Genomic DNA, 54,449 nt, shown 5'->3' with positions numbered 1-54,449 from the left:
TATCAGAACGTCGAGGATGAGATCGATGCACGATGGAACAACCACTGGACGCTCGGCGACATGCTGTGATTCAGGTTTGATCCTGTTGCAGGCTCGTTCGAGGCGTGCCCCAATTGTCACCCTTTAGCACGCGTTCGATTTCCTCGACACGGTCGCGACGGCGCTTCAGCCGTTTGCCGATGCGGCCAAACCAGCGTTTGCGCTTGGTCGCCTCGCGGCTTGCCTGTAGCTGCTCGATGAAGACGTCGCCGACGGACCCATTTTCGAGCCGGTCGAATATCCAGCAGAAGGACGCAGGCAATTTAGCCACCTTGAATTGCGGCTTCGCGCTTGCCGCATCCTCGGTGATGATTTCCTCCAGAACGACCTGATCCCACACGTCAGGCTTGGCAAGGCATCCTTCCCGCCATCGCTCAATGAGCTGCGCCGCGCCAGGCGTATCGTTGATGAGAATGGTCGCGCTGATAAGGCGTTCATCGCCTTCATAATAGACGGCAATGTCGCATTCGAGTTTACGAAGCTCCGGCCAGGGATTGCGGTGGAAGACGGCATCGACGTCGACATAGAGCATAGGCCCGCGCAGCCTTGCCCTTTCCTGAAGCAGGAAGCCGGGTTTCAGCCCGGCATTCAATACCCAGCTGCCGGCGTTGGGCACTGCCGTTGCATAGACCTTCAGCCCGATCCGCTCCGCCGAATGGGCCATACGCTCCTTTTCCTGTTCGTAAAAACTGCCCTCTGTAAAAAATGCCACAATCGGGCCGTCGGCGTCGGTTGCCTTGGCTGTGCGTTCGGCCAGATCCCGTTTGGCTGGGAAGGGGACAATCAATGCACGCTGCTGCGGACTCCAGGGGCGAATTTTATTGAGGATATTCAAGAAGGCACCTTCGGGGTTTGTAAGCTTCAATCGATACCCGCCACCTTGAAAGCGTTGCGGATGAGCTTGAAAGCGTTGCGGATGAGATTGAGAGTTTGGATGAATAGGCATTTTGGCTGGCCGATGGCGGAAACGTCACATCGCTGGCGTTCGTACCGGATTGGCAAACCGTTTGATCTTCGCTAATCGATTGTCATGTCCGATAATGTCATCAAGTTTGAACGCCGTCCGAAGCCGAAACCGCCGAAACAAACGCCTCCCTGGCTCAAGCGTTTGTTGGCGATCCTGGCCGTCATTGCGTTTTTCGTAGCAGCCTTTGCTTATTTCACGCTGAAGAGCGGCGCAGCCGGCCCAACATTCTGAGCCGTTCAAGACCGCTCCCCTTGCTTTTCGTAGAAAGCCGTCGAGCCTGGACACAGTTCATCTCGGCAAGATTTTCTTTTGCTGAAAATGAAGGCGTTTATCTAGATACTTCAATTATTTAACGGAAATACTTTGTGTCCCCGCAGCTTGGTCGCGGGTGGAAGTTGATCCCTGCGTTTCTATATTTCAGGGATGTTCATGGTCTGACAAACAGGAAGAGGAGCAGGACATGACATTGACCTCGCAAGACGTCACCACCGTACTCGGCCCTGTCGACGAGACCCTTATCGCCGATATCGTTGCGACAGGCGCAACGCCGACGGAACTGTCGGAGGCATGGGCTTGGGTCAACAGCGATGAGGCTTTGATCGGCGAGGGCCGCCATCTGCCGGCCGGTAAGGTGGCTGCGCTGGTGGATCTGCTTTCCGCCGACGACGAGGAATGGGAAGAGTAGCAATTGGTGTTTTCAAGGCCTGATGCTAGCCATGCCGCCACCTCTATGCGGCATGGCTGCAGGCTCTAATATTCCTAAAGCTCGACTTTCGCGTTGTCACCCATGTCAGGTCTCGAATTCGAGACTGCAGCCGCTGCCATCTTAATGTAGCTGATGATGCTGCCGGGACTATCCCAGTATTCGGCGAAGACAGGCGTTACCTTCAAAACGCGGATCGAGGGATCGTCGGCACTATCCCACCACGCTCTGGCGCCTGTGGACCAGAGATCCCTGACGCGTTCGCGGTCGTTGCCGACTTCAGCCGTCCCGGATATCGAAACATATTTTTGACCCCGGGTGTCGGCGAAGGCGAGGCAGACATTCGGCCAGCGCGCGATCTCCTCATCCTTGTGGCCCGCGACATCCGTCAGGAAATAAATCGCATTTTCGATCGGTTCGGGATGAGCGGCCATCGGCCGTGCGCGCAGGCTTCCGGATATTTGCGTGGTCAGCATGCAAAAGCCGATCTTGTCGACCAGCTCCCAAACGCGGGCGTTCTCGTCGGTGTCCGTCATGGCTGTCTCCTGGTTTTGATTGCAAAGAGAGGGAGTTGAGCTGAGATCATCCGATGAAGGGGCCTATGGCTGTTCGCGAGTGCCCGGTGCGGCTTCACGCTGGTCCGCATCGTCAAGGTCGCTCTTCACGACGAAGGCGTCGCCATGCTGGCGGACGGCTTCTTTTTCCGCTTCGATATTGGGCACGTCGTCAGGAGCGCGCTCTTTGACGTGTTCCGACGCCGCGTCGATCTCACCTTTGGTCTGGTCGGCGGGAACCGATCCAGCGCGATTGCGGGTGGCATCATGCTCGGTCTTCGAGTTGCCATTGTCGCGTCGCGTGTCTGTCATTTCGCTCATCCTGTTCGTCTGATCCGTGAAGTCTCGCGTCATTTTGAAGATGCGCGGCAGAGAGCCATCCGTGGTGCGGGGGCGACTGGCCACGTCGGTCAAACCGCGCGGCGCGCTCATTGTTCCGTACTCGCGAGGCAAACACCGATTTCCTTTGTCGATGGAGGCCAGAAGGCTGGGCGGAATGGAACCTTGAACCCGAATTTGCGTCTTCCTAAGTGAGTGACAGCCGAGGCTTTATGAGCTCGGTCACAATCACGTCTCTCAGGAGTGACCAAAATGGAAGAAAGAACAAAAACCATCGAAGAACTCAGCGTGGAAGAGCGCGAGGAAATTCTCATCGATGTTGCGAAGACATTGGAAGGCAATGCGCGTGAGGCCCTCGTCGAAGGCAACAAACAATTCGCCATCCTGTCCACCAATATGGCGGAAGCGATCCGCGTCAATGCAGACGAGCTTGCCCGCGACGATCCGGAAAATGCGGAACGGCTTTTGCAACAGGCTGTCGCAATGATCTCGCAGTTCAATGCTACTCATCCTTACCGATTGGTCAGCACGGCTGTTCACTAAGAGGCCCCACGCCTCACTTCTCGTTTCGACAACACGACCCGGAGGATTTCGATGTCAGAACTTGTTGTGCTTGGTTTCGATGATGCCGACAAAGCGGACGCCGTCCTGAACCGCCTCGTTCAGCTCGAAACCGCCTCGTTCAGCTCGAAAAAGAATATCTGATCGATCTGGAGGATGCCGTCATCGCCGTTCGTGATGAATCCGGAAAGGTTCGTCTGAAGCAGAGTGTCAATCTGACGGCGGCAGGCGCCGCAAGCGGTGGTCTTTCGGGCGCTCTCTGGGGTTCGCTCGTTGGTCTGCTTTTCCTCAATCCTCTTGCTGGGCTCGTCGTCGGCGGTGCAATCGGTGCCGGCTCCGGCGCTCTTGCCGGATCGATGGCCGATTACGGTATCGACGACGATCTCATGAAGCGTCTGGCCGAAACCATTCCGGCGAAGAGTTCCGCGCTTTTCCTCCTGATCCGCAAGGTTCAGCCGGAAAAGGTGCTTGCCGAATTCAAGGGCGAGCATGCGCGGCTGCTGCGCACCTCGCTGTCGCCCGAGCAGGAGGCGCGGCTGCGCCAGGTGCTTGTCGACGAGACCTCACCGACGCCTGAGGCTTCCGCCACCGTCTGAACGTAAATCCGGTCTCTACTCCTGTCGTCGACGGAGGCTGTGCTTTCAGGAAGCACAGTGGCGCAAGGATTGAACGGCGCGCTCGCCACTACCTGCGCGCCTTCCCTAATCGCGCAAATACTGCCATTGTAGGTCATGCGGTCATTCACTAGCGGCAGCAGGGAGAGGGCAAGCCCCGAACGGCCATTGTCAGCACACGTTTCCAGGCGAAAACTTGCGCGATGACCGATCCTGTAATTCGTCAAAGCCAGCCGCCGTCAAAACCCAAAACATCGCTGATTCAGACCAAACGCGCGGCGCTGCAGGCGTTAAGGGTCATGATCGCGTGCACGATCACCTATGCCATTTCACAGCATCTCCATCTCCAGCAGGGCTATTGGGCCGTCTTCACGGTCCTGATCGTCATGCAGGCGTCGGTGGGCGCGACCGCCGGAGCGGCTTTCGACCGGCTGGTTGCGACAGTCGCAGGCGCCGTGCTCGGAGGTATTGCGGTCTTCGTCACGCCGCAGGAGCCGCTTGCGATTGGCATTGCCCTGATCTGCGTCGTCGGCGTTTCAAGTTTCGTGGCAGTGCGCGTGCCTCGTCTGCGCAATGCCGGACTGACGGCCGCGATCGTCATGCTGACGCATTCCGCCGCCGTTCCCGTCGAGATTTTCGTGATCGATCGCATTGCCGAAATTACCCTGGGCGGTGTCGTCGGCGTGCTCGCCAGCCTGTTCATCCTGCCGACGCGTTCGCGGACCATGGTGTTGGATCGCTTCGGGTCGGCGCTCGATGTCATGGCGCAGATTTTGCGAAGGCTTGCAGCCGGGGTCGAAAAGGGGGAGCCTGTATCGGCCACCGAGGCAAATATCGCCCTGCGTCAGTCCTTGATGGCGACGGAAGCGCTTTTGACCGACGCGCAGCGCGAGCGCGCCTTCTGGCTGACACGACAGGGAATTTCGGAGGCCATTCCCCGTTCGCTCTGGCGCATCCGCAACGACATGACCTATCTCAGCCACATTGTGGAAACACCTTTCCCGCCGGCGATTGTCGAAGCGATCGGGCCGCAGGCGGGCGGAATGCTGGAGGCACAGGCCCGCTTTGCGGAGGCATGCGGCCGGGCGTTGCGTGCCGGTGGTGAAATCGATCCGGATGTGCTTTCGGCAGGCGACGCGGCTTTTGACGCCGCGTTCAGCACTCTTCAGACTTCCGAGGCCGCCCAGTCGATGGGATTTAGCGAAACGGGCCGGTTGTTCGGTCTCGATTTCACATTGCGACGCATGCGCCAGAATTTTCTCGATCTCGCCGACCGCATCCGCGAAAGCAATGTCAATTGAAAGGCTGCAGCCTGAATTTTCGGTATTGGCGTTGATCAAATTCTGATCAACGCCCCGACTTCTCTTTCGATTCCGCGCGTTCGACGCGCTCCGCAAGATGGTTGTGATCGGAGATGAAGAGTAGGGCCTTCCAATATTCGACGGCCTGCGGTCGTGGAACAACATTTGCTTATATACGGAACGCCAAATGACCGGCCCTAGCGGATAGGGTCGGTCATGGAGCCTACGGGCCTTGCCGGCCAGAGCAGGGATTATTTGTTGAGCGCATCCTTCAGCGCCTTTGCAGGCGTGAAGGTCAGCTTCTTCGATGCTGCAACCTTGATGGTCGCGCCCGTTCCGGGGTTGCGTGCTTCGCGCTCCGGCGTATCCTTGACCTTGAACTTGCCAAAACCCGGAATGGAGGTTTCGGCGCCGGAGGTCGCGGCTCCGGTGATGGCGGCAAAGACGGCTTCGACGATTGCCTTGCCCTGTGCCTTGGTTAGCTTGTGATCTGCGGCAATCTTGTCTGCAATTTCATTGGTAGTGGTCATGAGGCTTCCCCCGCATTGATAACGGCGGAATCATTTCCATTGGAGATGCCCAATGTCACGAGGAGTTCTGCCATGAAAGGCCGAGAAAGCCTGCATTTCCACAGGTTCCGACGCATTGGCGCCATTTTGGAGGTTTTCCGCGGGTGATTTTCCAGGCGAAGACCTGATCCTGCAGCCGATAGAGAGCGATAAACGAGTATCCGCAGAAGCCGGCGAATCTCCGGAAATGGAGGAACCTTGGGGCAACGGCGCATCTTTTCACCATATGGACACCCGCTATGGCGGCGCGATCGGGGTGGCCTTTCGCTAGTTGGCTCTATAGAGGCTTGCTCACGATGGATAAATGGAACAAGCAATGGAACACGAGATCAAGATAGACAACCGCGGCGATTTCGGACTGTGGGCAATCGAGGTCGCAAAGCAGATCATCAGCAGTGAGGGCTTTGAACTGGCAAGAGCAGCACGGGACGGCACGGACGACGATGTCCGCGCGGCCGGCAACGCACTTGGCCAGGCGATCACCAACGCAATGATGGAAGTCTATGATGGCCTGATCGATAGAGCTGATGAAGATTAGGATCGTCTTAGATCGTTGCTGCCGAGCATCCGCATACGGATAGATTGGTTTGGTTGAAATCCAAAAGTTTCGCCAACTTAAAATCGCAGCCTTACAATCACGAACAGGCATCCCCATATGAAGGCAAATTCGTCTTTCTGCCCTATGACAGGAGAGCCAATGTTCAGTGCAGTGCCGCGCTTTGCCAAGATCGCAACCATCGTCGTCCTCGCCGCCGCGTCGTCCGTGGCGACCTTTGATGCCGCCGATGCGCGCCGGGCTGGATCCAGCGGCTTCGGAAGCCGTGGAACGCGCACCTTCGATACCCCGGCCATTACGAGGACAGCGCCCACGCAGGCCGCTCCGATCGATCGGTCGATGACGCAGCGGCCGCCGCAGCAGACGACGACCCAGCCGCCGCTTGGCGCGCCCCAGCGTCCGGGCCTTTTCGGCGGCTTCGGCGGGTCGATGATCGGTGGCCTGATCGCCGGTGGCCTTCTCGGCATGCTACTCGGCCATGGTTTCGGCGGTGGCATCGGCTTTCTCGGAATGCTGCTGCAGATCGGTTTGATCGTGCTGCTCATCAGCTTTGCGATGCGCTTCTTCGCAAACCGGCAGCGCACGCAATATGCAGCACCCGGATCTGGGTCGTCCTACAATATGAACCCGATGAACAATGCCGGCGCATCGCCGCGTCCTTCCTTCTCCATCCCGTCCATCGGCGGCGGAGCAGCGGCCGCCCAAAAGATGCGCCAAGCCAATGACGAGATCGGGCTGCAGCAGGCCGATCTCGATCGTTTCGAGCACCTTCTCACCGAAATCCAAACAGCCTATGGCGCCGAGGATTATGCGGCAATACGTCGGCTGACCACGCCGGAGGCGATGTCTTATCTGGCCGAGGAGCTCGGTGAGAACGCTACCAATGGCGTGCGTAACAGCGTTTCCGATGTGCGCCTGCTGCAGGGTGATATCGCCGAGGCCTGGCGTGAGGAAGATGCCGAGTACGCAACGCTTGCAATGCGTTACTCGAGCATCGACGCGATGGTCGATCGCACGACCGGAAAGCTTGTGGATGGCGACGACCGCAATCCTTCCGAGACGACGGAACTCTGGACCTTCGTGCGCAAGCCGGGTTCGGACTGGAAGCTTTCGGCGATCCAGGGAACCGGCCAGCATTAAACTTGAACGGAAGCCAGTTGGAGATTGCCCCGCGCGGAAGCCGGGGCAATCGGCTGGTCCGGCGCAGACACGAGTCCTCGCAAGGCGGGGCTTGGGTTTTATTTGCGCCTTTTCGGTCGCGGCGCTGTCCGAAGGCCATTCGTCTTTTTCAAAGTTCTCCAATGCCAATATGAGACAACTCTCAGGTGAGTGCTTTGGTGCTTCCTCGAGCGTCTAGCGCATCGGCTATGGAGCGGCTACGCGCGCCATTGAGTGCTATAGTGTGGATGGGAGCAGCGCAGTAGCGCAAGAATCAAACCTTATGCTTGGAGGAGGCGAATGAGGGCAGTCCGTTTGGAAGCGATCGGTGATATGACCATGCGCATGGTCGAGAAGCCGAGCGCCGGGCCGGGAGAGATCATCGTCCGGGTTCTCACCGCCGGCATCTGTGGGTCCGACCGGCACATGTACAAGGGCGAATATCCGACAGCGATCCCGGTGACCCTGGGTCACGAGTTCTGCGGCCGCGTGGAAGAGGTGGGTGAGGGTGTTTCGTCATTTGTAGGCGGAGAACTCGTCACGGTCGATCCGAATATTGCCTGCGGTACCTGTCCTGCCTGCCGGCGTGGGCGGCCGAATCTATGCGCCAACCTCGCGGCTATCGGGGTGACGCGGGATGGCGGCTTTGCCGACTATGTTGCGGTTCCCTGCGGTCAGGCGTTCACGCTGCCCCCAGATCTCGATCCCGTCCATGGCGCTTTCTGCGAGCCGCTGGCCTGCTGCATCCATGCCATCGACAAGGCACAAATCCGTCCGGGCGATAGCGTTGCCATATTGGGCGGCGGCGTCATCGGCCTGCTCATGGTCCAACTGGCCCGTTTGGCCGGCGCAGACCAGATCATCCTTGTCACGAGACAGCTGTCGCGGCGCGAGGCGGCGTTGCGCCTGGGAGCGACGCTGGCCCTCGACCCGACGGCGATCGATGCGGTTGCCGCCATCAAGGACGTGACCCATGGCGGCGTTGACGTCATCATAGAATGCGCCGGCGTTCCCGAAACGCTTCAGAGCGGCGTTCGGATGGCGCGGCGCGGCGGTGCTTTCGTCCTCTTCGGTGTAACGCCGGCAGGCCTCGAAGTGCCCATTCTGCCGTTTGATCTGCTCGTCAATGAGGTTGAGGTCAGGCCGGCCTATCTCAATCCCTTCACCCACGCTCGCGCCGCCGCCATGGTGGCAAGCGGGATTCTGGAGCTGGATTCGCTTGTTACGAAGACGATCGGCCTTGAAGACGTCGCAAGCGTGGTTGGCAGCGCGCCGCTGGCCGGCGAAATCAAGGTCATAGTCCGGCCCTGAGCGCCGCTCACATTCATGTGCGAACGGGACCGGTGGAGCCGCGCCGGATCAAGCTGGACAGGCACTTTGATGAGGGTGTCCATTCGCGGCGTGCTATCGGTCCGGTCTTCATCGATCAGGGACTCCAATCGTCGGACGGGCTGACTCTTCGAACGAGTTGAGCAGCACAGGCCGGCATCTGCTTCGCATATGAACAGACTTTCAGGCCGTCATCATCCGCACCGGCATTTATAAGATTTTTATATCTTCCGCTTTCCCGCCGTCTCGAACCTTAATGCGGTTCGGTCGCATATTGTGTTCGGAAGATGCACCCCAAGTGATCTTTCTGGTCGGCAGGAAAAAAGAGGCGCCCTGAGCAAGGGCGCTCTCCATCGTTTCTGCATTCAACAATAACAATCAAGGAATCGCGATCGATGATGGACATTCTTCTTGTCGGGATCGGCGTTTTATTCTTCCTCCTTTGCGTCGCTTACACCAAGGCCTGCGACAGCCTCTAGTCGGAGAGACGGCAATGCTTCTCGATTACATTCTCGGTGGCGGCGTGACGATCTTTCTCACCGTCTACCTGGTCTACGCTCTCATTCGCCCCGAGCGCTTCTAACAGCGCTTCATAGGGAAAGTTACCTCCATGACCTTCAACGGATGGCTTCAGATCCTCATTTACATCGGGATCCTTCTCCTGCTCGTCAAACCGCTCGGCGGTTACATGACACATGTCTTTACCGGCGAGCGTACCTTCCTCTCCTTCGTCCTCCGTCCTATGGAACGGGGGCTTTATCGTTTGGCCGGCACGGATGAGCGCGAAGAGCAGCACTGGACGACCTATTCGGTTTCCATGCTGCTGTTCAGCCTCGCCGGCTTTCTCGTTCTTTACGCGTTGCAGCGCCTGCAAGGCAGCCTGCCGTATAATCCGGCCGGCATGACCGCCGTCGGACCTGAGCTGTCCTTCAACACGGCAACGAGCTTCGTCACCAATACCAATTGGCAGAATTACGGCGGCGAAAGCACGATGTCCTACCTCGTGCAGATGGCCGGTCTGACGGTGCAGAACTTCGTTTCCGCGGCAACTGGCATCGCGATCGCCATCGCGCTGATCCGTGCTTTCGCGCGCGCCTCCGGCAAGGCGATCGGCAATTTCTGGGTCGATATGATCCGCGCGACGCTCTACGTCCTGTTGCCGATCTGCATCGTGCTGACGATTGCTTTCGTCTATCTCGGCGTGCCGCAGACGCTCGGCCCCTATGTTGACGCGACGACACTCGAAGGCGCCAAGCAGACGATTGCCGTCGGTCCCGTCGCTTCGCAGCTTGCCATCAAGATGCTCGGCACGAATGGCGGCGGCTTCTTCAATGCCAACTCGGCGCACCCCTTCGAAAACCCCGATGCGGTCTCCAACCTCATCCAGATGCTGGCGATCTTCGCCATCGGTGCTGCGCTGACGAACGTCTTCGGCCGCATGGTCGGCAGCCAGCGTCAGGGCTGGGCGATCCTGGCAGCAATGGGAACGCTCTTCATCGCTGGCGTTATCGTCACCTACTGGGCCGAAGCAGCAGGCAATCCGCTTGTTCATGCGCTCGGTGTCCAGGGCGGCAATATGGAAGGCAAGGAAGTGCGCTTCGGGCTTGCCGCATCCTCGCTGTTCGCCGTCATTACCACGGCAGCATCCTGCGGCGCGGTCAACGGCATGCTCGACAGCTTCACGGCGATCGGCGGCCTGATCCCCCTCATCAACCTGCAGCTTGGCGAAGTCATCGTCGGCGGCGTCGGTGCCGGTTTCTACGGCATCCTGATGTTCGTTATCATTGCGATCTTCGTCGCCGGCCTCATGGTTGGGCGCACGCCGGAATATCTCGGCAAGAAGATCGAGGCCAAGGAAGTGAAGATGGCGATGCTCGCCGTACTTTGCCTCCCCTTCGGGATGCTGATCTTTACCGCGATCTCCGCAGTGTTGCCATCGGCAGTCGCCGCTATCGGCAATTCCGGCCCGCATGGGTTCTCTGAAATCCTCTATGCCTACAGCTCCGCGGCAGCGAATAACGGCTCGGCCTTTGCCGGTCTGTCGGCCAACACCCCCTGGTACAACACCACGCTTGGCATCGTCATGCTGATCGGCCGCTTCCTGGTCATCGTTCCTGCGCTTGCGATTGCCGGCTCGTTGATCACCAAGAAGACGGTTCCTGCCTCGGCCGGCACCTTCCCGACGGATGGACCGCTCTTCGTCGGTCTACTCGTCGGCACGATCCTGATCGTGGGTGGCCTGACCTTCTTCCCGGCGCTGGCGCTCGGACCGATCGTCGAACATCTGTCGATGATCGCCGGCCAGACCTTCTAGGGATCACTGTCATGAGCCACCTGCTTTTGGCCAGGCTTAGAAAAGCTATCGACCCACGCCCCTTCGACAGGGGGCGTGGTCCGGCCGGGATGGCCTGCGCATCCGACGCCATCTTGCTGGCGATGGCTGCACTGTTCCTCGGCCTTGTCGTCTTCGGATTTTTGATCGGCTGATCGGCAGCGTTCCGATCTGACGTTTTCCTCTTCACGCTGGAGCCTCTTATGAGCCAGTTAAAATCAGCGAGTATTCTGGATTCTCGCATCCTCGTTCCGGCGATCGGCGCTTCGTTCACGAAGCTGAACCCGCGCACCCTCGCCAAGAACCCCGTCATGTTCGTGGTCGCCGTCGTTTCGATGCTGACGACCGTTCTCTTCCTCCGCGACCTCATTACCGGCGGCGGCAATCTCGGCTTCTCGCTGCAGATCAATATCTGGCTTTGGTTCACGGTATTGTTCGCCAATTTCGCCGAAGCCGTTGCTGAAGGCCGTGGCAAGGCGCAAGCGGATTCGCTGCGCAAGTCGCGTACCGAAACCCAGGCGAAGCTGCTCGTCGGCAACAGCCGTACCGATTACAAGATGGTGCCTGGCACCAGCCTCAAGGTTGGGGATGTCGTTCTGGTGGAAGCCGGCGATATCATTCCGTCCGATGGCGAAGTCATCGAAGGCGTAGCATCCGTCAACGAAGCCGCAATCACCGGTGAATCCGCACCTGTCATCCGTGAATCGGGCGGCGACCGCTCGGCTGTGACGGGCGGTACGCAGGTTCTCTCGGATGAGATCCGCGTGCGGATCACGGCGGCAGCCGGCTCGACCTTCATCGACCGTATGATCGCGCTGGTCGAAGGCGCGGAACGGCAGAAGACGCCGAACGAAATCGCGCTCAACATCCTGCTGGCCGGCATGACGCTGATCTTCGTGCTCGCCACCGTTACCATCCCGAGCTTTGCCGCCTATGCCGGCGGTTCGATCCAGACCGTCGTGCTCGTTGCGCTCTTCGTCACGCTGATCCCGACCACTATCGGCGCATTGCTTTCGGCGATCGGTATCGCCGGCATGGACCGCCTGGTGCGCTTCAACGTGCTCGCCATGTCGGGCCGCGCAGTCGAGGCCGCCGGCGACGTCGATACGCTGCTCCTCGACAAGACCGGCACGATTACGCTTGGCAACCGTCAGGCAACCGCCTTCCGCCCGGTTCGGGGCGTCAGCGAGCAGGATCTCGCCGATGCCGCCCAGCTTGCCTCCCTTGCCGATGAGACGCCGGAGGGCCGCTCGATTGTCGTGCTTGCCAAGGAGAAATATGCGATCCGCGGCCGCGATATGACGAGCCTGAAGGCGACCTTCGTTCCCTTCACCGCTCAGACCCGCATGAGCGGCGTCGATCTGGATGGTTCCTCGATCCGCAAGGGTGCGGTCGATGCTGTCGTCGCCTATGTCGAAGGTGCTGCCAATGGCAGCCACGAAGGTACTGCGGTCATATCCCGCACATCGAGCGAAATGCTGCGTGAGCTGCAGGCGATCGCCGATGAGATTGCCAAGGCCGGCGGCACGCCGCTTGCCGTTGCCCGTGACGGCCGCCTGCTTGGCGTCATTCATCTCAAGGATATCGTCAAGGGCGGCATCCGCGAGCGTTTTGCGGAACTGCGCCGCATGGGTATCCGCACGGTCATGATCACCGGCGATAACCCGCTGACGGCTGCGGCCATTGCCGCAGAAGCCGGCGTGGACGACTTCCTTGCCCAGGCAACGCCTGAAATGAAGCTGGCGCTGATGCGCCAGGAGCAGGCGCAGGGCAAGCTGGTTGCCATGTGCGGCGACGGCACGAATGACGCGCCGGCGCTCGCTCAGGCCGATGTCGGCGTCGCCATGAATACCGGCACCGTTGCCGCCCGCGAAGCCGGCAACATGGTCGATCTCGACAGCGACCCGACGAAGCTCATCGAGATCGTCGAGATCGGCAAGCAATTGCTGATGACGCGCGGTGCGCTGACGACCTTCTCCATCGCCAACGATATTGCGAAGTATTTCGCCATTATCCCGGCGATGTTCATCGCCTTCTATCCGCAGCTGAAGATGCTGAACGTCATGGGACTGGCAACGCCGCAGAGCGCCATCCTCTCGGCGATCATCTTCAACGCGCTCATCATCGTCGCGCTGATCCCGCTATCGCTGAAGGGTGTTCGCTACCGTCCGATCGGCGCCGGCGCGTTGCTCAGCCGCAACCTGCTGATCTACGGCCTCGGCGGCATCATCGTTCCCTTCATCGGCATCAAGGCCATCGACATGGCGATTACCGCCATCGGCCTTGCCTAAGGAGTTTCTCTCATGTTGAAACAAATCAGACCCGCGATCGTCATGATCGTCGCCACGACCGTCCTGACCGGCCTTGCCTATCCGCTTGCCATGACCGGTGTCGCACAGGCGCTCTTTCCCCATCAGGCCAATGGCAGCCTGGTGGAGAAGGACGGCAAGGTGATCGGCTCCAGCCTTATCGGCCAGAATTTTACGTCGGATAAATATTTCCACGGTCGTCCCTCGGCCACGACCGGCGCCGATCCGAATGACCCGACTAAATCGGTTTCCGCGCCCTATAATGCCGCCAATTCCGGTGGTTCCAATCTCGGTCCGACCAATTCGGCTCTGATGACACGCATCAAGGGCGATGCCGCAACGCTGCAGGCTCAGAATCCGAACGTGCCGGTTCCGATCGACATGGTGACGACATCGGGTAGCGGTCTCGACCCGCACATCTCGCCTGAGGATGCCTATTTCCAGGTGCCGCGCGTCGCCAAGGCCCGCAACATGGATGAGGCCAAGGTCAAATCGCTTGTCGATGCGGCCATCGAGCCGCGAGAGCTCGGTGTTCTCGGGGAACCTGTGGTCAACGTGCTGGCATTGAACCAGGCGCTCGATGCTTCTATGACTCAATGAGTTGAAGAGGTTGAGGCGATTAGCGCCGTCTCAACCTTATCAGGAAAGACGATCCGCGAATGGCAGATGAAAGCCGCGACATGTTGAGCAGGCCTTCTCCCGATGCGCTTCTCGAAAAGGCGCGGGCGGAAACACGCGGACGGTTGAAGATATTCCTAGGAGCGGCACCCGGCGTCGGCAAGACCTATGAGATGCTGATGTCAGGCAGGGCGAAGATCGCCGACGGCGTCGATGTTGTGATCGGCGTCGTCGAGACCCATGGCCGCCGCGAGACGCAGGCCCTGCTTGAAGGATTCGAGATCGTTCCGCGCATCAATGTCGACTATAAGGGCAGGGCGCTCGAGGAGATGGATCTCGATGCCATCCTGAAGCGCCGCCCCGAACTGGTGCTTGTCGACGAACTTGCCCATACCAATGCTTATGGCAGCCGGCATCCCAAACGCTATCTCGATGTGAAGGAGCTTCTCGACCGTGGGATCGACGTCTATACGACGCTGAATATCCAGCACGTCGAAAGCCTGAATGACGTCGTCTCGCAGATTACTCGCATCCGCGTGCGCGAGACGGTGCCGGATTCGATCATCGACATGGCAGATGATGTCGAGATCATCGATCTGACGCCGGATGATCTCATCAAGCGGCTGCATGACGGCAAGGTCTATGTCTCGAAGACGGCTGAGCGGGCGCTGACCAACTATTTCACGCCGGGCAACCTGACGGCGTTGCGCGAACTGGCGCTGCGACGCACCGCCCAGCGCGTCGACGACCAGCTCCTGACCCATATGCAGGCGCACGCGATCCAAGGACCTTGGGCTGCCGGCGAGCGTGTGCTTGTTTCCATCGATCATCATCCGCGCTCGGCATCGTTGGTCCGCTATGCCGCCCGCATGGCCGCGCGCCTGCGGGCCCCCTGGGCAGCCGTCTATGTCGAAACCAACCGCTCGATCAGCTTGAGCGAGGCGCAGCGCGATACGATTGCCGCAACACTCAGGCTCGCCGAACAGCTCGGCGGTGAAGCTATCACGCTTCCAGGCCGCGAGGTGGCGGAGGAACTGCTTCGCCATTCGGCGAGCAACAATGTCACCCACATCGTCATCGGCTCGCCGAAAATCGGCTCCTGGCGCGACTGGTCGCGGCGTTCGGTATCCTACGATCTCATCCGCAGGGCCGGCGACATCAGCGTCCATGTCATTTCCGGCAGCGAAGCGGATGGCGAGGCTGCAAGGCGGGGTGTCAAAGTGGCGCCTTCGCCGCCGCCTTTCCAGCTTCGTGGTTATGTCCTGGCAACGCTCTATGTCGCCATCGCGCTCGGTTTCTGCGTCATCCTCGACCAGGTGCTGGATGTGCGAAATCTGGCGCTCGTCTTCTTGATGGCGGTTCTGGCGAGCGCGGTGACGCAGGGCCTGCGCCCGGCGCTCTATTCCTGTTTTCTCGGCGCTCTTGCCTTCAACTTCTTCTTCCTGCCGCCGCGCTACACACTGACGATCAGCGATCCCGAAAGCGTGCTTGCCTTCTTTTTCTTCCTCGGTGTCGCGGTGATCGCGAGTAACCTCACGGCGACGGTGCAGCGCCAGGCGGTGGCGGCGCGGCAACGGGCGCGAACGACGGAAGACCTCTATCTTTTCTCCAAGAAGCTTGCCGGCACGGGTACACTGGACGATGTTCTCTGGGCAACCGCCTTTCAATTGGCGTCGATGCTGAAACTGCGGGTCGTGCTGCTTCTTCCCGAACGTGGCACGATTGCCGTCAGGGCGGGCTATCCGCCTGACGATACGCTCGACGATGCCGATATTGCGGCGGCGCGCTGGGCCTGGGAGCATAATCATGCCGCTGGCCGCGGCGCCGATACCTTGCCTGGCGCCAAACGTCTTTACGTTCCCCTGCGCACCGGCCGCACTGCCGTGGGCGTCATCGGTCTCGATAGCGACCGGCGCGACGGCCCGCTCTTGACGCCGGAGCAACAGCGGCTGCTCGACGCGCTCGCCGATCAGGCGGCTCTTGCCATCGAGCGCGTACAACTGGTTGCCGATGTCGACCGGGCGAAACTCGCCGTCGAGGCGGACCGGCTGCGCTCGGCGTTGCTGACCTCGATTTCGCATGATCTGAAAACGCCACTCGCTGCCATCCTTGGGGCGGCAGGCACCTTGCGCGATTATCTGGAAACCCTGCCGCACGAAGATCGCGTCGATCTCCTCTCGACCGTCATCGACGAATCCGAGCGCCTCAACCGCTTCATCGCCAATCTTCTCGATATGACCAAGATCGAATCCGGTGCGATGGAGCCGAATTATGCCCTGCATTATGCCGGCGACATTGTCGGCAGCGCGCTGCGGCGGGCGGAAAAGATCCTGGCGCATCACCGTATCGACGTGCAGATGCCCGTCGATCTGTCGATGGTGAAGGTCGATCCGGTGCTGTTCGAGCAAGTGCTCTTCAACCTGCTTGACAATGCCGCCAAATATGCGCCGGAAGGATCGGCCATTCGGCTGGAGGCCTGGTCCGATATCGACAACATTGTCTTCCGGGTAATGGACGAGGGACCGGGTATTCCGCCCACCGACCTCGAGCGCGTCTTCGATACATTCTACCGCGTACGCAAGGGCGATCAGGTGCGCGCCGGAACCGGTCTTGGCCTGTCCATCTGCCGCGGTTTCATCGAGGCGATGGGTGGCACGATTGCCGCCGGTAACAGAACGGATCGGCAGGGAGCGGTCTTCACCATCCGCCTGCCGAAACCAACAGATGTCCTGAAGCTGGATGAATTGAAATGAACACCACCGCCGTCAAGATTCTCGTCGTCGATGACGAGCCGCCGATCCGCAAATTGCTGCGCGTCGGTCTTGGTGCCCAAGGCTACGTCGTCAACGAGGCACAGAGCGCCGCATCGGCTCGGGTATCGGTCACCGAGGATCAACCCGATCTGATCGTGCTCGATCTCGGCTTGCCCGACAAATCCGGCCAGGACCTGCTTTTGGAATGGCGTGAGGATGGGGTGCAGATCCCGGTGGTCATTCTGTCGAGCCGCACCGATGAAGCTGGTATCGTCAAGGCGCTGGAGAGCGGCGCCGATGATTATGTGACCAAGCCTTTCGGCGTCAACGAACTTGCTGCCCGCATCCGTGTGGCGCTGCGCCATCGCCTGCAGCAGCAGGGCGAAAAGGCGATTTTCCAGACCGGCGGCCTTTCCATCGATCTCGTCAAGCGCATCGTCAAGGTCGATGGCAGGGAGATCAAGCTGTCGCCGAAGGAATACGACATCCTGCGCGTGCTTGCCCAGCATGCCGGCAAGGTCCTGACGCATCAGTTCCTGCTGAAGCAGATCTGGGGGCCGGCGGCCGATGTGCAGTATCTGCGCGTCTATGTGCGTCAGCTCCGGCAGAAGATCGAAGAGATTCCCGATCAGCCACGCTATATCACCACCGAGACAGGCGTCGGCTACCGGCTGCGTGAGCCTGATTGAGGCGGCGGAGATTTCGAGCCCATTATCGAGGCGATTTGGCCTCAGACTTGTGGCGATGAATGCCATTTCAGAATTTATTGCCGGACTTTGAGTGCGACCATGGACCTTTCCACGATCATTCTTCCCGAACACGTCTTCGTCGGCGTCTCCACTCCGACGAAATGGCGGGCATTGCAGATGCTGTCGTCGAAGGCAGCCCATTGCTTTGGCCTGGACGAGGCAGTGGTCCTGCGGGCGTTGGAGACGCGCGAAAAATTGGGCACGACGGGGATCGGCAATGGCGTTGCGGTTCCGCATGCCGCCATCGCTGCCATGACGAGGCCTCGGGGACTGATGGTGCATTTTGCACATCCCGTCGATTTCGAAGCCATCGACGACGTGCCGACGGAATGGGCTTTCGTGCTGTTGTTCGGAGAGGGTGGCCGGAGCGACTATCTGAACGTGCTTGCCGCGATCGCGAGGCGTTTGCGCACGGAAGGCGTTCTGACGGCGATGCGGCAGACAAAGAGCGCTGACGAACTCTATTCCGTCTTTATGTCCGACACAATTTGCTGACGACGCACTCGTTGCGCGTCTGATGTCATTCAGGAATGTGATTTCACTTTTCTGGATTCTATGGGATGCTGTTCTCCACGGTTGCCGAAAACGGGAACTGTCTTCGTTACTTTATACGACCAAGTTGGTAGGGTTTAAGGACAAACGAAGGGGGTGTATCATGCAGACGATAAAGCTTTCACGGCTTCTCGCCACGGCAGTTCTGATCGGCAGTTTCTCGATCGCGGCCATCGCGCCGACCTGGGCGGCGGACAAGACGCTTCTTAATGTTTCCTACGATCCGACCCGTGAACTCTATAAGGACTTCAACACGGCCTTTGCTGCCAAGTGGAAGAAGGACACGGGTGAAACCATCAATATCAAGGCTTCGCATGGTGGTTCCGGCGCGCAGGCCCGCTCGGTTATCGACGGTCTCGATGCCGATGTCGTGACGCTCGCCCTTGAAGGCGATATCGATGCGATCGCCAAGGCGACGCACAAGATTCCCGCCGACTGGAAGACCAAGTTCCCGAACAATTCCGTTCCCTATACCTCGACCATCGTTTTCCTGGTGCGCAAGGGCAATCCCAAGGGCATCAAGGACTGGGGGGATCTGGTCAAGGACGGCGTCGAAGTCATCACGCCGAACCCGAAGACATCGGGCGGCGCCCGCTGGAACATTCTGGCGGCATGGGCCTGGGCCAAGCAGGCCAATGGCGGCGATGATACCAAGGCGCAGGACTATGTCGGGCAGCTCCTGAAGCATGTTCCGGTCCTCGACACCGGAGCGCGTGGCGCGACGACGACCTTCGTGCAGCGTGGTCTTGGTGATGTCCTGCTCGCCTGGGAAAACGAGGCCTATCTCTCGCTCGACGAGCTCGGCCCCGATAAATTCGAAATCGTAACACCGTCCGTTTCGATCCGCGCCGATCCCCCGGTTGCCGTCGTCGATGGCAATGTCGACACGAAGGGTACGCGCAAGGTCGCGGAAGCATATCTCAACTACCTGTACTCGGATGAAGGTCAGAAGATCGCTGCGAAGCACTATTACCGGCCGATCAAGCCGGAAGCAGCCGATCCGAAGGATGTCGCTCGTTTCCCGTCCCTGAAGCTCGCAACTATTGACGACTTTGGCGGATGGTCTCAAGCTCAGCCGAAATTCTTCGCTGACGGGGGCGTCTTCGATCAGATCTATAAGCCGGGACAATAAGACTGAATGCATTCTATAACCCGCAAACGGTGGCGGTTACGGCAGCCGAGCGTCATTCCGGGCTTCGGATTGGCGCTCGGCGTTACCTTGGCTTGGCTCATCTTCATCGTTCTCATTCCGCTGTCAGGCTTGCTGTGGAAGAGCAGCGCCCTCGGCTGGCAGAATTTCTGGGCTTTGGCTCTTGATGTGCGCACGCTCTATGCGCTGCGCATGAGCTTCGGCGGCGCCTTCATCGCCGCGCTCGTCAATGCCGTGCTCGGACTTATCCTGGCTTGGGTACTGGTGCGTTACCGCTTTCCGGGTAAGCGCATCCTGGATGCCATGGTTGATCTGCCGTTCGCTCTGCCGACGGCAGTCGCCGGTATTGCCTTGACGACGCTCTACGCGCCGAATGGCTGGATTGGTCAGTTCCTGACGCCGCTCGGCATCAAGATCGCCTTCACGCCCGTGGGCATCGTCATCGCGTTGATCTTCGTCGGCCTGCCTTTCGTCGTGCGCACGGCACAGCCGGTCATGGAGGAGATCGACCGCGAAGTCGAGGAGGCGGCGGCGACCCTTGGTGCCTCGCGTTTCCAGACGATAACCCGCGTGCTGCTGCCGGGCCTCGCACCTGCCGCTCTGACGGGTTTTGCATTGGCATTCGCGCGCGCGGCCGGCGAATACGGATCGGTCATCTTCATCGCCGGCAACAAGCCCTATGTTTCCGAAATCGCGCCGCTGCTCATCGTCATTCGCCTGGAGGAATATAATTATTCGGCAGCGACGGCGATTGCGACGTTGATGCTATTTATTTCCTTCACCATGCTTTTGATCATCAACCTCATCCAGTCCTGGAGCAGAAGGAGGTATGGCTATGGCGCATGATCTTTCTGCACCAGTCGAAACGGGTCATTCCGTCATAACCGAAAGCCGGCTTGCGCGCATCGTCTTCATATTGATCTCGCTCGCGTTCCTGACGCTGATGGTGCTTCTGCCTCTCGCCGCCGTTTTCGTCGAGGCATTCCGCAAGGGGATCGAGACCTTCTTCGAAGCTCTCGTCGACGAGGAGACCTTTGCGGCCATCCGGCTGACGTTGATCGTTGCCGGTATCAGTGTGCCGTTGAATCTTGTCTGCGGCGTTGCCGCCGCCTGGGCGATCGCCAAGTTCGAATTCAAGGGCAAGGCCTTACTGACGACGCTGATCGATCTGCCCTTTTCGGTGTCGCCGGTTATATCGGGCTTGGTCTTCGTGCTGTTGTTCAATTCGAACAGCACACTCGGCCCTTGGCTGCAGAGCCACGGTATTCAGGTCCTGTTTGCGGTTCCAGGGCTGGTGCTGGCGACGATGTTCGTCACCTTTCCCTTCGTCGCGCGCGAACTGATCCCGCTGATGCAGGAGCAGGGTAGCGCAGACGAGGAGGCCGCACTTTCGCTTGGGGCGAATGGCTGGCAGACCTTCTGGTATGTCACTCTGCCGAACATCAAATGGGGCCTGCTTTACGGCGTATTGCTCTGCAACGCCCGCGCCATGGGTGAGTTCGGCGCCGTTTCGGTCGTCTCCGGCCACATTCGCGGCGAAACAAATACCATGCCGCTGCAGGTCGAGATTCTCTATAACGAATATAATTTCTCTGGGGCCTTTGCCGTTGCTACGCTCCTGGCTCTGCTTGCCCTTGTCACATTGATACTGAAGACGCTGCTGGAAATGCGCTATAGCGAAGAGATCGCAGCCAGCCGGCGTCACTGAAGGAATTCTTAATGGAAGTTCGCGTTCAAAACCTGCGTAAGGAATTCGGTCGCTTTCCCGCATTGCATGACGTGTCCCTGGATATCCGCTCGAGCGAACTGATCGCGCTTCTCGGGCCGTCTGGCTCTGGCAAGACGACGCTGCTACGCCTGATTGCCGGGTTGGAAACGCCCACGGAGGGCAAGATCTTCTTTGGCGAAGAGGATGCTTCGCTGAAGACCGTCCAACAGCGTAATATCGGCTTCGTGTTTCAGCATTATGCGCTGTTCAGGCACATGACGGTGCTCGACAATATCTCCTTCGGCCTGAAGGTTCGCTCGGCATCGCGGCGCCCGCCGCGCGATGAAATCCGCCGCCGTGCAACGGAGCTGCTAGAACTGGTGCAGCTAAATGGCCTGGAGAAGCGCTATCCAACGCAGCTTTCAGGCGGCCAGCGGCAGCGTGTTGCGCTGGCGCGGGCCATGGCCGTGGAGCCGAATGTCTTGCTTCTCGACGAGCCCTTCGGGGCTCTCGATGCGCAGGTGCGCAAGGATCTGCGCAAATGGCTGCGCGAGATTCACGACCGCACCGGCCACACCACCGTTTTCGTGACCCATGACCAGGAAGAAGCACTGGAGCTCGCCGATCGCGTCGTCGTGCTCAATAAGGGCGCGATCGAACAGGTCGGCACGCCGGACGAGATCTACGACACGCCGAACTCGCCTTTCGTTTATGGCTTCATCGGTCAGTCCAATCGTCTCAAGGTGCGCATCACCAGCGGTGAGATCTGGTTCGATGACAAGCCGCTGGGGCTCAGCACGCCGCATGAGCCCGATGGCGAAGCCTATCTCTATTTCCGACCCCACGATATCGAGATCCGCGACGGCGATGGCAGCGCGATCGCGGGGCTGCTCGTTGCCAGCAGGCGCGTGGCAGGCACCCGCCATCTTGAGATCAATATCGGCGCCGAGCACGATCCTATCGAGATCGAACTGCCGCCGAACAAGGCCGATGCATTGGATCGCAACCGCATCGCCTTCAGGCCAACGCGCTGGAAGCTGTTTCGCAACGGTGTCTGACGATCAGTCCTCGGGGTGAGCGGCAGAAACGAAGCCGCCGCCCTGATAGACGATTGCGGGATCGTTTGGATCCTCAGCGGGTGTTCTCGACAGAATTTCGGCCCGCCACGGCGCTGCGCTATCGCGCGGCTTCCAGCCGAGGAAGGCTGCGTTGCCGTTGTCCCACCATTGCTCGTCATTGTCCGAGACACCGTAGACGATCGTGTGGCCGAGACGCGGGGCGTTGAAGGCGCAATCGCACAGCGAGACGAAATCCCTGATGCTGAACCAGGTGGCGAGCATGCGCGTATTGCGCGGCTCGGGGAAGCACGAACCAATACGTACCGAAAGCGTTTCCTGGCCGAACTTGTCGAAGTAGAGGCTGGCGACCGCCTCGCCGAATACTTTTGAGACGCCATAGAGCGAATCCGGCCGTGTCGGCACCTTGTTGTCGATCCGCTCGTCGCGACGGTAGAAGCCGATCGTGTGATTGGAGCTTGCAAAAACGATGCGCGGCTTGCCGGCGGCACGCGCTGCTTCATAAAGATTGTAGAGGCCGACGATGTTGCCTTGAAGGATCAGATCGAATGGCTTCTCGACCGAAATGCCGCCGAGATGGATGATCCCGTCCACACCCTTGACCATCGCCTCGACGCCGCCACGGTCGGCGAGATCGCAAGCGACGAAACGCTCGTTCGGACGCAAGTCGCTTATCGGCGTGAGATCGGATAAAACGACATTCTCGGCAATTTGCGACAGAAGCGGCCTGATCGCCTGCCCGACGCCACCGGCGGCGCCAGTCAGCAACAAAGTCTTCAGCATGGATTGTCTCCCGGATCGGTCAATTCGGCGGGCAGCCTATAAGATGGTCCTTCGCCCGTCATCACATATATCGGTGGGATCAACATGAAGCATGTCGATAAAGTCTAGGCTGTCTGTGGATGTCGCTGCGCGTCGTTGTCGAACGTTTCGAGACTGACGACTGCCTTGATGGGCAGATGATCCGACGCCAGGCGCGCCAGCGGTGAATCATGCACCTCGACCGCGGAGATCATGCCGCGGCGATTTGCCATGATGCGATCGAGCGCCAGGAGTGGCAACGTCGAGGGAAAGCTCGGAACAGCAGGGGGAAGCGGGCCGAAGGCGGCCTGGAAGGTATTGAGCGATGAGCGATCGCCCAGCCGCCATTCATTGAGATCGCCAAGCAGGATGGTCGGCATCTCGCTGCCGTCATTCATGAGATCGACGATCAGACGCGTCTGCTGCGCACGAGAACGATGTAGCAGGCCGAGATGTGCGGCGATGATCCTGAGGCTTCCGCCGCGCGCCAATTCCAGTTCGGCAATGAGTGCGCCGCGCGGCTCCAGCCCGGGCAGATTGATCTGATGGACATCGCGAACCGTGCCCTGCTTGAAAAGGACGACATTGCCATGCCAGCCATGGGCCTTGGTGACGCCGGAGATCGGCACCGGAATAAGCCCTGTTTCCCGCTCGAGGCGGCGCAGATCAAGGATACCCGTGCGTTCCCCGAAACGGGTGTCGGCTTCCTGCAAGCCGATGATATCGGCATCGATTTCATGAATGACGCGGCTGGTGCGTTCCGGATCGAAGCGGCGGTCGGCGCCGACGCATTTGTGGACATTGTAGGAGGCGATCAATGTGCCTTCCGGTCGGTCCACCTTGCCGCCAGCCGGCTTGGGGCGCGATTTCTTGCGGTTCTTCAGGCTTTCCAGAATGCTCGCACGGAGGCTCTCTTTCTTCTTTCGCATCTATCCGTCGACCGTTCCTTAATCAGACCATGTCGGGCACATGGGAAAGAGTATAAGAAGCGATCGTTGGCCTTGTCATGTAAAAAGGCTGCGACCAGGCCAGATTGTTCGGCCGAGCGAGCGTCAGAGATAGGGCGAACCGAGCCAAAGCACCTTTTCGACAAGTCTGACGATGAAGGGCCGCGCCCGAAGCTTTTCGAGATCGACCGGATGCGCCGTTTCGAGGATTGCGCCGATATGCGCATCGATCGTGCCGGCAAAGCCGCGATCGAGCACCTCGAGATCCACCTCGAAATTGAGCCTCAGCGAGCGCGGATCCAGATTGGAAGAGCCGACGTAGGCCCAGATGCCGTCGATGGCCAAAAGCTTGGAATGGTTGAAGGCGCCTTCTGCGCGCCAGATGCGGCAGTAATTTTTCAGCATCTGGTCGAATTGCGCTGTCATGGCTCGGTCGACGAGCACGAGATTATTGGCTGTCGGCACGACGATATCGACCTCGACGCCGCGCCGGGCTGCTGTCACCAGAGCGCTGATCAGTTCTCGATCGGGCAGGAAATAAGGCGACATGATGCGGATGGATTTGCGCGCCACCGACAGCGCACCAATCAGCATCTTATGATTGGTCTCGACGCTGCGATCCGGGCCGGAGGCGACGACCCGCATAAAGACTGGGGCACCCGGCTCGTTGGAAGGGGCGGCAATTCGCCATTCCGGGGCGTTCAGGACCTCGCCCGTGGTAAAACGCCAGTCTTCGGCTGCGGTATTGAAAAGATCGGCGATTGCCGGGCCTGTGACGCAGAAATGCATGTCGCGGGCGCAGTGATCGCGAGCGAATTCGCGCGTAAAACCCTGGCGTATGTTCATGCCGCCGGTAAAGGCAATTCGCCCGTCGATGCTGAGGATCTTACGGTGGGTGCGCAGATTGGCGTAGGGCAACCGGAGGCCGATGATGACATTGCCGTTGAAGACGTCGACCTGGACGCCGCCCTGACGAAGATAGCCCATGATGCTCGGCACGGAGTAGCGGGCGCCGACGGCATCGATCAGCACGCGGACGCTGACGCCGCGTTTGGTCGCGGCAATCAGGGCATCGGCGATGCGAAGGCCGATCGGATCGCGATCGAAAATATAGGTTTCCATCAGGATGCTGCGTTCGGCGCCATCGATTGCGGCTTTCATCGCGGCATAGGCGACATCGCCGTTCGTCAGCATCTCGATCGTATTGCCGGTGCTCATCGTGTAACGGACGACACGGTCGCCGAGCGTCTTCATTGAGCCGAAACGTTCGCCGAAGAGCCGCCGCACCTCGCCGTCATCCGCGTCGAAGCTGGAGAGCTCGCCATTCGCATCCTTGCGAAAGAGCGCGTCTCGCTGCGAGCTGAGGGAGGCCCGGCGGATGCGATTGATGCCGGCGACAGCATAGAGGACGGCACCGATGATGGGGGAGAGGATGATGACGCCGACCCAGCCGATCGCGGCGCGGACATCCTCTTTGGTCATGGCTGCATGGATTGCAGCGGCGGCCCCCATCGCGATGGAAAGGACGGCGAGAATTTGGCCCCAATGGGCGGCCACGAGGTCGATCATGATGCAAGTATATCCTTGCGCGCAAAAGCTGCAATGAGCCGGCTTGCGGTCATCAGAAGGCTATCGGTGCGAAAATTCATCCTATTAGATAATTTTAATTGAACCCCGTTGTCACCGCCTTCATAGTTAGGGTGCTTCGGCTGCTTCGCTACCGTCCCCCACGGTAAATCTGTCTTTCGTTTGAAGCACCACTGCGGTTCGAGAGTCGAGACCGAAGAACGCTTGACCTAGTGTCTTGACTGCTCGGGGGAGGCGTAAAGCCCGCATTTCAAGAACGGGCATTGTTCATCAAAACCATGTTCAATGATGCGAACGGAGAACAGCAGATGTTGGAACCTCGGGACGAATGGATCAAGAAACGCGCATACGCCATATGGGAAGAGGAAGGTCATCCTTCGGGACGCGACGCCGAGCACTGGGCGCAGGCGAGCAGCGAGCGTATTGCGCTTGAAAAGACTGTAGCAAACGGCAGCACGATCGATATCAAGCCAAAAGCGAAGCGCAAGACGGCGGTCGCTGCGGCGGCTGTTGCCGAGGAGAAGTCGGCCAAACCCGCGAAGAAAACGCCGAAGAAGGCTGTAGCGCCGAAGGTGTAAGGCGTGTCGGTCTTAAGAGTGTGGCGGAGACAGGAGCGGCCTGTTGGCAACGGCAGGCCCTCTCTCTTTCAAAAGACAACGGCCGGCGGAATATTTGCAATAATTCCGGTGATTTGGCTCTCCTGCGCGACATAGTTGTCACACATCGATGCTACGAATTGCGAAGGGAGCTTAGCAATGGGTCGTAGCGACATCGATGATAGGGAAATGACCATTGCCGCAATCGTTGCGGCGTGCTGCGTTGCCTGTTTTGCCAATGGGTTTGGAGCGATGCGATGACATCTCTCCTTATATTGACCGCGCTCTATCTGCTGGCCGCCTTGGTCCTGATTTTGATCATCGATCGTTCAGTCGGCATCTTTTTCCCGGCTTCGGCCAAGCAATCTGCCGCCGCGCGGCATGATCGGCGCTTCCGAATGCTTCCAGCCAATCTGCTGTCCAGTAATCGCAATTCGCCCGGGCGGATCTCGGAACCTTTTCTCTGACGACGGGTTGGTTTTTCGTCCCAACAAGGAGAAAGATCATGCCCCGAGGAGACAAATCGGCCTATACGGACAAACAGAAGCGCAAGGCTGAGCATATCGAGGAAGGATATGAAGACCGCGGCGTCTCCAATGAGGAGGCGGAGCGGCGTGCCTGGGCGACCGTCAATAAGGAAAGCGGCGGCGGCAAGAAATCCGGCTCCGGCCGCGGCCATCCCGAAAATCACGAATCGTCCGAAAAAGGAGGCAGGATCGGCGGACGCGCTGCTGCCAAGCGACCGGCTGCGGAGCGTTCCGCCTCTGCGAGGAAGGCGGCGGCGACGCGTAAACGCCACGAGCATAATGCGCGCAGCTAGCCTCCCCGTTGGAGGTCTCGCCGGACCTTTCTCACAGGCCGACGATGACATTCACAGGGCCTCTGACGCATATGTGTAGCCCATACCGTCGGTCGCCACTTATCTTCTGTACCATCGACGCTAAATTGTAGGCTTGCGATGCGCCGATGGTGACGGTGACGAGAATATGCCCGTCGCTACGACTGCCGCGGCTGGCGTTTTCAATTCTCGGGAGGGAAAAACCGAATGGCTTACGAACTCTATTATTGGGATGGCATTCAAGGGCGCGGCGAATTCGTTCGGCTGGCGCTGGAGGAGGCGGGTGCGGAGTATGTCGATGTTTGTCGCGGATCGGCAAGCAAGGGGCAGGGAATGCCCGCCATGTTCGCCATCATGGGCGGAAAATCCGACTTCGATCTTCCGTTTGCGCCGCCATTTCTGAAGGATGGCGATCTCGTCATTCCGCATGTCGCGAATATCCTGATGTATCTCGGGCCGAAACTCGGGCTTGCTCCAAAGGATGATGGGCGGCGCCACGTCCTGAATGGCCTGCAATTGACCATCACCGATCTCGTCGCCGAGGTACACGACACGCATCACCCGATCGCAACGTCGAAATATTACGAGGACCAGAAGCAAGAGGCCAAAGCGCGCGCTGCAGAATTCATCGAAAACCGCATTCCCAAGTTTCTCGGCTATTTCGAGAAAGTGCTTCAGCAGAACCCCGAAGAATCGAGCCATATTTTCGGTGGCGAATTGACCTATGTCGATTTATCGCTATTCCAGGTCTATGAGGGATTGCACTATGCCTTTCCGCGCGCGACAAAGCATTTTGAGCGCGATTATCCGCATCTGACTGCGCTGCACGCAGCTGTCATGAAACGGCCTAACATTGCTCGCTATCTTCAGTCCGATCGCCGCATTCCCTTCAATGAGAACGGCATTTTCCGGCACTATCCGGAACTGGACAAAGACGTGGCCTGAGCGATGCTGTTTTATCAATTCATTCCTGCATGCTGGATCATCTGGCTGTTGATCTGGCTTTTCGCCTCGTTCGGCGTCAAGAAAAGCGTGCGGCAGGAGGATCCGTTGTCGCGGCTCGGCAATACCGCGCCGATCTGGATCGGCGCTTTCCTGCTTTCAATCGATCCATCCTGGTTCGGCCCCTTGCGATATCGTATCATTCCGCAAGACCCTGCATCTTATGCAATCGGTGCTGCTTTGACCTTCATCGGTCTGCTCTTCGCCGTCTGGGCGCGCTATCACATCGGCAGAAACTGGAGTGGCGTGATTACGCTCAAGGAGGATCACGCGCTTGTACGCTCCGGTCCGTATGCGCTTGTCCGGCATCCGATCTATTCCGGCCTGATGCTGGCCATCATCGGCTCGGCAATTGCGCGAGGCGATATCGCGGCGGCCCTGGCCATCGTCGCCGTTCTTTATGCCGTGCTGCGCCGTGTGCGGATCGAGGAAAGCTGGATGAGCGAGACCTTCGGCTCGGCCTACGCCGACTATAAGGCCAGCACGCCGGCGCTGGTCCCGTTTCTCGTGTAGCGTCAGACTTTGAGCGGCGATGCCGCCTTGAAGAAATCCGCCCAGGGATCGGTGCTCGATCGGCCGAGGCGCGATGCTGCATTCTTGACCGTAAAGGAAGCGGGCCCGATCGTGTCGTCCAATTCTTCCCAATTGACCGGCATCGAAACGGCCGCGCCCTTTCTGGCGCGTGTCGAATAGGGTGCCACGGCAGTATTGCCGCGACCGTTGCGCAGATAATCGATAAAGATGTGACCAGCCCGCTTCGCCTTGCTGGCGACCGACAAATATGTCTGCGGACTATCGGCACTCATGGCATGGGCGATCGCTTCGGCGGCATCCTTGATATCAGGCCAGGTCGCCTGCGGTTTGACGGATGCGACCACATGCAGGCCCTTGCCGCCAGAGGTTTTGACGAAGGAGGTTAGGCCCAGGGCTGCGAACCGCTCCCTGATCTCTTTTGCCGCGGTCACGACCTTGCTCCATGCGATATCCTCGCCGGGATCGAGGTCCATGATGATCATGTCGGGCTTTTCCCAATGATCGATCGTGGTGCCCCAGGGGTGTATCTCCAGGGCGGCTGATTGGACGAGCGCAGCGAGCCCGTCGAAACTCTCGATCTTCAAAAGTTTTGCAGCGTCTTTGTCTTCAGGATCGGCGATTTCAGTGATGTTATGATTGATGCCTTTCCAGGCGTGTTTCTGGAAGAAGCGTGGCCCATCGATGCCATCGGGGCAGCGCAAGAGGGCGAGGGGGCGATTGATGACGAATGGCGACATGCGCTCCCACGCCAGGGCATAATATTCGAGAAGATCGTGTTTGGTAATATTATCGTCGGGCCAATAGACCCACTCCGGATGGGTCAATTCCACCGACGTCTTGATGCCGTCGTGAGTGGGCGTCTTTGCCATCTGCATGCGCTCCATCTTCCTCGACGCGAAGGCCCCGCGTCGGGCAAGACTAACATTGCCCGACGCACAAAGCGACCGCTGGCCGCATCTCACGGCATCAGCTGGCCGCCATTGACCTCGATGATCTGGCCGGTGATGTAACCGGACAGAGTGGGAGAGGCGAGGAAGAGGTAGGCGCCGACGCAGTCTTCCGGCGTGCCGACGAATCCCATGGGAATCGTCTTGCGCTGCAGTTCCATCTGCTCGTCGTTGGTATAGCGCTCATGGAACGGCGTTGCGATGACGCCGGGTGCGACGGCATTGACGCGGATCTTGTCGTTGACGAATTCCTTGGCGTGGCCATGGGTAATGGTCGAGACGAAACCCTTGGAGGCGGCATAGAGAATTGCGCCATTGCCGCCGCCATTGCGCGCGGCAATCGAGGTCGTGTTGATGATGAAGCCGCCTTGTTTTTTCAGGTGAGGATGAGCGGCACGGGTCGCCGCAAGGACGGAGCGTGCATTGAGGTTCATCACCCGCTCATAGTGCTCATCCGTCATTTCGGCGGTCGGAAGCCGCCCGAGCATGCCGCCGGCATTATTGATCAGGCCGTCGAGGCCACCCAACGCGTCTACCGCATCCTTGACGACGCGCTCGGTCCCGCCGTCTTGCGAGACATCGCCCTGAATGAGATGGACGGTTCCGCCGCCAGCCTTGATTTCATCGGCCAGCTTTTCCGCCGGTTCGCGGCTTGCATTGAAGTGCAGGCCGATTTTCATGCCCTGTGCGGCAAAAGCGCGTGCCACGGCGGCGCCGATGCCGGTCGAAGCGCCCGTTATCAATACTCTTTTGCCGGCAAGATCGGGAATGCGAATGGACGCAAGCGATTGCGTGAGTTCTGCCATGACGACTCCTCCTGAACGTCAACCAATCATACGACGAAATATGCCTTTGTCTTATCAGGCTCGGGGGCGAAAAGGCAATCATGCCAAGTTCGACAAAGGACGATATGTCCTTTGTCGAGGAAGCGTCCTTAGTCGCCGGAAAATAAAAGGGTTTTTCTTGTTTTTGAAGTTAAGGTTTCGATCGAAGTTGCAGAAGCATCGCTCCATGTCCATCCCGCAAGCGAACAAAACGATCTGGCGTAGCGCCGTTGCGGCAGATAAGGAAGCTACCAGGAGAGTCGAACGCTTGGGCCTGTTCACGATGAATGATGGCGACTGACTTTCAGCAACGGGGTAGGACCGAGGATATCATGACCAAGAACAAGCTGATCCGTTTCGACGTCGCCGACAATCAGGCCGGCGGCCAGCGTCGCCCCTTCGCCAAGGCCGTCAGGGCAGGCGATTTCGTGTACGTTTCGGGCCAGGTTCCGACCATCAACGGCGAAATCGTCACGGGCAATATCATCACGCAGACCGAGCAGGTCATTGCTAATATCAAGGATGTCCTTGCCCTTGCCGATTGCACACTCGAGCATGTGGTGAAGGTCAATGTGTGGCTGGATGACGCTCGCGATTTCTCGAGCTTCAATGCGGTATTCGAAAAGCATTTCATCGATCATCCGCCAGCCCGTTCGACCGTTCAGTCGCCAATGATGGTCGATGTGAAGGTGGAAATGGACGTCATTGCCTACAAACCGCTCGACTGACCGAGCGCTGTTTTTTGCCTCGATTGCGGTGCGGCAAGGGCTGCATCGCAATCCATCTCGCGCCCATTTGCGATGGCGCGCCCAGATGATCAATCTCCCGACTATCTGCCTTAAAATCCCAAAGCGTGCCGGCCGCCGCCTGCTTCGGTATTGCGGATAGGCGCCGCTTTTTCTCGATTGCGGCTCCGTGCGACCGCATCTCCAAGCGCGCTGCCACCAGGCCGTAGTCCTCGCTATATCCGCGCAATTTCCAGTAGCGGCGGAGTGCGTGCCGACATCGGCGACAATCCTTCAAACCTCAAAATCAATGCCTGTTGATTTCCAATCAGCGATTGACGAGCCTCAAAACTCGCTATTAAATCAATTTGATTGACTACTCCAAAACAACAAGAGGGGTTGGAAATGGGAATGAGGAAAAGGTCATTGCGCAATCTATTTCAGCGGACATCATTGGCAGCGGCGGCGCTTGGCGCTTCGCTGGCGTTCGGTGCAGGCACGGCATCCGCGGAATCCGTGCTGACGATGCACATCGAGGAGCAGACCAGCTGGGTCAGCAACTTCAATCCCTTCGATCTGGCCGGTCGTCGCCAGAGCACGATGGATTTCATCTACGAGCCGTTGGTCATCTTCAACGCCAATGACGGCGGCAAGCCGGTCTGGCGGCTTGCGACCAGTTACAAGTTCTCCGATGATCTGATGTCGATCACCTATGAGCTGCGCCCCGGTGTGAAATGGTCTGACGGACAGCCGCTGACCTCGGCCGACGTGAAATATACGATCGACCTGATGCTGAAGAACCCGGCCGTCGATACGGTCGGTGTCGGTCAAACAGTCGCATCGGTCGAGGCACCGTCGCCGACAGCAGTGACGATCAAGCTCAAGGCCGTGAATTCCGAATTCCCCGAATCCCTGGCCGATCTCGCCGTCGTACCGGAGCATATCTGGAAGGACGTGGCCGATCCGGTCGCTTTCAAGAACGAGAAGCCGGTCGGGTCCGGTCCGATGACCGAGGTTCGCCGCTTTACGCCGCAGGTCTATGAGCAGTGCCGCAATCCGAACTACTGGGATGCGGCATCGCTGCACGTCGATTGCCTGCGCCTGCCGCAGATCTCGGGCAACGACCAGATGCTGGCGCTGCTGCCGGAAGGCACCGTCGATTGGATCGGCTCGTTCCTGCCGCAGATCGACAAGACCTTCGTCGCGCTCGACCCGCAGCATAACGGTTACTGGCAGCCGCCGGCGGAAACCGTTGCCTTCGAGATGAACTTCAAATCCACGAATGCCGGCAACCTCGAGGCTTTCAAAGATCTCAATTTCCGCCATGCGTTCAGCCTGGCGATGGATCGCAAATCGATGGTCGATATTGCCGGCTTCGGTTATCCGGTCGTCAACCTCCATGCCAGCGGCCTGCCGCCGCGCTTCGAAAGCTGGCGCAACAAGGCTGCCGAAGGCGACAAGGACGCTTTCATGGGCTTCGACACCGACAAGGCGAACAAGATCCTGGATGACGCCGGCTACAAGAAGGGTGCGGATGGCTTCCGCACCACACCGAGCGGCAAGCCGATCACCTTCGCAGTCATCGTGCCGAACGGTTGGACGGACTGGATCGATGCCGTGCAGATCGCCGTCGAAGGGCTTCGCGCCGCGGGCATCAACGCCTCGGTTGCCACGCCCGAATACGAGCAGTGGCGCAAGCAGCTTCTCGACGGCAGCTTCGATGTGGTCATGAATTCGCGCGCCGATAGCGCGACGCCGTTCCAGGGCTACTATCAGAGCTTGTCGACGGCCTATGCCGGCAAGCTCACCGTCGCCGCGCCACGCTACTCCAACCCGAAGCTCGATGCGCTCTTCGATCAATATCTGAAGTCGTCTTCCGATGATGATCACAAGAAGATCTTCAACGATATCCAGGTTCTGATCGCCGACGATTTCCCGGTCGTTCCCGTCTTCAACGGCCCGACCTGGTATCAGTATTCCAGCAAGCGTTTCGCCGGTTGGGTCACGGACAAGGATCCGGTGATGAATCCGGAAAACCACGACAACAACCGCATGCGTCTCATGCATCTTCTGCGTCTGAAGCCGGTCCAATAAGGCCAAAGCGAAGGAAGCAGACATGCGTGTTTCGAGCCGGCGCCTCGGCGTCTATGCGGTGGCTTTGGCCTTCGCGATCGTCGTGAACTTCATTCTTCCCCGGCTTATGCCGGGGAGCCCCGTCGATGCCATGGTCGCTCAGCTCGGGCCGCGGGCGACACCCGCGGCCGTGGAGGCGATCAAGGCCCGTTTCGGCGAGATCGATCAGCCGATCATGATGCAGTTCCTCGACTACCTTAAAGGCCTCGCCACCTTCGATCTCGGCGTTTCGGTCAAATACTATCCGCACACGGTGGTCCAGGTATTGAGCCGGGCGACGCTCTGGACCATCTTCCTGGTGGTCACGGCGATCATCTTTTCGCTGTGCGTCGGCGTCATCCTCGGCGCGGTCGCGGCCTGGAGCCGCGGCGGGCGGTTCGATACGATCGTATCGCCTTTCGCAGTCATCCTGTTTTCGATACCGCCCGTCATCGTCGCGCTCACGACCCTGTTCGTCTTCGCCGTGTCGCTGCGCTGGTTTCCCGTGGGATATGCCTATGATCCCAATCTCGATCCGGGCTTCAATTTTACCTTCTTCGGCAGCGTCTTCGTGCATGCGATCCTGCCGGTCCTGACGCTGTCGCCATTCCTTATCGGCGAGTTCCAGACGACGATGCGTTCGTCCATGATCGTCGTGCTCGGCGAAGATTACGTGACGATGGGGCGGGCCAAGGGACTTAGCAACCTTGCCGTCATGTTCGGTTACGGCGCCCGCAACGCGCTTCTGCCTGTGCTCACCAACCTGGCGCTTATGCTCGGAGCCGTCTTCGGCGGCTCGATCGTTACCGAGATTGTCTTCAATTATCCGGGTCTTGGGCTGACGCTGTTTACCGCCAGCGTGGCGCGCGACTATCCCGTCATTCAGGGGCAATTGCTGCTGATGACGCTTGCGACGCTTGGCGCAAATTTCCTCGTCGACATCCTCTATGGCCTCGTCGATCCGCGATTGAGGGAGGCAGGCCGATGAGCTTCTCCTTCCGATCCATTTTCAGCCAGAAAAAGGCACTTGTCGGCTTCGTCATCGTTGCGGCGCTATGTCTGATGGCGATCTTCGCCCCGATCATCGCGCCGGGCGAACCGGGCGCCCGTGTCGGCCGCTCGCATCAGCCGCCATCAGTCGAACATGTCTTCGGCACGACGAAGATGGGCCGCGACGTCTACAAGCAATTCGTCTGGGGCGCGAGAAGCTCGCTGTCCGTCGGCTTCGCCACGGGCATTGCGATTACCGTGCTGGGCACGGCCATCGGCCTGATCGCTGGCTATACCGGCGGCAAGACGGACGCTGCGCTCGACCTTGCCACCAACGCCGTCCTGGTCATCCCGAACATGCCGCTCCTCATCCTGCTCGCTTCCTTTGCCGGCACGGTCGGGCCGATGACAATCATGACCATCATCGCCCTGACGTCCTGGCCCTGGGGGGCGCGCATGACGCGGTCGCAGACGATGGCCTTGCGCAACCGCGATTTCGTCACCGCCGCCAAGATGATCGGCGAGCCGGCATGGCGTATCATCTTCGTCGAGATCCTGCCGAACCTGACGCCGCTCATCGGCATCAACCTGGTCGGCAGCATCATCTACGCGATCGTCGCCCAGACCACGCTCGAGTATCTCGGCTTCGGCGATCCGCTGAAGGTTACTTGGGGCACCATGCTCTACAACGCTCAGAATGCCTCGGCCATCATGGTCGGCGCCTGGTGGGATATCGGCATACCGGCCATCGGCATCGCGCTGACGGGGCTTGGTCTCGCGCTGATCAACTTCACCTTCGATGAAATCGCCAATCCGCAATTGCGTTCCGGCCCAGCCTTGACCCGCTGGTTCCGCCTGACACGAGCTCGCAACCGCATGATGAGGACCGAGCAATGAGCGGCAATCTGCTTGAGATCGAACATCTCAATATCGACTATTTGCTCGACAAGGGCGATTTCCGCGCGGTGAAGGATGTATCCTTCAATATCGGCCGCGGCGAAATCTTCGGTCTTGCCGGCGAATCCGGCTGCGGCAAGAGCACGATCGCTTATGCGATCACCCGGCTCTCCAAGGCGCCGGCCTGGATCAGCGGTGGCAGCATCCGCCTTGACGGCCAGGATCTGCTGAAGATGCCGGAAGGCGATCTGCAGAAGATCCGCTGGAAACGTATCGGCATGGTGTTCCAGAGCGCCATGAATTCTCTCAATCCGCTCATGCGGGTGGAGGCACAATTCCACGACGTCTTGCGTCGCCATACGGGATGCACGCGTCAGGAATCGCGTGCGCGGGCCGAAGAAATGTTCAAGCTGGTCGGCATCCCCCCGCATCGCGTCGGCGATTATCCGCACCAGTTTTCCGGTGGCATGCGCCAGCGCATCGTTATCGCCATCTGCCTGGCGCTGCGTCCTGAACTCATCATCATGGACGAACCGACAACGGCGCTCGATGTCGTCGTGCAGCGTGAGATTCTCGAACAGGTTCTCGACCTGCAGCAGACCTATGGCTTCTCGGTGCTGTTCATCACCCATGACCTGCATCTGATGGCGCAGCTTTGCCACCGCATCGGCGTCATGCTGAGGGGCGAACTGGTCGAGGTCGGTGATGTCACTCAGGTCAGCCAGTCGCCCGTTCATGAGTACACGCGCAAGCTTTGGAATGCCATCCCGCAGCTTCCGGCCAGCGCCCATCTTCCCGGAGTTTTCGCATGAAACCGCAGATACAGGCTGTGACTGCAGAACCCGTCATCCGGCTGGATGATATCCAGCGCCATTTCGGCCCCGTGCACGCGTTGAAAAGCGTCTCCTTCTCGCTATTCGCGGGAAAGGCACTTGCATTGGTCGGCGAATCCGGCTGCGGCAAGACCACCTGCGCCCGCATCATTGCCCGCCTCGACAAGCCGACTGCCGGCCGGCTCCTCTTTCGCGGACAGGATCGCACGGCGCGAGGGGCGAGCAAGGACGAGCGGATGTACCGCAAGGATGTGCAGATGGTGTTTCAGGATCCGTTCTCCTCGCTCAACCCGGCCTTCACGATCAATCATCACATTGCAAGGCCACTGCAGTTGCACGGTAGCGACAAGCCGAAGGCCGAACGCGACGAGGATATAGCGAAGCTGCTGGAGAGTGTCGGGCTCGATCCTGCGGTGACACGCCAGAAGTTTCCGCACGAACTCTCCGGCGGTCAGCGCCAGCGCGTCAATATTGCCCGAGCGCTTGCAGTTTCTCCGAGCGTACTGGTGGCCGACGAGCCGACATCGATGCTCGACGTCTCGATCCGCAAGGATATTCTCGATCTGCTGGCACGGGTAAAACGGGAAAACGATCTCGCCATGCTCTACATCACCCATGATATCGCAACGGCCGCTCATGTTGCAGAGGAGATCGTGGTGATGTTTGCCGGCCAGATGGTCGAGTGGGGCGAGACCGATGCCGTCCTCGCCAGTCCGAGGCACCCCTATACGCAGCTTCTGCTTTCGGCGGTGCCGGATGGTGGCCGCAGGTTCGTGACCGGCGGCAGCGCCCGCTTCCTGGAGCAGGCGGAGAAGATCCGCGCGCTCAGCCGGCCGGTCTCGACAGTGGTCGAGGAGGTCGGCCCCAATCATTTCATGCGTGCGCTCGTCACATCGAATTAGGAGGAATTCCCCTTGGACTACCTGGTCAATCTATCGACCCTGCCGATCGACATGCAATCGGCCGAGCGCATGGCGAAGGCTGATGTCACCATCCGGCGTGCGCTGCCGCCGGAGCTGCGTGTTATCACCGGCTGGGTGGCGGAACATTTCAGCCGGGGCTGGGCGAGCGAGACGACTGTCGCGATGAGCCGCCAGCCGCCGACATGCTTTATTGCCACGCGCAATCGGGAGCTTGTCGGCTTTGCCTGCCACGAGGCGACGGCACGCGGTTTCTTCGGCCCGACCGGCGTCGACGAAAGTGTCCGCGGCCTCGGCATCGGGCGTGCGCTGCTGTTTGCCTGCCTCAACGATCAGAAGGCCATGGGCTATGCCTACACCGTCATTGGCGATGTCGGCCCATCGGAATTCTACGAGAAGACGGTCGGCGCGATCCAGATCCCCAATTCCGCACCCGGCATCTATGCCGGCATGCTCAAGCTTTGAACGATACTTTCAGGAAGAGAGAATGCTCATGTCCACACCGCGATTCCTGGCTTTGCGGCTTGAAACAACCTGGAACCCGCCCGCCGACGACAAGGAGTTTTCCTATGTCCTACGGCTGAAGAACTTGTCATCAGAGCCGCTTTCCGGCTTCGCGCTCTGTGTCAGCGGCCCCGGCCGCGTCGATCCCTCCGGCGTCGTCGAAGGCGCCACGGTCACGAAACGGCTGTCCAATTTCACCGAATTCCAGCCGCCGGAAGGCTTCATACTGGCTGGCGGTGAGACATGGACCATCACGGTGCACGCGCTCAGCTGGCCGTTTCGCCATTGGACTGACGGTGCCACCAGTGCTTATCTGGCGCTTTCCGATGGAACTGCCGTGTCCCTTGCCACTGAGCCGACGCGCACATCGTCAAGCAATGCGCCTTTGAAGCGCGGCGCCGAAATCTATCCCGTTCCGGCCAATCCTCCTGTTCCACTGGCGATCATTCCCTGGCCGAACCGCGTTGCCGTTTCGTCGCGCCGTCCGCTGCCGGCAGGCTTTGCGCTGAAGGCGACGACACTGGAAGCACAGGCGGCGGCTGCAAGCTTCACGGCTCTGGTCGAGCATCTCTTCGCGGCCGAAGGTCTCGTCCGCTCCGAGGCGGAAGGTGCAGCCACGGTGGTGCTGCGTCAAACGGAAGGTCTGGGCCCCGAAGCCTATAGGCTGGAGTTTGCCTCGGAGAGCGTCACTGTCGAGGCGAGCACCCGGGCCGGCTTCGTCTATGGCCTTGTCACTATCGGCCAGATCTGGCGCGGAGCACGCCTGCATCCACAGGCTTTCCATTTCCCGGCCGCCGGCGAGATCGTCGACGAGCCGTCCATGAGCTGGCGCGGCCTGCATCTCGACGTCTCGCGCCAATTCTACGGCACGGCTGAAATCAAGAAGCTGATGGCGGTTCTTGCCTGGAACAAGCTCAACCGCTTCCATTGGCATCTGTCGGACGACGAATCCTGGCGTGTCGAGATCGATGCCTATCCGGCATTGACGGAGATCGGCGCATGGCGGGGCCACGGACTGCCGTTGCCGCCGCTTCTCGGCTCGAGCCCGGCTCGCACCGGCGGCTATTATACCAAGGCGGCCGTGCGCGAGATCGTCGCTTACGCCAAGGGCTTCGGCATCGAGATCCTGCCCGAGATCGATATGCCCGGCCACTGCTATGCGATGCAGCAGGCAATCCCGGAGCTTCGCGATCCGAACGAAGTCGGCAGCTATTATTCGGTGCAAGGCTTCCCGGACAATTGCATCAATCCGGCGCGCGAAAAGACCTATAAGGTCATCGAGACCATCCTTTCTGAACTGATCGAACTCTTCCCGTTCAAGACGATCCATATCGGCGCCGATGAAGTGCCGCTTGGCGCTTGGTCCGGCTCCCCGGAGGCGCTTGCCCGTCTGCGCGAACTGGCCGGCGACGAGGTAGCGGAGGCCCATGCCAAGCGCCTGAACGTCATCACCAACACGCACGGGGCCGACGATATTCACGGCTCGGGTGCTGCTGTCCTGCAGGCCGAATTCCTGGAGCGTATCCAGACGTTTCTTGCCTCGAAGGGCTGCATAACCGGCGGCTGGGAAGAAGCGGCGCATGGTGACAGGATCGACAAGGACAAGAGCTATCTCTGCAGCTGGCGCAATGTCGAAGTGGCGGCTGAGCTCGCTGGACGTGGCTACGAGATCGTCGTCTGTCCTGGCCAGGTCTATTATCTCGACATGGCGATGCGCCCGGACTGGGACGAACCGGGCGGCAGCTGGGCCGGCTATTCCGATGCGGAGAAGATCTACACCTTCGATCCCGTCGGCGGCTGGACGGATGCGCAGAAGGAGAAGCTTCGCGGCATCCAGGCCTGCATCTGGTCGGAACCGATGACCGACCGCGCCGTTTTCGACCGGCTCGTCTTCCCACGTCTTTCGGCGCTGGCGGAAACCGGCTGGACCAAGCCTTCGGCCAAATCCTGGGAGCGATTCAAGGCGCTCGCGGGCACGATGCCGCTGCTTTACGGCCTGCATCAATTTTGACAGCTTGATGCATGGCCCTCAGGCGCGACCCAGCAAGGTCGCGCTTGAGCAAGGTTGCCAGAACGCAGGTCGAGCCGTTTGCCTAGCCCATGACGGCGCGGTGCGTCAGCGGCTTCTGAAGCACATCGAATTGAGGGTTGGTTTCCGAGAAAATGGGCAAGGCCGCCGCGCCGAGGATGGCGGTATCCTTGCCGGTGGCGCCGATCATCAAACGGGGAATGGTGCGCCTTTCCATCGGATTCACTGGAGTGTACAGCGGTTCCACGCGCTCGGCCAGTCCGATCATGAGGGATGTGGGAGCGCTGCCGCCAAGCACGATCGTCTGCGGATCGAAGGCCAGTTCGAGGAAATCGATCGTTTGCCGAAGCGGCTGCACCGCCTGTTCCAGCCAGGCTTCCAGACCGTGGTTGTTGGCCGCAATCATCGCATCCAGTTCATCCGGGTCCAGCTCCTGCGCGTCCTCGATCCCCAGACATTCGTAGGCGACGGATGGCGAGACATAGCGGTCGAGACAGCCGCGTTTACCGCAGGTGCAAAGCCTGCCATGCGGCTCGACGATGATGTGGCCGATTTCGCCGGCATTGGCACGGCTGCCCTTGTAGAGGTGGCCGTCGAGGAACATGCCGGCGCCGATGCCGCCGTCACCCGCCAGAAAGAGATAGACGAAGCTTCCGAGGCCGCGGGCAACACCATGGAGCCGCTCGCCGATCGCCGCCGCTGTGGCATCGTTTTCGACAAGCACAGGCAGGCCGATCAGGCGTTCGAGTTCGCGTGCAACGGGGAAATCCTGCCAGCCCGGCAGGTTCAGCGGACTCAGCGAGGTGACGCCACCATCGGCGTAGCGCCCGGGTAGGGCAATGCCGATGCCCAGCAACCGGGCGCGATCGAAGGAAAAGGCTTCCTGCAGATCCCTGACGATCTCGGCAAAGACCGGCATTGCCTCGGTTGGTCCTGGCCTGTCGACATGGCGGTCAATGCGGGCGCAAACCGTGCCGGAAAGATCCGTGAGTACCCCGGCCGCACGCTGGCGGCCGAGTTCGAGGCCGATTGAGTAGGCTCCCATGGGATTGATGGTGTATGGGATGATGGGCTGGCCGCGGGCGATCTTCTGCGCCTCCATTGGGATGAGGAGGTGCGAACGCGCGAGTTCCTCCACGATATTCGAAACCGTCTGTGTGGTCAGTGCTGTCATGCGCGCAATCGCTGCGCGCGACATCGGCCCGTTGGTGCGAATGGCTTCGATCACGACACGCCGATTATGCGATTTGGCCTGTTCGAGATTCGTGCCTGAAATTGTCTTCATGTGAGGACCGGAGATGACTTTATTTTATGTTGTTGCTTGCCACGCTTGCCATGGCGTGGAGGAGGGGCCGCATGCCGCTTCTGCGTCTATATGGAGTTTCTATGCTTTTGCCGATGCGTTCAAGCGGCGATCAGCTGAGGTCGCGCCGTTTGAACGGGAGTGCATGGCGTTTTTTCTCTTCCATAGATCATCTGCGCGTCTCTTTACTGCGGCTGACATTGCGTTAGTGTCTGGTTACCTCGGCCTTTTGCCGCGGTAAGCCCCGGAGGAATTCGATGATCAGACTGCTCGGAATCGCCATTATCTCGACCTGCATTGCCGGTGGTGCGATGGCGGCGGATGCGACATGCAAGGCCCAGGCCGCCGACAAGAAGCTGGCAGGCGCCGCTTTGACCAGTTTCACCAAGAAATGCGAGAAGGATGCCGCAGCCGCCTGCGATACTCAGGCAGCATCGAAGAAGCTTGCCGGCGCCGCAAAGACCAGCTTCGTCAAGAAGTGCGCGTCCGACGCCGCCGGCAGCTGATCGCTCAATTTTTTGTCTTGTCTCAAGAGGCTTCGGCCGCCGTTGGCGGCCGGGTCAAAAAGCGGCTCGCTACCGACGTCGATCCGGCGATCAGTAATTCCGGTCTTGCGAGCTATGCTTCACCCAGCAGGCAACGGAGTTCGGACCATATTATTCCTTGCGGTAGGTACCTTGCAGGGTCACGCCATCGGCAAAATCACACACACCCCCTGTGATACGCGCCAGGTCCTTGCGTTGAGCCGGTCCAGGCCGATCTTGCACGCTTCTCTGGTGAGTTCAGCGTGCTCCTTCGTCAGCGGGACGACACCGTCGATGCCATCGGCATTGACATCGCCCGCGTCGGCGCCGCCCGGGCCAACATAGGTCGAAGCGAGCGAGACCGCGAGAAAACCATCGACCGGCCCGAAGATTGCAAGATGGCCCTCATTACCGTCAGTGCCGTTCGACTGAAAATCCGTCGAGGCACTTCGTCCGCCCTTGGTCCTCTGGAGAGACGCAATCCGGTCGTCATAGGCCTGCCGGATGCATGCGGCCTCGCTGCAGGACTGTACCGTCGTAATCCAATTTCGCTGCTGTTCCCGGATTTTGCCCGCATCGTCGTGCTTCAGCGCAGCAGCATAGAGATCGCTCACAATCGCATCCCGGGCCAGCAGCGATTTGTCCCGACAAATCACGTGGTCGACTGTCGAACCAGGTTTTGTGCAATCGATCCCTGCGGCTTCGGCATTCATGGCAAATAAGCCGATGATGACTACCGCCGAGGCGGATCTTGCAATCTTCATGGGTACCTCCATCCTCCGACACCGAAGCTAACTATGGCTGCTGGCGGTTTCGTAAAGGTCATCCGGGCAGATGGCCAAACTCGACAAATGTCGCACCGGTGTTTGACGATCGTCGATATTTTCCTAGTTGGACAATCGGAGTGGTTTGATGTCGAGGGGGAGGTCGCGTGGAAGGCGAAACGCAATTGTCCGGCAGGATCACGTTCCTGATTGTCGGTTCCTTGTTTCTTGCCATTGCCATAGCGATGGGAGCCTTGGCGCTTCACCTTTATCGGACCTACGCAAACGCGACCGCCATGGCAGCATGCACGGTTTTCTCCTGGGGCTTCGGCAGCATGCTCATTTCGATGGCGCTCGTGCTTCTGACTTCGAGAAAGAAGGTTCGAGGCAGGCTCGCCACCAGACGCGGCAAGGTGACGGTCAGGCTCGGCAATAGGTCCCCAGGCTCCCATAGTCACGTGACCGGCGATGGTGTCGAAGCCCAAGGCGAGGCGGGGGTGCCCGTCACAAGCGTAATCCCCTCTCTCTTCCTGATCGCTTCCTCGATCGGCTTGGCACTTCTCGGCCTCTTCCTGTTCGGCCGGCACCGACTGGATCTTATTGGATCGGGAATGTTCATTGCATTCGTAATCTATATTGCAAATTGGAGCAGGCTGGCTTGGCCGCGGAGATAGCTTTCTTGTGTCGGCGGGGGTGTGGAAACTTCGCCGGCTATTCCCGCCGTCCTAGATCGGTTTCAACAGATCGATCGAATGTCAGGCGGCATCCTTGCGACCGCTTTCGAACGAGGGATTTGCCTCCAGCGGATCGAGATCGACCCGATATGCGAACAATCTGCGGCTGGCTCTGACGGTCATCGGAATAAGCAGAGGCAGAAGCAAATCTCGCAGAAACAGGCTAAGCCGACTGTTTTTTCGTTTCCTGGAAGCATTTTGCCGGGTGAGCTTCACCACGCGTGCAATGCGCGGGCGCCGCAGGGCCTCATAGCGGGCAAAGGCTGCGCCGTAGTCGAGCGTCGCCGCCAGGCAGGATGACAGGACCACGGCATCCTCTATGGCCATGGAGGCGCCTTGGCCGGCATGCGGGCCGATGGCATGCGCGGCGTCGCCGAGCAAGACGACACGCCCACTCGACCAGACGGGAAGCTGCGGCATATCGAAAATGGGATAGCTGCGCTCGACCTGACCGACCGCTTGAAGGATCGATCTATTGGGTTCGGGATCGTCGGCATGCATCTCGCGAACATGAGCGGCGAGTGCTGCCGGTTCCAATGCGCGCACGGCGTCCGGCGTATCGGCGGGGAAGGAATCGAACCAGTATACTGGATGGGATGCCGTTTTGATGTAGCCGAAGAAGGCTTTCTCTCCGAACGTCATTCGCATGACGCCATTTGTATCCGGTATCTCGGCATCGACGATGCCGCCTGTGCCGATCAGGCCGGTAAATTGCGGCAGGGGATCATTCGGAAATATTTGCGTGCGGACGAAGGATCGTAGTCCGTCGGCGGCGGCGAGCAGGTCGACGGCAAGGCCTGCCCCTTCGGAGAAATTAAGCGTTACGGCATGCGCATGATTGTCGACCTTGGTCACGCGCCGGCCAAATTGTATGGTGATGCCTTCGGCTTGGCACTTTTCGATCAGGATGCCTGCGAGAACGCCGCGCCTGATGGTGACGGCGGGTGTGCCGAATGCCGCCAAATGGTCGCTCTGGTCGACGAGCGCAAGCCTTTTGCCGCGAGCATTGCAGAGCTCGATGGCGCGAGTTTCCAATCCCTGGCGCAATACTTCTTCGTAGCAGTCCACCGCGCGCAGCCCGTTCATGCCGTTGGACGCGAGCGTCAGAAACTCCCCTTCGGACAAGGCGGCTTCCTTGGAGCGCGCTTCGAACAGGACCGGATGAAAGCCAAGTCTTGCCAGCTGGAGCGCAAGCACGAGCCCGCCTATGCCGGCGCCGCATATGCCGATCGTCGCCTCGGGGTTTGTCGCTCGATTCATGGTTGCGGCAGGATCGTCAATGGGGCACATTGGTTCTTCCTTCTAATAGTTTGATAAATGAATTATTCGATGATCGAACAAAAGTCAAATGAAGAACGGCTTCACCTCGTGGAAGCGATCAGCCTCGCCTGCATGCGCTGGCAGGAGGCGACCGAGAGCTTCGACGAAACCTTTGGCAAGCTGCATGCGCTCAACAGCGCCGAGCGGCGATGCCTCAGCGTGATCATGCGCGCGCCACAGCCTGCAAACGCCGTCGCCAAGGCTATCGGCCTTGCGCCGCCATCGGTTACTGCCTTGATCGATCGCCTTTCGGCCCGCGACCTTCTCCACCGCGTTCCCGATCCGAACGACCGACGTCGTGTGCTGGTGGCGCCGTCCGAGAAGGCGATTAGGCTGGGACGCGAAGCCTATGGCCCAATCGAGCAGGCTGGCGCGCAGATGCTTAAACAGTTTTCCGAGGCGGAAAAGCAGGTGATCTTGCGCTTCGTCACGCAAGCCATCGAGATGCAGGAGCGAGAGCTCGAGCGGTTGTTACAGCAGGACAAGAGCTGAATTCCATCGCCGGAGGACGATGCTCCGATTTTAGGAGCACGGTACGTCTTGTCATGATCTACGACATTTCTTTACTATCCGATGTTATAATAGGGCTTGGGGATAAATTTGAAGGCCCGCTGGGAGAAGATGCTGGACGCGGAAATCGTCGCATTCCTGGAAGCGTGTCCGATGGCGGCACTTGTGCTCGACGCCGTCGGCACGATCGTCTTCGCCAATGCGGGAGCCCTGGAGCTCTTTATTCTTTCGGATGCACCTCACGACCTATCCGTCTCGGATTTGATACCGGACTGGCCGCTGATGGGCGATGCCTCGCAGCCATTGCTCGTGACAGGCGCCGGCCATCGACGGGATTGCCGGGTCAACGTCATGACTTGGCCCTCGGCGTCAGGAAGGTTGACGGCGGTTCTTATCGAACCAGGGAGCGAAGACCGCCATGCCGCGGTGGCGGCGAGAGAGGCCAATCTGCGCCTTCGATATGTGATCGAGATGCTGCCGGAAGCGGTCTGCGTCTTCGATGCGAGTGATCGTTACGTTTTGTGGAACGAGAAATATGCGGAGCTCTATCCGGATATCGCCGATCACCTCAAACCGGGCATCGCTTTCGAAGATATTCTGAAGATCAGCCTTGCCAGCGGCCGCATGCCGGAGGTCGTCGAAGACAAGGATATGTGGCTGAAGCAGCGCATGCGAAAGTTTCGCCAGCCGGTTTCACAGGAGGAACAGCAGCTCCAGGATGGGCGATGGCTTCGGCATGATGATCGGCGCACGCCCGACGGCGGGGCCATCGGAATGCGGATAGACATTAGTGAGCTGAAACAGCGCGAAGAGCGGTTGCGGCAGCTTTTCGATGCCAATCCGATGCCGATGCTCCTATGCGATGGCAGCAATCTGCAGATCCTTCAGGTCAATCGGGCAGCTATCGACTTCTATGGCTTTTCAAAAGCGACGCTGCTCTCGCGAAGGGCGTGCGACATGCATGCCGAGAGCGAGGCGGATCGCTTTGCAGATGGGCTTCTCGAACTCGAAGGCGATTGCGAGGCCAGAACCGTCTGGCGACAAAGAGTCGCCGACGGGACGGAGCGCCACGTGCTTGTTTACGTTCGATTGCTCCACGAAGGCCTGGAACGCCGTCTCCTGCTGACCATTGCCGATGTCAGCGATCGCATTCTCGCGGAGGCCGAAGCCAATCGCTTGGCACGGCACGACATGCTTACCGGATTGCCGAACCGGATGTGCTTCTATAAGGCCCTCGATGACGCCTTGAAGGTAAATAATGGAAGGAACGTCGCCGTTTTCTGTCTTGATCTCGATGGGTTCAAGCCGGTCAACGACACTTTCGGGCATGCTGCCGGCGACGAGGTTCTCAAGATGGTGGCCGAGCGGCTGCGTGGTGCGGCCAGAGGCCACATGGTTGCGCGCTTGGGCGGCGATGAGTTTGCCATCCTAATGACCGGGGAGGTGGGCGATGTCGCTGATGTGGCGAAGGGTTGCATTGCTGCCTTCAAATCCTCCTTTCGCATTGAGGGCACCACCGTCGATATCGGTATCAGCATCGGCGTTTCGGCGGCGCCGGAGAATGGCGAGAACGGAGAAGTTCTGATTCAGGAAGCAGACCGTGCCCTCTACCGAGCCAAAGCCAACGGCCGGAACACATGGCGGATGGCGAGCAGTGACCAACGCCAACAGACTGTTTCAGCACGCGTGAGATAAGAGGCGGTTCAAAAACGCACGGGCATATGTGGCTCTTGAACTTGGCTTGATCTCTCCTCATTTCAGTAGTCACTGTTTCAATCTGTCGAACCGACAGCCTCCTGCTTTTCAACAGTTGCTGCCGTTCCTCTATGCGACGCGTCCGCGTCGGAGGAGTTTTCATGGGCTTTATTGATCGCGACATCCAGCCGTCATCCGATGCCGGGCTGCTGGATGCCTATTCACAGTCGGTATCGAGTGCCGTCGATCTCGTCGGGCCGGCCGTTAGCCGGATCGAGCGTTTGGGCGGCCGTGCCGGACATGGCTCGGGCTTTGCCATTTCGCCTGATGGCCTCGTCGTCACCAACAATCATGTCGTCGACGATGCCAAGGCGGTACGCATCAAGACCCCGGAAGGGGCGACCGTTGAGGGCAGGGTGCTCGGGCGCGATCCGGATACCGACCTTGCGCTCATTCGCGCCAACGACTGGCCGGGCAATTGGGCACGACTTGGCGATTCCAAATCGCTGAAGCGTGGTCATATCGCGATCGCCATCGGCAATCCCCTCGGCTTCGAATGGACCGTCACCGCCGGCATCGTCTCGGCGCTGGGCCGCTCCATGCGCGCGGCCAGCGGACGTTTGATGGAAGACATCATCCAGACGGATGCCGCGCTCAATCCCGGCAATTCCGGCGGCCCGCTGGTCTCGTCGGCGGGTGAGGTCATCGGCGTCAATACCGCTGTTATCCAGGGCGCTCAGAGCATCGCGTTTTCGGTCGCCTCCAACACGGCGAAGCACGTCGTGTCCGAAATTCTGCGTTTCGGCCATGTCCGGCGCGCCTATATCGGCATCGCCGCTGATACGGTCGAGTTGCATCGGCGCATCGCGCTTGAGGCCGGCGTCACACATTCGACGGCGGTGCGTTTACGTCGTGTCGAGAAGGATAGTCCGGCCGAAAAGGGCGGGCTACAGGAGGGTGACTACCTGCTTGCCATCGACGGTCATGCGGTATCAGGGATAGACGATGTCGTCCGGCTGCTTGATGGCGACAAGATCGGCATGGAGATCGAGGTCTTGATCTTCAGCGTTGCCGGCCTGATCGAGCGAAGGCAGATCAAGCCTTCGGCACGACCTGCCATCTAACGAATGGCGCTAATCCTTGAGACGGCAGCATTGCACTCGCGGTGCCGCCGTTCTCTCTTATCCTCTGCCGACGAGCGGCATCTTCGTTGCCATGACGGTCATGGAAAGAACGTTGGCGTCGAGCGGCAGGGTTGCCATATAGACGACGGCGCGGGCGACATGCTCTGCCGAGATCGTCGGCTCCGTTGCGGTCTCGCCATTCGCCTGCAGCACGCCCGCGCTCATCCTCGCCGTCATGTCGGTGGCGGCATTGCCGATATCGATCTGGCCACAGGCGATATCGAAGGGACGCCCATCAAGGGCTGTCGATTTCGTCAGGCCAGTGATCGCGTGTTTCGTGGCCGTATAGGGTGCGGAATGGGGCCGCGGTGTCGTTGCGGAGATCGAGCCGTTGTTGACGATGCGGCCGCCTTGCGGCACCTGGCCTTTCATCAGGCGGAAGGCCTGCTGCGTGCACAGGAACGCTCCCGTCAGGTTCGCACCGACAATCGCATTCCATTGCTCGAAGCTCAGCTCCTCCATCGGCACGGCCGGCAGGCCCATGCCCGCATTGTTGACCAGAAGATCGAGGCGGCCATAGTGACTGGAGATCGCATCGAAAAGGCTGCGAACCGATACGGGGTCACTGACATCGGCGGCAACCGCAAGAAATTCCGCTCCGGTCTCCTCCGAAAGCTCACGGGCAGCTTTTTCGAGAACGTCAGCCCTGCGTCCAGAGATGACGACCTTGAAGCCTGCCGAGCCGAGCGCCTTGGCGATGGCGCGGCCGATGCCTGTACCGCCGCCGGTCACCAATGCGATCGCATTTTTTACATCCGATGATGCCTGCGTCATGCGACCCTCCCGCCCAGTTCGTCTTCGATATGCGCCTGCAGGATCTCGTCGAAGCTCTGTTCCGCCTTGAAGCCGAGATCGGTCGCACGCTTGGCGTCGAACTGTGTCGCCCAACCGGAAACGATGCGCTCGATCACGGGATCCGGCTCGCGGCGGATGAGCGCAACCGCCTTGTCGCCGCCGACACGCCGGAGCGCATCGATCTCATCAGAAACAAGCGCCGAAAGTCCCGGCATGGTGAGATTGCGACGCGGCCCGACCTTCGCCGTATCGAGCGTTGCGGCGTGCATGAAGAAGCCGACGGCAGAGCGGGGACTTGCAAACCAGTGCCGCACCGTATCGCTGACGGGCAGGACAGCCTCCTTGCCGACCAGCGGTTCACGCAAGATGTTGGAAAAGAAGCCGGAGGCTGCCTTGTTGGGAGTGCCGGGACGCACGCAGATGGTTGGCAGTCGGATGCCTATGCCATCGAAAATGCCTCGGCGCGAATAATCAGCAAGCAGGAGTTCCGTGATTGCCTTCTGCGTGCCGTAGCTCGTCAGCGGCGCAGTCAGGAATTCGTCACCGATGACATCGGGGAAGGGGGTGCCGAACACGGCGATGGAAGAGGCGAAGATGACGCGCGGGGTATAGGCCGATTTCAGGCCTTGCTGGCGAATGGCTTCGAAGAGTGCCCGCGAGCCATCGAGATTGACGGCGTATCCTTTGTCGAAATCGGCCTCGGCTTCGCCGGAGACGATGGCGGCGAGATGGAAGATCATGTCCGGCCGATCTTCGATGAGCTTTTCCGCAACACCAGGGCTCGCAAGATCGATCGTCAGGGCTTTTGATATGGATTGAAGCGCTTCCGGCACCGGCGGCTGGAAGGCATCGACCAGCGTCAAACGATCAATAGCCTTGCCGAGAATCTTCGGCTCGTCGGCGATGCGGTTGACGAGCTTGCGGCCGACCATGCCCGCAGCACCCAGGATCAAAACATGCATATTGGATTTTCCTCCCAATAGAGCAATTCCAGGAAAAGTGCGTAGAGCTTTTCCGTCCGGAATTGCGAGAAAACAAACAGACGGAGCGGCTCAAGGATTCAATGAAAAGCTGAACCACTCCAAGCTGATATCAGTCTTCGGGACCGATCCCGAGCGAATGTCTTTGATGGCTATCCGGCATCGAGGATGCCAATCACCCTTTCATTTGTATGCTTGCAGCCAGGCGAGCCCGGCCTCTGTTGTGGTTGCCGGCCGATATTCCGCGCCAATCGGGCTGTCATAGCCAAGCTTCTCCAGGAACTGCAGAATATGACGGTAGTCGATCTCCCCGTGATCCGGTTCCCGCCGATCCGGAACGGCGGCGATCTGGATGTGGCCGATTGCCGCCATATGATCCTGCAGCCTGTGCGTCAGGTCGCCCTGCATGATCTGGAGGTGATAGCAGTCGAACATCAGCTTGAGGTTGGCGGCATCGACCGCGGCAATGATGTCGAGTGCCTGATCGGCAGTCTGGAGGAAGTAGCCTGGCGCATCGCGATAGTTGAGCGGCTCGATCAGGATCGTCGTCCCAGTCTTGCCGGCGCGTTCGCAGGCATAACGCAGATTGGCGATGAAAGTGCCCCGTGCCACGTCGCCGGCGGACTTGCCCGCCATCACATGCACGTTTCGCGCGCCGATGGCGGCTGCATAATCGATGGCCTGATCGATGAGACGACGGGCTTCATCCTCGCGGCCCGGAATGGCGGCAAGTCCATTGTCGCCAGCCGCGATATTGCCGCGGGCGGTGTTGAGGCCGAGCATGGAAAGACCAGTCTCCTCCAATGCCTGACGCACGGCTTCAGCGGGCGTGTCGTAGGGGTAATGGCATTCCACCGCATCGAAGCCGGCGCGCTTGGCGGCGCGGATGGCGTCGGGAAGGGAAAGCTCCTGCCACAGGAAACCCAGATTGGCCGAAAAGCGCGTCATGTTCAGTCCCATTCCACATCATAGGTGCGGATGAGATCGGCGATCTGCGCTTCCGTCAACAGCGAAGGATTGGCTCCGCGTGTCAACATGGCAAGCTTTGCCGTCTCCTCCAGTTCCTCTATCGCATAGACAGCCGCTTCCAGATCTTTCGCAGAAACAACAGGTCCATGTGCCGCCAGCATGACGGCGCTGCGCTTGCCGGCAAGGCCGCGAATGGCATCGCCCATCGCTGGGTCGCCCGGCATGAAATAGGGCAGGAGTTTTACTTTGCCGAGCTTCATGATCGAATAGGCCGTCAACGGCGGCAGCATGTTGTCGGCATCGACGCCGGGCAGGATCGAGAGGGCCACCGAATGGCTCGAATGGAGATGAACGACGGCGCCCGTCTTCTTCGGCCGTGTCTCATAGAAGGCGGCATGCAGCGGCATTTCCTTGGTCGGCTTGTCGCCGCCGATCAGACGCCCTTTGTCGTCGAACAGCGAAAGGCGTGCCGGATCGAGGCGTCCGAAGGAACTGCCCGTCGGCGTCACCAAAAGCCTGCCGTCGCTGAGGCGTGCCGAAATATTGCCCGAAGAGCCGGCGGTCAGCCCGCGGTCGTAGAGCGACTTGGCCATCATGCATATCTGTTCGCGCAAGTTCGCTTCTTCGCTCATGCCGTCTCCAATCGGTCGAAAGCGTCCGTAAAGAAGGTTTCTTCGCCGAAATTGCCAGATTTTAGAGCTAGAGCGACTGTTTCACCCCCAAGGGTCGTGAAAGTCCAAGGCACGCCGGGTGCGATTTCCGGCCCGATAATCAAATGCGCCGCGCCGAGCACCTGCGTGATTGCGCCGGATGTCTCGCCGCCTGCAACGACGAAGCGGCGCGTGCCGCAATCGAAGGCCGTGCGGGCGATCTCGGAAAGAGCGTCCTCGACCACCTGGCCTGCCTTGTCCCGCCCCAAACGCTCTTGCGCCTGCCGCACTTCATTAGGCTCGGCGGTGGCGTAGATGAGCTTCGGCGCGTCGGAGGATTGTTGGCGCAGCCATTCCAGCGCGGTACCCGGGCCTTCCTCTGCAAGCGCGGTCGGATCGAGCCGCAGGCTGGCGACCTTGCCGGCGTAATTGGCAACCTGCTTCCGCGTCATGGCGGAGCAACTGCCGGATAGGACGATCGAACCGCCGGTGATCTTTGGCAGTGCCTGTCGATGTTCGGAAAGGCTGACGAGACCTTGCTCCATGTAGAATTGCGGAAGCTGGCCGGCAATCGCGCTGCCGCCTGTCACCAGCGGCATGTCGAAAGATGCTGCTGCGATCGTTCGAAGATCGTCGTCGGATACAGCATCGACGATTACATGCCGAATGCCGTCGTTGCCGAGTTGCGCCAACTTTGCTCTCAGCGATTCCGCACCCTTCGAGACGATATTATGGTTGGCAAGGCCGACAGCGCCATTCACCTGTGGCGTCAGAAGCCGTACAAGGCTTGAATCGCGCATCGGCGTCAGCGGATGGTCCTTCATCGGACTCTCCGACAGAAGCTGCTCGCCGACGAAAAGATGACCCATGAAGATGCTGCGCCCATTTTCCGGAAAGGCTGGGCAATAGATCGTCTGGGTCGCGCCGGTCTCCGCCATCAGCATATCCGCGACCGGACCGATATTGCCTTCGGCCGTGCTGTCGAATGTCGAGCAATATTTCCAGAAGAAGCGGCTAGCACCGGCTTCCTTCAGCCAATTTAGTGCTTGCCGGGTCTGCTTCACGGCGACCTCGACCGGCGATGTCCGGCATTTGAGGGCGATGACTTCGAAAGCCGCGGTCTCGTTCGGGTAACGTCTGTCTTGCGGAATGCCGATCCGCAGCGAAACGGGCAGTCCGCTGCGCGCCAGCAGCGCAGCAAGATCGGTCGCCCCGGTAAAGTCATCGGCAATGCAGCCAAGCAGGAGTGTCATGGCCTAGCCCTTTACGCCCGGCAGGTTCGCACCGCTTTTAGCCGCCAGGATTTTTGCAACGGCTGCGTCATCCTCCAGGCCCAGGCCCGCCTCCGATGCTTCGACGAAGAGGTTGAGCGCGGCGGCGGCGAGCGGAGTGACGGCACCGGCTTTGCCGGCCTCCGATGTGACGATGCCGAGATCCTTGACGAAGATGTTGACTGCCGAGCGCGGCGTATAATCGCCCGATACGATGTGTTCGCCGCGGTTTTCGAACATCCAGGAGGAGCCGGCGGACACGCAGATCACGTCATAGAGCGTCTTCAGATCGATGCCCGCCTTGGCGGCGAGCGTCATCGCCTCGGCCGTTGCGGCAATATGCACGCCGGCAAGCAACTGGTTGATCATCTTGACTTGGGAGCCGGCGCCGGGGCGATCCCCGAGGCGGAATACCTTGGCGGAGATGGCGTCGAGCACTGCGGATGCCTTATCGAAAACCTCGGGCGTGCCGGATGCCATGACGGTAATCTCACCCGAAAGCGCACGGACATGGCCGCCGGAGACGGGAGCGTCGACGACGAGCATGCCAGCTGCCTCCAGTCTTTCGGCAATGGCGATCGTGGCGCTCGGGGCCATGGTGGTGCAGAGCAGGAATACGGTCGAGGGCCGTGCGGTTTGCAGGGCGCCATCCTGGCCGAAAAGCACGTCTTCGACCTGCTTGCTGTTGACGACATAGACGAGGATCACGTCGGCATCTTCCGCCGCTGACGCCGGCGTCGTGCAGCGCGTACCGCCGTTCTCTGCAAAGCGGGCGAGAACCTCGCTGCGAACATCGCAGCCGCGCACGGCAAAGCCTGCTTTCAGAAGGGAGAGAGCCGCGCCCCAGCCCATGGACCCCAGGCCGATAATGGCTGCCTTCTTCATGTTCTGCACAGTGCTACCTCTACTATTTTCAGCTATGTTACCGATACCGGTATCGGTAACATAGCTTTATTTTTCCAGGAATTGTCAATAGGCTGATGTTTGCCTTTTCGCGGAAACATTCTATGAAGAAGAGCGGCATCGTGCCAGCCGCCATGGGTCATCGAGGGTTGCTTGGGGATGCGCAAACCCACTCTGGAGGAAGTCGCGATCGAGGCGGGCGTCAGCAAGATGACGGCATCGCGCGCCTTGCGTGGCGTAGCCGACGTCTCCAGCGAAACGCGTGACAGGGTGATCGAAGCGGCAACGCGGATGAATTACGTCGGCAACAGGCTGGCGCTCTCCTTGTCCTCGCAACGCACAAACCTGGTCGCTGTCGTCGTTCCCAGCATGTCGAACATCGTCTTTCCAGAAGTACTTGCCGGTATTTCCGCCGGGCTCGATGGTTCCGGCATGCAAGCCGTGTTCGGCATATCCGACTACGACATGGCAAAAGAGCGCGAGATCATCCGCGACATGCTCTCCTGGCAGCCCTGCGCCATCATCGTCACCGGGCTCGATCAACCGGAGGAGACGGTGGAGTTGCTCCGCCACGCCAATATTCCGGTCATCCAGCTCATGGATCTCGACGGCACGCCGATCGATTTCAATGTCGGATTGTCTCATGGTGCGGCGGGAGAGGATATGGCCGAAGCGTTGATTGCGGCCGGGCGAAGACGGTTCGGTTATGTCGGCAGTGCCCTGGCAAGGGATCTGCGCGCGGCCAAGCGAAAGGCCGGCTTCGAGCGCGTCCTGCATGCGCATGGCCTTGGGTTTGCCGGGCAGCGGACCGATGAGGTCTTTTCTTCGATCGCGCTCGGAAAGCAGCTCACGACATCGTTGCTTGCGGCGGTGCCAGACCTCGATTGCATCTATTATTCCAATGACGATATGGCGAGCGGCGGCTTGTTTGCCTGTATGGAACTGGGGGTTGCGGTTCCTGATAAAATGCTGATTGCCGGCTTCAACGGGCTGGATCTGGTCAATTCCTTGCCGGCGCCGATCGCAACCTCGCGCTCGCCCCGGCGCGCTATCGGTGAGGCTGCGGCCCAATTGGTGCGCCAAGCAGTCGGGATAGGCCGGGAACCGATGCGGAAAACAATAGTGTTCAAGCCGACGATCGTGGGAATTGACGCTTAAGGTTTAGGTCAAGAGGGCATCGTCTTTTGGAGAATGCAGGGGCAGGAGCAGCGCAAGAGAAAGTTGTCATTTCGGATGCGCGGCACTAATCTGTGCCGCGTTGAAGGGTTGGCAATTCATGCATGACGATTCGATCCTGCCGATAGAGTTCGCCGTTTCGCTTGGCTTATTATGCAATATCGGCGCTCCGCTTCTAGCCTTTTGGATGGCGGGAAAATTGCCTCGGTTCCGCCTGTGGATTCATAGCGCCGCTTTCCTCGCGATCCTGGCTTCGCCGCTGACGGCAATGATGCTTGGGTTGCCGGATCTGCTCCCCGAAGAGGATGACAACCCCAGCGCTCGTTTTGCCTTTCTGCCGCTGATCGTCGAAACGGCCATCATTGTGTTGCTCTATTGCCTGGCAGGGGCGATGCTTCTTTCCCAATCCGTTCATTCGGCAATCACCGACTGGCATAGGGATGCGCGGCTTTCGCAAGTGGCTTCGCGTCCACGCCGCGATGGCACATCATCCTCTTTCGCATCCAAAGGTTCCAAGTCACAATAGATGTTGTCCAGCCGAACGCCGGATCGGCGCCGATCCGAAGCTCGCGCGACCATGTGACAGGGCGCGCGATCTGGTTCTGGCTGTGTTCAGGCAGAGTTCATGCGAATCGGCGTATCTCTATT

58 protein-coding genes and 1 pseudogene (1 of these 59 cut by a window edge) are annotated in these 54,449 nt (G+C 59.6%); 41 read left to right on the top strand and 18 right to left on the bottom strand.

What is annotated here, in order from left to right; all coding sequences use genetic code 11:
• Positions 1-69, top strand: partial view of a phytanoyl-CoA dioxygenase family protein gene (locus AC13RE_RS16905; RefSeq protein WP_488563777.1) — the end only. The gene continues 861 nt to the left of window position 1, outside the view; only the last 69 of its 930 coding nucleotides appear in the window; its start codon lies off the left edge, out of view; it ends in the stop codon at positions 67-69.
• 1 nt (position 70) lies between these two features.
• On the opposite strand, the gene AC13RE_RS16900 is transcribed toward AC13RE_RS16905, so the two are convergent.
• Positions 71-703 carry a putative nucleotide-diphospho-sugar transferase gene (locus AC13RE_RS16900; protein WP_488563776.1) on the bottom strand — a complete coding sequence of 211 codons (633 nt, stop codon included), beginning with the start codon at positions 701-703 and terminating at the stop codon, positions 71-73.
• Between AC13RE_RS16900 and AC13RE_RS16895 the strand changes: the two genes are divergently transcribed.
• Positions 695-1,060 carry a hypothetical protein gene (locus AC13RE_RS16895; RefSeq protein WP_488563775.1) on the top strand — a complete coding sequence of 122 codons (366 nt, stop codon included), beginning with the start codon at positions 695-697 and terminating at the stop codon, positions 1,058-1,060. The genes AC13RE_RS16900 and AC13RE_RS16895 overlap by 9 nt on opposite strands.
• A 406-nt stretch (positions 1,061-1,466) precedes the next feature.
• Positions 1,467-1,691, top strand: a complete 225-nt coding sequence (locus tag AC13RE_RS16890; protein WP_488563774.1) for a hypothetical protein — start codon at positions 1,467-1,469, stop codon at positions 1,689-1,691.
• A gap of 74 nt (positions 1,692-1,765) precedes the next feature.
• Here AC13RE_RS16890 and AC13RE_RS16885 read toward each other — a convergent pair whose 3' ends face one another.
• The gene (locus AC13RE_RS16885; RefSeq protein WP_132718053.1) at positions 1,766-2,245 is read right to left on the bottom strand and encodes a pyridoxamine 5'-phosphate oxidase family protein; all 480 of its coding nucleotides are present in this window, start codon (positions 2,243-2,245) and stop codon (positions 1,766-1,768) included.
• Positions 2,246-2,308: 63 nt separating this feature from the next.
• A complete protein-coding gene (locus AC13RE_RS16880) occupies positions 2,309-2,575 on the bottom strand; it encodes a hypothetical protein (RefSeq protein ID WP_488482651.1) in 267 nt (88 codons plus the stop codon).
• Between the two features lie 279 nt (positions 2,576-2,854).
• Between AC13RE_RS16880 and AC13RE_RS16875 the strand changes: the two genes are divergently transcribed.
• The 3 genes and pseudogenes from AC13RE_RS16875 to AC13RE_RS16865 all read left to right on the top strand — a co-directional run bounded on the left by AC13RE_RS16875 (position 2,855) and on the right by AC13RE_RS16865 (position 5,078).
• Complete coding sequence (locus tag AC13RE_RS16875) at positions 2,855-3,145, top strand: hypothetical protein (RefSeq protein ID WP_112603924.1); 291 nt, start codon at positions 2,855-2,857, stop codon at positions 3,143-3,145.
• 51 nt (positions 3,146-3,196) lie between these two features.
• A pseudogene (locus AC13RE_RS16870) lies at positions 3,197-3,759 on the top strand (DUF1269 domain-containing protein).
• 221 nt (positions 3,760-3,980) lie between these two features.
• Positions 3,981-5,078: an FUSC family protein gene (locus AC13RE_RS16865; RefSeq protein WP_488563773.1), complete on the top strand. Its 1,098-nt coding sequence runs from the start codon at positions 3,981-3,983 to the stop codon at positions 5,076-5,078.
• A gap of 251 nt (positions 5,079-5,329) precedes the next feature.
• Here the strand turns inward: AC13RE_RS16865 and AC13RE_RS16860 are convergent, their stop codons facing one another.
• A complete protein-coding gene (locus AC13RE_RS16860) occupies positions 5,330-5,608 on the bottom strand; it encodes an HU family DNA-binding protein (RefSeq protein ID WP_015342821.1) in 279 nt (92 codons plus the stop codon).
• A 355-nt stretch (positions 5,609-5,963) separates the two neighbouring features.
• On the opposite strand from AC13RE_RS16860, the gene AC13RE_RS16855 reads away from it, so the two are divergent.
• The 15 genes from AC13RE_RS16855 to AC13RE_RS16785 all read left to right on the top strand — a co-directional run bounded on the left by AC13RE_RS16855 (position 5,964) and on the right by AC13RE_RS16785 (position 21,919).
• Positions 5,964-6,185 (top strand): hypothetical protein, encoded by a 222-nt coding sequence (locus AC13RE_RS16855; RefSeq protein ID WP_488563772.1) that lies wholly within the window; start codon positions 5,964-5,966, stop codon positions 6,183-6,185.
• A gap of 159 nt (positions 6,186-6,344) precedes the next feature.
• Positions 6,345-7,343, top strand: coding sequence for a Tim44 domain-containing protein (locus tag AC13RE_RS16850; protein WP_488563771.1), 999 nt, complete (start codon positions 6,345-6,347; stop codon positions 7,341-7,343).
• Positions 7,344-7,661: 318 nt separating this feature from the next.
• A complete protein-coding gene (locus tag AC13RE_RS16845; protein WP_488563770.1) occupies positions 7,662-8,672 on the top strand; it encodes a zinc-dependent alcohol dehydrogenase family protein in 1,011 nt (336 codons plus the stop codon).
• Between the two features lie 511 nt (positions 8,673-9,183).
• Positions 9,184-9,273 carry a K(+)-transporting ATPase subunit F gene (kdpF, locus tag AC13RE_RS16840; RefSeq protein WP_041678183.1) on the top strand — a complete coding sequence of 30 codons (90 nt, stop codon included), beginning with the start codon at positions 9,184-9,186 and terminating at the stop codon, positions 9,271-9,273.
• A 27-nt stretch (positions 9,274-9,300) separates the two neighbouring features.
• A complete protein-coding gene (gene kdpA / locus AC13RE_RS16835; RefSeq protein WP_488563769.1) occupies positions 9,301-11,004 on the top strand; it encodes a potassium-transporting ATPase subunit KdpA in 1,704 nt (567 codons plus the stop codon).
• 11 nt (positions 11,005-11,015) lie between these two features.
• A complete protein-coding gene (locus tag AC13RE_RS16830) occupies positions 11,016-11,177 on the top strand; it encodes a hypothetical protein (protein ID WP_488482659.1) in 162 nt (53 codons plus the stop codon).
• 48 nt (positions 11,178-11,225) lie between these two features.
• Positions 11,226-13,313 (top strand): potassium-transporting ATPase subunit KdpB, encoded by a 2,088-nt coding sequence (gene kdpB / locus AC13RE_RS16825; RefSeq protein WP_488563768.1) that lies wholly within the window; start codon positions 11,226-11,228, stop codon positions 13,311-13,313.
• A gap of 12 nt (positions 13,314-13,325) precedes the next feature.
• On the top strand, positions 13,326-13,931 hold the full coding sequence (locus AC13RE_RS16820; protein ID WP_488482661.1) for a K(+)-transporting ATPase subunit C: 606 nt from the start codon (positions 13,326-13,328) through the stop codon (positions 13,929-13,931).
• A 59-nt stretch (positions 13,932-13,990) separates the two neighbouring features.
• Positions 13,991-16,702 carry a DUF4118 domain-containing protein gene (locus AC13RE_RS16815; protein WP_488563767.1) on the top strand — a complete coding sequence of 904 codons (2,712 nt, stop codon included), beginning with the start codon at positions 13,991-13,993 and terminating at the stop codon, positions 16,700-16,702.
• A complete protein-coding gene (locus AC13RE_RS16810; protein WP_132718074.1) occupies positions 16,699-17,391 on the top strand; it encodes a response regulator transcription factor in 693 nt (230 codons plus the stop codon). The genes AC13RE_RS16815 and AC13RE_RS16810 overlap by 4 nt, the downstream gene beginning before the upstream one ends.
• Before the next feature lie 99 nt (positions 17,392-17,490).
• Positions 17,491-17,946: a PTS sugar transporter subunit IIA gene (locus AC13RE_RS16805; protein ID WP_112337311.1), complete on the top strand. Its 456-nt coding sequence runs from the start codon at positions 17,491-17,493 to the stop codon at positions 17,944-17,946.
• A 160-nt stretch (positions 17,947-18,106) separates the two neighbouring features.
• Positions 18,107-19,135, top strand: coding sequence for a sulfate ABC transporter substrate-binding protein (locus AC13RE_RS16800; protein ID WP_488482664.1), 1,029 nt, complete (start codon positions 18,107-18,109; stop codon positions 19,133-19,135).
• Positions 19,136-19,141: 6 nt separating this feature from the next.
• The gene (cysT, locus tag AC13RE_RS16795; RefSeq protein ID WP_015342835.1) at positions 19,142-19,999 is read left to right on the top strand and encodes a sulfate ABC transporter permease subunit CysT; all 858 of its coding nucleotides are present in this window, start codon (positions 19,142-19,144) and stop codon (positions 19,997-19,999) included.
• Positions 19,989-20,861, top strand: coding sequence for a sulfate ABC transporter permease subunit CysW (gene cysW / locus AC13RE_RS16790; protein ID WP_488482666.1), 873 nt, complete (start codon positions 19,989-19,991; stop codon positions 20,859-20,861). Before cysT ends, cysW begins: the two co-directional genes overlap by 11 nt.
• Before the next feature lie 11 nt (positions 20,862-20,872).
• Positions 20,873-21,919, top strand: coding sequence for a sulfate/molybdate ABC transporter ATP-binding protein (locus AC13RE_RS16785; RefSeq protein WP_132718081.1), 1,047 nt, complete (start codon positions 20,873-20,875; stop codon positions 21,917-21,919).
• Positions 21,920-21,922: 3 nt separating this feature from the next.
• Here the strand turns inward: AC13RE_RS16785 and AC13RE_RS16780 are convergent, their stop codons facing one another.
• The 3 genes from AC13RE_RS16780 to AC13RE_RS16770 all read right to left on the bottom strand — a co-directional run bounded on the left by AC13RE_RS16780 (position 21,923) and on the right by AC13RE_RS16770 (position 25,254).
• Positions 21,923-22,720, bottom strand: coding sequence for an NAD-dependent epimerase/dehydratase family protein (locus AC13RE_RS16780; RefSeq protein WP_488563766.1), 798 nt, complete (start codon positions 22,718-22,720; stop codon positions 21,923-21,925).
• Between the two features lie 104 nt (positions 22,721-22,824).
• Entirely contained in the window at positions 22,825-23,667 is an 843-nt protein-coding gene (locus tag AC13RE_RS16775; protein WP_488563765.1) for an endonuclease/exonuclease/phosphatase family protein, read from the bottom strand.
• A 123-nt stretch (positions 23,668-23,790) separates the two neighbouring features.
• The gene (locus tag AC13RE_RS16770; protein WP_488482668.1) at positions 23,791-25,254 is read right to left on the bottom strand and encodes a phospholipase D-like domain-containing protein; all 1,464 of its coding nucleotides are present in this window, start codon (positions 25,252-25,254) and stop codon (positions 23,791-23,793) included.
• A 326-nt stretch (positions 25,255-25,580) separates the two neighbouring features.
• On the opposite strand from AC13RE_RS16770, the gene AC13RE_RS16765 reads away from it, so the two are divergent.
• From AC13RE_RS16765 to AC13RE_RS16745, 5 genes are all read left to right on the top strand, one after another.
• Positions 25,581-25,850: a DUF2934 domain-containing protein gene (locus tag AC13RE_RS16765; protein WP_112398567.1), complete on the top strand. Its 270-nt coding sequence runs from the start codon at positions 25,581-25,583 to the stop codon at positions 25,848-25,850.
• Between the two features lie 293 nt (positions 25,851-26,143).
• Positions 26,144-26,335 (top strand): hypothetical protein, encoded by a 192-nt coding sequence (locus tag AC13RE_RS16760; RefSeq protein WP_488482669.1) that lies wholly within the window; start codon positions 26,144-26,146, stop codon positions 26,333-26,335.
• Positions 26,336-26,373: 38 nt separating this feature from the next.
• Entirely contained in the window at positions 26,374-26,688 is a 315-nt protein-coding gene (locus AC13RE_RS16755; protein ID WP_488563764.1) for a plasmid stabilization protein, read from the top strand.
• Positions 26,689-26,913: 225 nt separating this feature from the next.
• Entirely contained in the window at positions 26,914-27,651 is a 738-nt protein-coding gene (locus AC13RE_RS16750; protein ID WP_488563763.1) for a glutathione S-transferase, read from the top strand.
• A gap of 3 nt (positions 27,652-27,654) precedes the next feature.
• Positions 27,655-28,221 carry a methyltransferase family protein gene (locus tag AC13RE_RS16745; protein WP_488563762.1) on the top strand — a complete coding sequence of 189 codons (567 nt, stop codon included), beginning with the start codon at positions 27,655-27,657 and terminating at the stop codon, positions 28,219-28,221.
• 2 nt (positions 28,222-28,223) lie between these two features.
• Here the strand turns inward: AC13RE_RS16745 and ligD are convergent, their stop codons facing one another.
• Both ligD and AC13RE_RS16735 read right to left on the bottom strand, forming a co-directional pair.
• Positions 28,224-29,117: a non-homologous end-joining DNA ligase gene (gene ligD, locus AC13RE_RS16740; protein ID WP_488563761.1), complete on the bottom strand. Its 894-nt coding sequence runs from the start codon at positions 29,115-29,117 to the stop codon at positions 28,224-28,226.
• Between the two features lie 83 nt (positions 29,118-29,200).
• Complete coding sequence (locus AC13RE_RS16735) at positions 29,201-29,995, bottom strand: SDR family oxidoreductase (protein ID WP_132718107.1); 795 nt, start codon at positions 29,993-29,995, stop codon at positions 29,201-29,203.
• A 350-nt stretch (positions 29,996-30,345) separates the two neighbouring features.
• Between AC13RE_RS16735 and AC13RE_RS16730 the strand changes: the two genes are divergently transcribed.
• The 8 genes from AC13RE_RS16730 (at position 30,346) to AC13RE_RS16695 (ending at position 39,005) form a co-directional block, all read left to right on the top strand.
• Positions 30,346-30,741, top strand: a complete 396-nt coding sequence (locus AC13RE_RS16730; protein WP_488563760.1) for a RidA family protein — start codon at positions 30,346-30,348, stop codon at positions 30,739-30,741.
• A 402-nt stretch (positions 30,742-31,143) separates the two neighbouring features.
• On the top strand, positions 31,144-32,832 hold the full coding sequence (locus tag AC13RE_RS16725; protein ID WP_488563759.1) for an ABC transporter substrate-binding protein: 1,689 nt from the start codon (positions 31,144-31,146) through the stop codon (positions 32,830-32,832).
• A 22-nt stretch (positions 32,833-32,854) separates the two neighbouring features.
• Positions 32,855-33,838 carry an ABC transporter permease gene (locus AC13RE_RS16720; RefSeq protein ID WP_488563758.1) on the top strand — a complete coding sequence of 328 codons (984 nt, stop codon included), beginning with the start codon at positions 32,855-32,857 and terminating at the stop codon, positions 33,836-33,838.
• Entirely contained in the window at positions 33,835-34,737 is a 903-nt protein-coding gene (locus AC13RE_RS16715; protein ID WP_112603870.1) for an ABC transporter permease, read from the top strand. Before AC13RE_RS16720 ends, AC13RE_RS16715 begins: the two co-directional genes overlap by 4 nt.
• On the top strand, positions 34,734-35,549 hold the full coding sequence (locus AC13RE_RS16710; RefSeq protein WP_488563757.1) for an ABC transporter ATP-binding protein: 816 nt from the start codon (positions 34,734-34,736) through the stop codon (positions 35,547-35,549). Before AC13RE_RS16715 ends, AC13RE_RS16710 begins: the two co-directional genes overlap by 4 nt.
• The gene (locus tag AC13RE_RS16705) at positions 35,546-36,472 is read left to right on the top strand and encodes an ABC transporter ATP-binding protein (RefSeq protein ID WP_488563756.1); all 927 of its coding nucleotides are present in this window, start codon (positions 35,546-35,548) and stop codon (positions 36,470-36,472) included. The genes AC13RE_RS16710 and AC13RE_RS16705 overlap by 4 nt, the downstream gene beginning before the upstream one ends.
• 12 nt (positions 36,473-36,484) lie before the next feature.
• Positions 36,485-36,955, top strand: a complete 471-nt coding sequence (locus AC13RE_RS16700) for a GNAT family N-acetyltransferase (RefSeq protein ID WP_488563755.1) — start codon at positions 36,485-36,487, stop codon at positions 36,953-36,955.
• A 22-nt stretch (positions 36,956-36,977) separates the two neighbouring features.
• Positions 36,978-39,005 carry a beta-N-acetylhexosaminidase gene (locus tag AC13RE_RS16695; protein ID WP_488563754.1) on the top strand — a complete coding sequence of 676 codons (2,028 nt, stop codon included), beginning with the start codon at positions 36,978-36,980 and terminating at the stop codon, positions 39,003-39,005.
• Between the two features lie 82 nt (positions 39,006-39,087).
• On the opposite strand, the gene AC13RE_RS16690 is transcribed toward AC13RE_RS16695, so the two are convergent.
• On the bottom strand, positions 39,088-40,308 hold the full coding sequence (locus tag AC13RE_RS16690) for an ROK family transcriptional regulator (RefSeq protein WP_488563753.1): 1,221 nt from the start codon (positions 40,306-40,308) through the stop codon (positions 39,088-39,090).
• A 275-nt stretch (positions 40,309-40,583) separates the two neighbouring features.
• Here AC13RE_RS16690 and AC13RE_RS16685 point away from each other — a divergent pair, with 275 nt between their 5' ends.
• Positions 40,584-40,832, top strand: coding sequence for a hypothetical protein (locus AC13RE_RS16685; RefSeq protein ID WP_488563752.1), 249 nt, complete (start codon positions 40,584-40,586; stop codon positions 40,830-40,832).
• Between the two features lie 179 nt (positions 40,833-41,011).
• Here the strand turns inward: AC13RE_RS16685 and AC13RE_RS16680 are convergent, their stop codons facing one another.
• Positions 41,012-41,614, bottom strand: a complete 603-nt coding sequence (locus AC13RE_RS16680; RefSeq protein ID WP_488563751.1) for a lysozyme inhibitor LprI family protein — start codon at positions 41,612-41,614, stop codon at positions 41,012-41,014.
• 167 nt (positions 41,615-41,781) lie between these two features.
• On the opposite strand from AC13RE_RS16680, the gene AC13RE_RS16675 reads away from it, so the two are divergent.
• A complete protein-coding gene (locus AC13RE_RS16675; RefSeq protein ID WP_488563750.1) occupies positions 41,782-42,288 on the top strand; it encodes a hypothetical protein in 507 nt (168 codons plus the stop codon).
• Positions 42,289-42,369: 81 nt separating this feature from the next.
• On the opposite strand, the gene AC13RE_RS16670 is transcribed toward AC13RE_RS16675, so the two are convergent.
• Positions 42,370-43,638, bottom strand: a complete 1,269-nt coding sequence (locus AC13RE_RS16670) for an FAD-dependent monooxygenase (protein WP_488563749.1) — start codon at positions 43,636-43,638, stop codon at positions 42,370-42,372.
• Between the two features lie 39 nt (positions 43,639-43,677).
• Between AC13RE_RS16670 and AC13RE_RS16665 the strand changes: the two genes are divergently transcribed.
• The 3 genes from AC13RE_RS16665 (at position 43,678) to AC13RE_RS16655 (ending at position 46,997) form a co-directional block, all read left to right on the top strand.
• Positions 43,678-44,160 (top strand): MarR family winged helix-turn-helix transcriptional regulator, encoded by a 483-nt coding sequence (locus AC13RE_RS16665; RefSeq protein WP_488563748.1) that lies wholly within the window; start codon positions 43,678-43,680, stop codon positions 44,158-44,160.
• Positions 44,161-44,289: 129 nt separating this feature from the next.
• A complete protein-coding gene (locus AC13RE_RS16660) occupies positions 44,290-45,873 on the top strand; it encodes a diguanylate cyclase domain-containing protein (RefSeq protein ID WP_488482686.1) in 1,584 nt (527 codons plus the stop codon).
• A 161-nt stretch (positions 45,874-46,034) separates the two neighbouring features.
• Positions 46,035-46,997 (top strand): S1C family serine protease, encoded by a 963-nt coding sequence (locus AC13RE_RS16655; RefSeq protein WP_488482687.1) that lies wholly within the window; start codon positions 46,035-46,037, stop codon positions 46,995-46,997.
• A 57-nt stretch (positions 46,998-47,054) separates the two neighbouring features.
• Here AC13RE_RS16655 and AC13RE_RS16650 read toward each other — a convergent pair whose 3' ends face one another.
• The 6 genes from AC13RE_RS16650 to ltnD all read right to left on the bottom strand — a co-directional run bounded on the left by AC13RE_RS16650 (position 47,055) and on the right by ltnD (position 52,607).
• Complete coding sequence (locus AC13RE_RS16650) at positions 47,055-47,831, bottom strand: SDR family oxidoreductase (protein WP_488563747.1); 777 nt, start codon at positions 47,829-47,831, stop codon at positions 47,055-47,057.
• A complete protein-coding gene (denD, locus tag AC13RE_RS16645) occupies positions 47,828-48,814 on the bottom strand; it encodes a D-erythronate dehydrogenase (RefSeq protein WP_488563746.1) in 987 nt (328 codons plus the stop codon). The genes AC13RE_RS16650 and denD overlap by 4 nt, the downstream gene beginning before the upstream one ends.
• 201 nt (positions 48,815-49,015) lie before the next feature.
• Positions 49,016-49,780, bottom strand: coding sequence for a hydroxypyruvate isomerase family protein (locus tag AC13RE_RS16640; protein ID WP_488482690.1), 765 nt, complete (start codon positions 49,778-49,780; stop codon positions 49,016-49,018).
• Positions 49,781-49,782: 2 nt separating this feature from the next.
• Positions 49,783-50,433 (bottom strand): 3-oxo-tetronate 4-phosphate decarboxylase, encoded by a 651-nt coding sequence (gene otnC, locus AC13RE_RS16635; protein WP_015342868.1) that lies wholly within the window; start codon positions 50,431-50,433, stop codon positions 49,783-49,785.
• Positions 50,430-51,704, bottom strand: coding sequence for a 3-oxo-tetronate kinase (gene otnK, locus AC13RE_RS16630; protein ID WP_488563745.1), 1,275 nt, complete (start codon positions 51,702-51,704; stop codon positions 50,430-50,432). Before otnK ends, otnC begins: the two co-directional genes overlap by 4 nt.
• A gap of 3 nt (positions 51,705-51,707) precedes the next feature.
• A complete protein-coding gene (gene ltnD, locus AC13RE_RS16625) occupies positions 51,708-52,607 on the bottom strand; it encodes an L-threonate dehydrogenase (RefSeq protein ID WP_488563891.1) in 900 nt (299 codons plus the stop codon).
• Positions 52,608-52,784: 177 nt separating this feature from the next.
• On the opposite strand from ltnD, the gene AC13RE_RS16620 reads away from it, so the two are divergent.
• Together AC13RE_RS16620 and AC13RE_RS16615 are read left to right on the top strand one after the other, a co-directional pair.
• Positions 52,785-53,783: a LacI family DNA-binding transcriptional regulator gene (locus AC13RE_RS16620; protein ID WP_132718157.1), complete on the top strand. Its 999-nt coding sequence runs from the start codon at positions 52,785-52,787 to the stop codon at positions 53,781-53,783.
• A gap of 118 nt (positions 53,784-53,901) precedes the next feature.
• On the top strand, positions 53,902-54,327 hold the full coding sequence (locus AC13RE_RS16615) for a hypothetical protein (RefSeq protein ID WP_488563744.1): 426 nt from the start codon (positions 53,902-53,904) through the stop codon (positions 54,325-54,327).
• Positions 54,328-54,449 lie beyond the last annotated feature (122 nt).

It is taken from the genome of Martinezella sp. CNPSo 3959, assembly GCF_057784355.1.
This window is presented reverse-complemented; position numbering and strand designations above follow the sequence as displayed.

Excerpts from the sequence above, each read along its gene's own strand:
- AC13RE_RS16685 (WP_488563752.1), top strand. The coding sequence starts at position 40,584 with ATGATCAGACTGCTCGGAATCGCCATTATCTCGACCTGCATTGCCGGT.
- AC13RE_RS16695 (WP_488563754.1), top strand. The coding sequence starts at position 36,978 with ATGCTCATGTCCACACCGCGATTCCTGGCTTTGCGGCTTGAAACAACC.
- AC13RE_RS16865 (WP_488563773.1), top strand. The coding sequence starts at position 3,981 with ATGACCGATCCTGTAATTCGTCAAAGCCAGCCGCCGTCAAAACCCAAA.
- denD (WP_488563746.1), bottom strand. The coding sequence starts at position 48,814 with ATGCATGTTTTGATCCTGGGTGCTGCGGGCATGGTCGGCCGCAAGCTC.
- otnK (WP_488563745.1), bottom strand. The coding sequence starts at position 51,704 with ATGACACTCCTGCTTGGCTGCATTGCCGATGACTTTACCGGGGCGACC.
- AC13RE_RS16620 (WP_132718157.1), top strand. The coding sequence starts at position 52,785 with ATGCGCAAACCCACTCTGGAGGAAGTCGCGATCGAGGCGGGCGTCAGC.
- AC13RE_RS16895 (WP_488563775.1), top strand. The coding sequence starts at position 695 with ATGGGCCATACGCTCCTTTTCCTGTTCGTAAAAACTGCCCTCTGTAAA.
- AC13RE_RS16755 (WP_488563764.1), top strand. The coding sequence starts at position 26,374 with ATGCCCCGAGGAGACAAATCGGCCTATACGGACAAACAGAAGCGCAAG.
- ltnD (WP_488563891.1), bottom strand. The coding sequence starts at position 52,607 with ATGAAGAAGGCAGCCATTATCGGCCTGGGGTCCATGGGCTGGGGCGCG.
- AC13RE_RS16725 (WP_488563759.1), top strand. The coding sequence starts at position 31,144 with ATGGGAATGAGGAAAAGGTCATTGCGCAATCTATTTCAGCGGACATCA.
- AC13RE_RS16815 (WP_488563767.1), top strand. The coding sequence starts at position 13,991 with ATGGCAGATGAAAGCCGCGACATGTTGAGCAGGCCTTCTCCCGATGCG.
- AC13RE_RS16785 (WP_132718081.1), top strand. The coding sequence starts at position 20,873 with ATGGAAGTTCGCGTTCAAAACCTGCGTAAGGAATTCGGTCGCTTTCCC.
- AC13RE_RS16830 (WP_488482659.1), top strand. The coding sequence starts at position 11,016 with ATGAGCCACCTGCTTTTGGCCAGGCTTAGAAAAGCTATCGACCCACGC.
- AC13RE_RS16855 (WP_488563772.1), top strand. The coding sequence starts at position 5,964 with ATGGAACACGAGATCAAGATAGACAACCGCGGCGATTTCGGACTGTGG.
- AC13RE_RS16710 (WP_488563757.1), top strand. The coding sequence starts at position 34,734 with ATGAGCGGCAATCTGCTTGAGATCGAACATCTCAATATCGACTATTTG.
- AC13RE_RS16770 (WP_488482668.1), bottom strand. The coding sequence starts at position 25,254 with ATGATCGACCTCGTGGCCGCCCATTGGGGCCAAATTCTCGCCGTCCTT.
- AC13RE_RS16670 (WP_488563749.1), bottom strand. The coding sequence starts at position 43,638 with ATGTGCCCCATTGACGATCCTGCCGCAACCATGAATCGAGCGACAAAC.
- AC13RE_RS16690 (WP_488563753.1), bottom strand. The coding sequence starts at position 40,308 with ATGAAGACAATTTCAGGCACGAATCTCGAACAGGCCAAATCGCATAAT.
- AC13RE_RS16885 (WP_132718053.1), bottom strand. The coding sequence starts at position 2,245 with ATGACGGACACCGACGAGAACGCCCGCGTTTGGGAGCTGGTCGACAAG.
- AC13RE_RS16735 (WP_132718107.1), bottom strand. The coding sequence starts at position 29,995 with ATGGCAGAACTCACGCAATCGCTTGCGTCCATTCGCATTCCCGATCTT.
- kdpB (WP_488563768.1), top strand. The coding sequence starts at position 11,226 with ATGAGCCAGTTAAAATCAGCGAGTATTCTGGATTCTCGCATCCTCGTT.
- AC13RE_RS16890 (WP_488563774.1), top strand. The coding sequence starts at position 1,467 with ATGACATTGACCTCGCAAGACGTCACCACCGTACTCGGCCCTGTCGAC.
- AC13RE_RS16750 (WP_488563763.1), top strand. The coding sequence starts at position 26,914 with ATGGCTTACGAACTCTATTATTGGGATGGCATTCAAGGGCGCGGCGAA.
- cysT (WP_015342835.1), top strand. The coding sequence starts at position 19,142 with ATGCATTCTATAACCCGCAAACGGTGGCGGTTACGGCAGCCGAGCGTC.
- AC13RE_RS16775 (WP_488563765.1), bottom strand. The coding sequence starts at position 23,667 with ATGCGAAAGAAGAAAGAGAGCCTCCGTGCGAGCATTCTGGAAAGCCTG.
- AC13RE_RS16820 (WP_488482661.1), top strand. The coding sequence starts at position 13,326 with ATGTTGAAACAAATCAGACCCGCGATCGTCATGATCGTCGCCACGACC.
- AC13RE_RS16860 (WP_015342821.1), bottom strand. The coding sequence starts at position 5,608 with ATGACCACTACCAATGAAATTGCAGACAAGATTGCCGCAGATCACAAG.
- AC13RE_RS16805 (WP_112337311.1), top strand. The coding sequence starts at position 17,491 with ATGGACCTTTCCACGATCATTCTTCCCGAACACGTCTTCGTCGGCGTC.
- AC13RE_RS16765 (WP_112398567.1), top strand. The coding sequence starts at position 25,581 with ATGTTGGAACCTCGGGACGAATGGATCAAGAAACGCGCATACGCCATA.
- AC13RE_RS16650 (WP_488563747.1), bottom strand. The coding sequence starts at position 47,831 with ATGACGCAGGCATCATCGGATGTAAAAAATGCGATCGCATTGGTGACC.
- AC13RE_RS16715 (WP_112603870.1), top strand. The coding sequence starts at position 33,835 with ATGAGCTTCTCCTTCCGATCCATTTTCAGCCAGAAAAAGGCACTTGTC.
- AC13RE_RS16810 (WP_132718074.1), top strand. The coding sequence starts at position 16,699 with ATGAACACCACCGCCGTCAAGATTCTCGTCGTCGATGACGAGCCGCCG.
- ligD (WP_488563761.1), bottom strand. The coding sequence starts at position 29,117 with ATGCAGATGGCAAAGACGCCCACTCACGACGGCATCAAGACGTCGGTG.
- AC13RE_RS16660 (WP_488482686.1), top strand. The coding sequence starts at position 44,290 with ATGCTGGACGCGGAAATCGTCGCATTCCTGGAAGCGTGTCCGATGGCG.
- AC13RE_RS16705 (WP_488563756.1), top strand. The coding sequence starts at position 35,546 with ATGAAACCGCAGATACAGGCTGTGACTGCAGAACCCGTCATCCGGCTG.
- AC13RE_RS16875 (WP_112603924.1), top strand. The coding sequence starts at position 2,855 with ATGGAAGAAAGAACAAAAACCATCGAAGAACTCAGCGTGGAAGAGCGC.
- AC13RE_RS16850 (WP_488563771.1), top strand. The coding sequence starts at position 6,345 with ATGTTCAGTGCAGTGCCGCGCTTTGCCAAGATCGCAACCATCGTCGTC.
- AC13RE_RS16680 (WP_488563751.1), bottom strand. The coding sequence starts at position 41,614 with ATGAAGATTGCAAGATCCGCCTCGGCGGTAGTCATCATCGGCTTATTT.
- kdpF (WP_041678183.1), top strand. The coding sequence starts at position 9,184 with ATGCTTCTCGATTACATTCTCGGTGGCGGCGTGACGATCTTTCTCACC.
- AC13RE_RS16730 (WP_488563760.1), top strand. The coding sequence starts at position 30,346 with ATGACCAAGAACAAGCTGATCCGTTTCGACGTCGCCGACAATCAGGCC.
- otnC (WP_015342868.1), bottom strand. The coding sequence starts at position 50,433 with ATGAGCGAAGAAGCGAACTTGCGCGAACAGATATGCATGATGGCCAAG.
- AC13RE_RS16900 (WP_488563776.1), bottom strand. The coding sequence starts at position 703 with ATGGCCCATTCGGCGGAGCGGATCGGGCTGAAGGTCTATGCAACGGCA.
- AC13RE_RS16745 (WP_488563762.1), top strand. The coding sequence starts at position 27,655 with ATGCTGTTTTATCAATTCATTCCTGCATGCTGGATCATCTGGCTGTTG.
- AC13RE_RS16780 (WP_488563766.1), bottom strand. The coding sequence starts at position 22,720 with ATGCTGAAGACTTTGTTGCTGACTGGCGCCGCCGGTGGCGTCGGGCAG.
- cysW (WP_488482666.1), top strand. The coding sequence starts at position 19,989 with ATGGCGCATGATCTTTCTGCACCAGTCGAAACGGGTCATTCCGTCATA.
- AC13RE_RS16640 (WP_488482690.1), bottom strand. The coding sequence starts at position 49,780 with ATGACGCGCTTTTCGGCCAATCTGGGTTTCCTGTGGCAGGAGCTTTCC.
- AC13RE_RS16615 (WP_488563744.1), top strand. The coding sequence starts at position 53,902 with ATGCATGACGATTCGATCCTGCCGATAGAGTTCGCCGTTTCGCTTGGC.
- AC13RE_RS16655 (WP_488482687.1), top strand. The coding sequence starts at position 46,035 with ATGGGCTTTATTGATCGCGACATCCAGCCGTCATCCGATGCCGGGCTG.
- kdpA (WP_488563769.1), top strand. The coding sequence starts at position 9,301 with ATGACCTTCAACGGATGGCTTCAGATCCTCATTTACATCGGGATCCTT.
- AC13RE_RS16800 (WP_488482664.1), top strand. The coding sequence starts at position 18,107 with ATGCAGACGATAAAGCTTTCACGGCTTCTCGCCACGGCAGTTCTGATC.
- AC13RE_RS16720 (WP_488563758.1), top strand. The coding sequence starts at position 32,855 with ATGCGTGTTTCGAGCCGGCGCCTCGGCGTCTATGCGGTGGCTTTGGCC.
- AC13RE_RS16845 (WP_488563770.1), top strand. The coding sequence starts at position 7,662 with ATGAGGGCAGTCCGTTTGGAAGCGATCGGTGATATGACCATGCGCATG.
- AC13RE_RS16665 (WP_488563748.1), top strand. The coding sequence starts at position 43,678 with ATGATCGAACAAAAGTCAAATGAAGAACGGCTTCACCTCGTGGAAGCG.
- AC13RE_RS16880 (WP_488482651.1), bottom strand. The coding sequence starts at position 2,575 with ATGACAGACACGCGACGCGACAATGGCAACTCGAAGACCGAGCATGAT.